The organism is Bacillus sonorensis NBRC 101234 = KCTC 13918 (genome assembly GCF_001592005.1).
In the GTDB taxonomy this organism is placed as follows: Bacteria; Bacillota; Bacilli; order Bacillales; family Bacillaceae; genus Bacillus; species Bacillus sonorensis.
Map to the genome: position 1 here is coordinate 112,588 of NZ_BCVZ01000005.1, position 57,671 is coordinate 170,258.

The 57,671-nt window shown below is 45.8% G+C and carries 61 protein-coding genes (2 of these 61 only partly in view); 8 read left to right on the forward strand and 53 right to left on the reverse strand.

Annotated elements, in window-relative coordinates:
- The 3 genes from BTR1S_RS09040 to BTR1S_RS09050 all read right to left on the reverse strand — a co-directional run.
- Nucleotides 1-413, reverse strand: the 5' end (the start) of a protein-coding gene (locus BTR1S_RS09040; RefSeq protein WP_006637577.1) for a metal ABC transporter permease. The gene continues 448 nt to the left of window position 1, outside the view; only the first 413 of its 861 coding nucleotides appear in the window; it begins with the start codon at nt 411-413; its stop codon lies beyond the left edge, outside the window.
- Entirely contained in the window at nt 413-1,186 is a 774-nt protein-coding gene (locus BTR1S_RS09045) for a metal ABC transporter ATP-binding protein (RefSeq protein ID WP_029419366.1), read from the reverse strand. The genes BTR1S_RS09040 and BTR1S_RS09045 overlap by 1 nt, the downstream gene beginning before the upstream one ends.
- 144 nt (nt 1,187-1,330) lie before the next feature.
- Entirely contained in the window at nt 1,331-2,212 is an 882-nt protein-coding gene (locus BTR1S_RS09050; RefSeq protein ID WP_006637579.1) for a YitT family protein, read from the reverse strand.
- Between the two features lie 132 nt (nt 2,213-2,344).
- Between BTR1S_RS09050 and BTR1S_RS09055 the strand changes: the two genes are divergently transcribed.
- Entirely contained in the window at nt 2,345-2,605 is a 261-nt protein-coding gene (locus BTR1S_RS09055; protein WP_006637580.1) for a DUF2624 domain-containing protein, read from the forward strand.
- A gap of 13 nt (nt 2,606-2,618) precedes the next feature.
- Here the strand turns inward: BTR1S_RS09055 and BTR1S_RS09060 are convergent, their stop codons facing one another.
- Both BTR1S_RS09060 and BTR1S_RS09065 read right to left on the reverse strand, forming a co-directional pair.
- Complete coding sequence (locus tag BTR1S_RS09060; RefSeq protein ID WP_006637581.1) at nt 2,619-3,512, reverse strand: deoxyribonuclease IV; 894 nt, start codon at nt 3,510-3,512, stop codon at nt 2,619-2,621.
- A gap of 11 nt (nt 3,513-3,523) precedes the next feature.
- Entirely contained in the window at nt 3,524-4,843 is a 1,320-nt protein-coding gene (locus tag BTR1S_RS09065) for a DEAD/DEAH box helicase (protein WP_006637582.1), read from the reverse strand.
- 259 nt (nt 4,844-5,102) lie between these two features.
- Between BTR1S_RS09065 and vrrA the strand changes: the two genes are divergently transcribed.
- Both vrrA and BTR1S_RS09075 read left to right on the forward strand, forming a co-directional pair.
- The gene (vrrA, locus tag BTR1S_RS09070; protein WP_029419365.1) at nt 5,103-5,750 is read left to right on the forward strand and encodes a VrrA/YqfQ family protein; all 648 of its coding nucleotides are present in this window, start codon (nt 5,103-5,105) and stop codon (nt 5,748-5,750) included.
- 123 nt (nt 5,751-5,873) lie between these two features.
- Complete coding sequence (locus BTR1S_RS09075) at nt 5,874-6,818, forward strand: 4-hydroxy-3-methylbut-2-enyl diphosphate reductase (protein WP_006637584.1); 945 nt, start codon at nt 5,874-5,876, stop codon at nt 6,816-6,818.
- Between the two features lie 29 nt (nt 6,819-6,847).
- Here BTR1S_RS09075 and BTR1S_RS09080 read toward each other — a convergent pair whose 3' ends face one another.
- The 29 genes from BTR1S_RS09080 to rpsU all read right to left on the reverse strand — a co-directional run bounded on the left by BTR1S_RS09080 (nt 6,848) and on the right by rpsU (nt 33,665).
- On the reverse strand, nt 6,848-7,969 hold the full coding sequence (locus tag BTR1S_RS09080) for a Nif3-like dinuclear metal center hexameric protein (protein WP_006637585.1): 1,122 nt from the start codon (nt 7,967-7,969) through the stop codon (nt 6,848-6,850).
- Nucleotides 7,962-8,669, reverse strand: coding sequence for a tRNA (adenine(22)-N(1))-methyltransferase (locus tag BTR1S_RS09085; RefSeq protein ID WP_155910179.1), 708 nt, complete (start codon nt 8,667-8,669; stop codon nt 7,962-7,964). The genes BTR1S_RS09080 and BTR1S_RS09085 overlap by 8 nt, the downstream gene beginning before the upstream one ends.
- 95 nt (nt 8,670-8,764) lie before the next feature.
- A complete protein-coding gene (locus BTR1S_RS09090) occupies nt 8,765-9,490 on the reverse strand; it encodes an endonuclease V (RefSeq protein ID WP_006637587.1) in 726 nt (241 codons plus the stop codon).
- Nucleotides 9,491-9,657: 167 nt separating this feature from the next.
- A complete protein-coding gene (locus BTR1S_RS09095) occupies nt 9,658-10,050 on the reverse strand; it encodes an immunity 50 family protein (RefSeq protein WP_006637588.1) in 393 nt (130 codons plus the stop codon).
- A gap of 118 nt (nt 10,051-10,168) precedes the next feature.
- Nucleotides 10,169-11,068 (reverse strand): hypothetical protein, encoded by a 900-nt coding sequence (locus BTR1S_RS09100; RefSeq protein WP_029419363.1) that lies wholly within the window; start codon nt 11,066-11,068, stop codon nt 10,169-10,171.
- Between the two features lie 202 nt (nt 11,069-11,270).
- On the reverse strand, nt 11,271-11,933 hold the full coding sequence (locus tag BTR1S_RS09105) for a hypothetical protein (RefSeq protein WP_236835534.1): 663 nt from the start codon (nt 11,931-11,933) through the stop codon (nt 11,271-11,273).
- 470 nt (nt 11,934-12,403) lie between these two features.
- Nucleotides 12,404-12,763, reverse strand: a complete 360-nt coding sequence (gene cccA, locus BTR1S_RS09110) for a cytochrome c550 (protein ID WP_006637591.1) — start codon at nt 12,761-12,763, stop codon at nt 12,404-12,406.
- A gap of 361 nt (nt 12,764-13,124) precedes the next feature.
- On the reverse strand, nt 13,125-14,246 hold the full coding sequence (gene rpoD / locus BTR1S_RS09115; protein ID WP_006637592.1) for an RNA polymerase sigma factor RpoD: 1,122 nt from the start codon (nt 14,244-14,246) through the stop codon (nt 13,125-13,127).
- Between the two features lie 199 nt (nt 14,247-14,445).
- A complete protein-coding gene (dnaG, locus tag BTR1S_RS09120; RefSeq protein WP_006637593.1) occupies nt 14,446-16,269 on the reverse strand; it encodes a DNA primase in 1,824 nt (607 codons plus the stop codon).
- A gap of 32 nt (nt 16,270-16,301) precedes the next feature.
- On the reverse strand, nt 16,302-16,793 hold the full coding sequence (locus tag BTR1S_RS09125) for a YaiI/YqxD family protein (protein WP_006637594.1): 492 nt from the start codon (nt 16,791-16,793) through the stop codon (nt 16,302-16,304).
- Nucleotides 16,794-17,054: 261 nt separating this feature from the next.
- Entirely contained in the window at nt 17,055-17,867 is an 813-nt protein-coding gene (locus BTR1S_RS09130) for a pyruvate, water dikinase regulatory protein (RefSeq protein WP_006637595.1), read from the reverse strand.
- Nucleotides 17,868-17,890: 23 nt separating this feature from the next.
- Nucleotides 17,891-18,529: a transcriptional regulator CcpN gene (gene ccpN / locus BTR1S_RS09135; protein WP_006637596.1), complete on the reverse strand. Its 639-nt coding sequence runs from the start codon at nt 18,527-18,529 to the stop codon at nt 17,891-17,893.
- A gap of 206 nt (nt 18,530-18,735) precedes the next feature.
- Nucleotides 18,736-20,775 (reverse strand): glycine--tRNA ligase subunit beta, encoded by a 2,040-nt coding sequence (glyS, locus tag BTR1S_RS09140; protein WP_006637597.1) that lies wholly within the window; start codon nt 20,773-20,775, stop codon nt 18,736-18,738.
- Nucleotides 20,768-21,655: a glycine--tRNA ligase subunit alpha gene (gene glyQ / locus BTR1S_RS09145; protein ID WP_006637598.1), complete on the reverse strand. Its 888-nt coding sequence runs from the start codon at nt 21,653-21,655 to the stop codon at nt 20,768-20,770. The genes glyS and glyQ overlap by 8 nt, the downstream gene beginning before the upstream one ends.
- Nucleotides 21,656-21,991: 336 nt before the next feature.
- On the reverse strand, nt 21,992-22,762 hold the full coding sequence (recO, locus tag BTR1S_RS09150) for a DNA repair protein RecO (protein WP_006637599.1): 771 nt from the start codon (nt 22,760-22,762) through the stop codon (nt 21,992-21,994).
- Between the two features lie 38 nt (nt 22,763-22,800).
- Nucleotides 22,801-22,944, reverse strand: a complete 144-nt coding sequence (locus BTR1S_RS21820) for a YqzL family protein (protein WP_006637600.1) — start codon at nt 22,942-22,944, stop codon at nt 22,801-22,803.
- 160 nt (nt 22,945-23,104) lie between these two features.
- Nucleotides 23,105-24,010: a GTPase Era gene (gene era, locus BTR1S_RS09155; RefSeq protein WP_006637601.1), complete on the reverse strand. Its 906-nt coding sequence runs from the start codon at nt 24,008-24,010 to the stop codon at nt 23,105-23,107.
- Nucleotides 23,991-24,623: a cytidine deaminase gene (locus tag BTR1S_RS09160; protein ID WP_255130748.1), complete on the reverse strand. Its 633-nt coding sequence runs from the start codon at nt 24,621-24,623 to the stop codon at nt 23,991-23,993. Before BTR1S_RS09160 ends, era begins: the two co-directional genes overlap by 20 nt.
- Entirely contained in the window at nt 24,541-24,921 is a 381-nt protein-coding gene (locus tag BTR1S_RS09165) for a diacylglycerol kinase family protein (protein WP_006637603.1), read from the reverse strand. The genes BTR1S_RS09160 and BTR1S_RS09165 overlap by 83 nt, the downstream gene beginning before the upstream one ends.
- A complete protein-coding gene (gene ybeY, locus BTR1S_RS09170; RefSeq protein ID WP_006637604.1) occupies nt 24,899-25,375 on the reverse strand; it encodes an rRNA maturation RNase YbeY in 477 nt (158 codons plus the stop codon). The genes BTR1S_RS09165 and ybeY overlap by 23 nt, the downstream gene beginning before the upstream one ends.
- On the reverse strand, nt 25,372-27,462 hold the full coding sequence (locus BTR1S_RS09175) for an HD family phosphohydrolase (protein ID WP_051056678.1): 2,091 nt from the start codon (nt 27,460-27,462) through the stop codon (nt 25,372-25,374). Before BTR1S_RS09175 ends, ybeY begins: the two co-directional genes overlap by 4 nt.
- A 109-nt stretch (nt 27,463-27,571) precedes the next feature.
- Nucleotides 27,572-28,531, reverse strand: coding sequence for a PhoH family protein (locus BTR1S_RS09180; RefSeq protein ID WP_006637606.1), 960 nt, complete (start codon nt 28,529-28,531; stop codon nt 27,572-27,574).
- Nucleotides 28,528-29,724 (reverse strand): sporulation protein YqfD, encoded by a 1,197-nt coding sequence (gene yqfD, locus BTR1S_RS09185; RefSeq protein ID WP_029419361.1) that lies wholly within the window; start codon nt 29,722-29,724, stop codon nt 28,528-28,530. The genes BTR1S_RS09180 and yqfD overlap by 4 nt, the downstream gene beginning before the upstream one ends.
- Before the next feature lie 16 nt (nt 29,725-29,740).
- Entirely contained in the window at nt 29,741-30,022 is a 282-nt protein-coding gene (gene yqfC / locus BTR1S_RS09190; protein WP_006637608.1) for a sporulation protein YqfC, read from the reverse strand.
- A 63-nt stretch (nt 30,023-30,085) separates the two neighbouring features.
- Nucleotides 30,086-30,520, reverse strand: a complete 435-nt coding sequence (locus tag BTR1S_RS09195; protein ID WP_029419360.1) for a YqfB family membrane protein — start codon at nt 30,518-30,520, stop codon at nt 30,086-30,088.
- A 31-nt stretch (nt 30,521-30,551) separates the two neighbouring features.
- Entirely contained in the window at nt 30,552-31,544 is a 993-nt protein-coding gene (gene floA, locus BTR1S_RS09200; protein ID WP_006637610.1) for a flotillin-like protein FloA, read from the reverse strand.
- Nucleotides 31,545-31,567: 23 nt separating this feature from the next.
- A complete protein-coding gene (locus tag BTR1S_RS09205) occupies nt 31,568-32,887 on the reverse strand; it encodes an NfeD family protein (protein ID WP_006637611.1) in 1,320 nt (439 codons plus the stop codon).
- A 143-nt stretch (nt 32,888-33,030) separates the two neighbouring features.
- Nucleotides 33,031-33,477, reverse strand: coding sequence for a GatB/YqeY domain-containing protein (locus BTR1S_RS09210; RefSeq protein ID WP_006637612.1), 447 nt, complete (start codon nt 33,475-33,477; stop codon nt 33,031-33,033).
- Nucleotides 33,478-33,491: 14 nt separating this feature from the next.
- Nucleotides 33,492-33,665 (reverse strand): 30S ribosomal protein S21, encoded by a 174-nt coding sequence (gene rpsU, locus BTR1S_RS09215; RefSeq protein ID WP_003183654.1) that lies wholly within the window; start codon nt 33,663-33,665, stop codon nt 33,492-33,494.
- Between the two features lie 185 nt (nt 33,666-33,850).
- On the opposite strand from rpsU, the gene BTR1S_RS09220 reads away from it, so the two are divergent.
- Nucleotides 33,851-34,780: a Na/Pi symporter gene (locus BTR1S_RS09220; protein ID WP_006637613.1), complete on the forward strand. Its 930-nt coding sequence runs from the start codon at nt 33,851-33,853 to the stop codon at nt 34,778-34,780.
- Between the two features lie 35 nt (nt 34,781-34,815).
- Nucleotides 34,816-35,337: a GNAT family N-acetyltransferase gene (locus BTR1S_RS09225; RefSeq protein WP_034326441.1), complete on the forward strand. Its 522-nt coding sequence runs from the start codon at nt 34,816-34,818 to the stop codon at nt 35,335-35,337.
- A gap of 72 nt (nt 35,338-35,409) precedes the next feature.
- Here the strand turns inward: BTR1S_RS09225 and mtaB are convergent, their stop codons facing one another.
- From mtaB to gpr, 12 genes are all read right to left on the reverse strand, one after another.
- Nucleotides 35,410-36,765, reverse strand: a complete 1,356-nt coding sequence (mtaB, locus tag BTR1S_RS09230; RefSeq protein ID WP_006637615.1) for a tRNA (N(6)-L-threonylcarbamoyladenosine(37)-C(2))-methylthiotransferase MtaB — start codon at nt 36,763-36,765, stop codon at nt 35,410-35,412.
- 2 nt (nt 36,766-36,767) lie between these two features.
- Nucleotides 36,768-37,535 carry a 16S rRNA (uracil(1498)-N(3))-methyltransferase gene (locus BTR1S_RS09235; RefSeq protein WP_006637616.1) on the reverse strand — a complete coding sequence of 256 codons (768 nt, stop codon included), beginning with the start codon at nt 37,533-37,535 and terminating at the stop codon, nt 36,768-36,770.
- Between the two features lie 24 nt (nt 37,536-37,559).
- Nucleotides 37,560-38,495 carry a 50S ribosomal protein L11 methyltransferase gene (gene prmA, locus BTR1S_RS09240; protein ID WP_006637617.1) on the reverse strand — a complete coding sequence of 312 codons (936 nt, stop codon included), beginning with the start codon at nt 38,493-38,495 and terminating at the stop codon, nt 37,560-37,562.
- Between the two features lie 23 nt (nt 38,496-38,518).
- Nucleotides 38,519-39,646: a molecular chaperone DnaJ gene (dnaJ, locus tag BTR1S_RS09245; protein WP_006637618.1), complete on the reverse strand. Its 1,128-nt coding sequence runs from the start codon at nt 39,644-39,646 to the stop codon at nt 38,519-38,521.
- A gap of 178 nt (nt 39,647-39,824) precedes the next feature.
- Nucleotides 39,825-41,660: a molecular chaperone DnaK gene (dnaK, locus tag BTR1S_RS09250; RefSeq protein WP_006637619.1), complete on the reverse strand. Its 1,836-nt coding sequence runs from the start codon at nt 41,658-41,660 to the stop codon at nt 39,825-39,827.
- Between the two features lie 23 nt (nt 41,661-41,683).
- Nucleotides 41,684-42,277: a nucleotide exchange factor GrpE gene (gene grpE, locus BTR1S_RS09255; protein ID WP_029419358.1), complete on the reverse strand. Its 594-nt coding sequence runs from the start codon at nt 42,275-42,277 to the stop codon at nt 41,684-41,686.
- A gap of 78 nt (nt 42,278-42,355) precedes the next feature.
- Nucleotides 42,356-43,387, reverse strand: coding sequence for a heat-inducible transcriptional repressor HrcA (hrcA, locus tag BTR1S_RS09260; protein WP_006637621.1), 1,032 nt, complete (start codon nt 43,385-43,387; stop codon nt 42,356-42,358).
- 80 nt (nt 43,388-43,467) lie between these two features.
- Nucleotides 43,468-44,607 (reverse strand): radical SAM family heme chaperone HemW, encoded by a 1,140-nt coding sequence (gene hemW, locus BTR1S_RS09265; protein WP_006637622.1) that lies wholly within the window; start codon nt 44,605-44,607, stop codon nt 43,468-43,470.
- Nucleotides 44,608-44,667: 60 nt separating this feature from the next.
- Nucleotides 44,668-46,506, reverse strand: a complete 1,839-nt coding sequence (gene lepA, locus BTR1S_RS09270; protein ID WP_006637623.1) for a translation elongation factor 4 — start codon at nt 46,504-46,506, stop codon at nt 44,668-44,670.
- A 170-nt stretch (nt 46,507-46,676) separates the two neighbouring features.
- Complete coding sequence (locus BTR1S_RS09275) at nt 46,677-47,000, reverse strand: YqxA family protein (RefSeq protein ID WP_029419357.1); 324 nt, start codon at nt 46,998-47,000, stop codon at nt 46,677-46,679.
- Between the two features lie 17 nt (nt 47,001-47,017).
- On the reverse strand, nt 47,018-48,220 hold the full coding sequence (spoIIP, locus tag BTR1S_RS09280) for a stage II sporulation protein P (RefSeq protein ID WP_006637625.1): 1,203 nt from the start codon (nt 48,218-48,220) through the stop codon (nt 47,018-47,020).
- A gap of 134 nt (nt 48,221-48,354) precedes the next feature.
- Nucleotides 48,355-49,461 carry a GPR endopeptidase gene (gpr, locus tag BTR1S_RS09285; protein WP_006637626.1) on the reverse strand — a complete coding sequence of 369 codons (1,107 nt, stop codon included), beginning with the start codon at nt 49,459-49,461 and terminating at the stop codon, nt 48,355-48,357.
- A gap of 205 nt (nt 49,462-49,666) precedes the next feature.
- On the opposite strand from gpr, the gene rpsT reads away from it, so the two are divergent.
- Nucleotides 49,667-49,933, forward strand: a complete 267-nt coding sequence (gene rpsT, locus BTR1S_RS09290) for a 30S ribosomal protein S20 (RefSeq protein ID WP_006637627.1) — start codon at nt 49,667-49,669, stop codon at nt 49,931-49,933.
- Nucleotides 49,934-49,991: 58 nt separating this feature from the next.
- Here the strand turns inward: rpsT and holA are convergent, their stop codons facing one another.
- Nucleotides 49,992-51,032, reverse strand: a complete 1,041-nt coding sequence (gene holA / locus BTR1S_RS09295; RefSeq protein ID WP_029419356.1) for a DNA polymerase III subunit delta — start codon at nt 51,030-51,032, stop codon at nt 49,992-49,994.
- Nucleotides 51,033-51,264: 232 nt separating this feature from the next.
- On the opposite strand from holA, the gene BTR1S_RS21825 reads away from it, so the two are divergent.
- The gene (locus BTR1S_RS21825) at nt 51,265-51,396 is read left to right on the forward strand and encodes a YqzM family protein (protein WP_006637629.1); all 132 of its coding nucleotides are present in this window, start codon (nt 51,265-51,267) and stop codon (nt 51,394-51,396) included.
- Nucleotides 51,397-51,486: 90 nt separating this feature from the next.
- On the opposite strand, the gene BTR1S_RS09300 is transcribed toward BTR1S_RS21825, so the two are convergent.
- The 3 genes from BTR1S_RS09300 to BTR1S_RS09310 form a co-directional block, all read right to left on the reverse strand.
- The gene (locus BTR1S_RS09300; RefSeq protein ID WP_029419355.1) at nt 51,487-53,817 is read right to left on the reverse strand and encodes a DNA internalization-related competence protein ComEC/Rec2; all 2,331 of its coding nucleotides are present in this window, start codon (nt 53,815-53,817) and stop codon (nt 51,487-51,489) included.
- Nucleotides 53,818-53,823: 6 nt separating this feature from the next.
- A complete protein-coding gene (locus BTR1S_RS09305; RefSeq protein ID WP_006637631.1) occupies nt 53,824-54,393 on the reverse strand; it encodes a ComE operon protein 2 in 570 nt (189 codons plus the stop codon).
- 67 nt (nt 54,394-54,460) lie between these two features.
- On the reverse strand, nt 54,461-55,084 hold the full coding sequence (locus BTR1S_RS09310) for a helix-hairpin-helix domain-containing protein (protein ID WP_029419354.1): 624 nt from the start codon (nt 55,082-55,084) through the stop codon (nt 54,461-54,463).
- A gap of 86 nt (nt 55,085-55,170) precedes the next feature.
- On the opposite strand from BTR1S_RS09310, the gene comER reads away from it, so the two are divergent.
- Entirely contained in the window at nt 55,171-55,992 is an 822-nt protein-coding gene (comER, locus tag BTR1S_RS09315; RefSeq protein ID WP_029419353.1) for a late competence protein ComER, read from the forward strand.
- Nucleotides 55,993-56,059: 67 nt separating this feature from the next.
- On the opposite strand, the gene BTR1S_RS09320 is transcribed toward comER, so the two are convergent.
- The 3 genes in view from BTR1S_RS09320 to yqeK are tightly spaced (at most 13 nt apart) and all read right to left on the reverse strand, a layout consistent with a single transcriptional unit that may run on beyond the window.
- Complete coding sequence (locus BTR1S_RS09320; RefSeq protein WP_006637634.1) at nt 56,060-56,815, reverse strand: class I SAM-dependent DNA methyltransferase; 756 nt, start codon at nt 56,813-56,815, stop codon at nt 56,060-56,062.
- Complete coding sequence (gene rsfS / locus BTR1S_RS09325; protein WP_006637635.1) at nt 56,815-57,168, reverse strand: ribosome silencing factor; 354 nt, start codon at nt 57,166-57,168, stop codon at nt 56,815-56,817. Before rsfS ends, BTR1S_RS09320 begins: the two co-directional genes overlap by 1 nt.
- Before the next feature lie 13 nt (nt 57,169-57,181).
- Nucleotides 57,182-57,671, reverse strand: the 3' portion of a protein-coding gene (yqeK, locus tag BTR1S_RS09330; protein WP_029419352.1) for a bis(5'-nucleosyl)-tetraphosphatase (symmetrical) YqeK. It continues 74 nt past the right edge of the window; 490 of the gene's 564 nt are visible here — the last part of the coding sequence; the start codon falls outside the window, past its right edge; its stop codon occupies nt 57,182-57,184.

Genomic DNA, 57,671 nt, shown 5'->3' on the forward strand with positions numbered 1-57,671 from the left:
CGGGACACAGCGCTGACGCTGCCGAATAAATAGCTGAACAAATCTGTATTAAATCCGTCCGCGAGCGAAATAAAAATAACGGAAACACCGATGCCGCCCGACATGATGATCGGAATCGCCAGCTCCTGATAATGCTTATAAACCGTTCTGAGCTTCTCGATGATTAAAGAACCGCTGACCGAAAACAGCATTCCGAAATAAATCGGGCTTATTCCGGCAAAGATTGCAAACTGCTTTCCTACATAAAGGCTTGCGGCAATTCCCGCCAAAGAAACGTGGCTCAAGGCATCTGCGATTAACGACAGCCGTCTGACGACAATAAAAACGCCGAGCAAAGGAGCGATAAGACCGATAAGTAATCCTGAAATAAATGCGTTTTGCAAAAACTCATAATGAAAAAAAGGTGTCAGCATTATTCATGTCCTCCATGATGATGATTGTGGCTGATGGCCTGGACATCATGCCCGTAAAATTGCGAAAGATCTTCATCTGTGACCGATTCAAATTCGGCTGTATTGCCATGAAAATGAAGATGCTTATTCATGCAGGCCACATGTGTGACTTTATCGGAAACCGTGCCTACATCATGGGTGACGAGAATCAATGTAATGCCCTTTTCCCGATTCAGTTTTTCCAGGAGCTGATAAAAGCCTTCAACCGTCTGCTGATCAACTCCGACCGTCGGTTCGTCGAGGATGAGCAGCTTTGGTTCGCTGACAAGCGCTCTTGCGATAAACGTTCTTTGTTGCTGGCCGCCTGAAAGCTCGCCGATGTTTTTGTTTTTAAGGGAACTGATTCCCACGGCCTCTATCGCTTCTTCCACCTTTTTCCGATCCTCTTTTGACATTCGTTTGAACAGGCCGAGCTTGGCGGTTAAACCGCTTGCCACCACCTCATACACGGAAGCCGGAAACCCGGTGTTGAAACTGTTTGCCTTTTGGGAAACAAAGCCGATCTGACTCCAGTCCTTAAACTTTTTAAGAGGGACGCCGAACAATTTCAGCTCGCCTTTTTGCGGCTTAATCAGTCCGAGTATGCATTTGAGCAAGGTTGTTTTTCCCGAGCCGTTCGGACCGACCAAACCGAGAAAAGTCCCTTCTTCAATCGTTAAGTTGATATCTTCTATCACATTTCGATGATCATATGAATATGATACATGCTTCATTTCGATAATGGGTTGTTTCAATACGTTCACCTTCAAATTCTCCAGAATCATTACGATTTATCACACAAAAAGAAAATGGCAGCCGAAGTGCAGCAAGCCATTTTCATTGTTTGACCAGTTCATCTTTAAATTATACATATAATCTTAAAAAAAGTAAATGAAAGCCTAATGAATCGCGTTTTTAAACTTTCCACCCCGTGTTTCATGCGTATCCATGATGGTAATGAACGCATTTTTATCAATTTCAAAAACGATTGACTTTAGCTTTGTCACTTCAAGTCGTGTCACAACGGCATAGATAACTTCTGTATCTTCAGCCGAATACCCGCCTTTGCCCTTGAGCTTTGTCGTTCCCCGGCCGAGACGGTGGAGAAGGGCATCGGAAATCTCTTCGTATTGGTCTGACACAATGATGACCGCTTTCGTTTCGTCAAGCCCCTGAATCACGGCATCGATCGTCTTCATCGCGATATAATATGTCATGACCGAAAACATCGCCTGCTCAAGGCCGAATATAAAGGCGGCCCACGCAAAAATAAAGATGTTGACGAACATCACAAATTCGCCTACTGAAAACGGAAGTTTTTTCGTAAACAAAATCCCAAGGATTTCCGTTCCATCCATAGAACCGCCATTACGAATAACAAGCCCTACGCCAAATCCGAGCAAAAGTCCCCCGAAAACGGCTGCCAAAATGGGCTGAGTCGTAACCCCTTCTACATGATGCAACATAGTTTCGATCACTGATAAACTGACAATCCCAATGATGGTGGAGATCAGAAACGTTTTTCCTATGTGTTTATAGCCGGAAATCATAAATGGAATGTTGAGGATGACGACGAAAAGCGCGAAGTTCAAATAAGGATTATCCTTGAATATGTGATCCATAATAAGTGAAATCCCGATGATGCCTCCGTCGATAATGTTATTTGGGACTAAAAATAATTCAATGCTGAGGGCTGCGCAGGCAGCACCGATGAGAATCATGATGATCCGAAACGACAGGCGGACCACCGACTCTTTTTTATGCTGTTTGTTTGTTGCCATGCTGTCTCTCCTTTTTTATCTGAACTGGCCAAATCTATCCCTTCTACTATCATAACATTTAACAGTGTGAAATAAAAAAAAGACACATTTTTCATTTTCCGCCATACATTATTTCAGAGGGGGGGAATGGACGTGATTTTATTTCAGAAAATCGTATTGCAGCGTTTAAATCAAGTGACTGCCGATGAGGTGCTTAAATACGCTGGACAATACGGGATACATGTGACAAGAAAGCAAGCGCTTGAGGTGGAAAAGCTTGTGAACGGAAAAAACATCAACATTTTTAATGAGGAAGAGAGGAACAAGCTGCTCAGACAAGTAGAGGCCGTTACATCAAAAGAAGCCGTCCTGCTGTTAAACCAGCTGTTTGAACAGTATGTATCAAGGGGCTAGAAAGCCCCTTATTTTATTGCTGTTTGATTTTTTCTAAAAGCCCGCCGTCAAATTCTTTGTTTCTGAGCATTTCAATTTCAAACCGGTACGGCGGTTTTTTATTCTTTTTATCTTCTCCTACATAAGGCGTTTCAAGGATTTTCGGTATATCTTGAAGCTGGTCGTGATGGACGATGTATTGAAGCGCCTCAAAACCGATTTCTCCAAAGCCGATGTTTTCGTGACGGTCCTTTCTCGCTCCTCTGACATTTTTGCTGTCGTTAATGTGGAGCACCTTTAATCGGTCGATTCCGATGATTTTATCAAATTCGTTTAATACACCGTCAAAATCAGAGACGACATCATAGCCTGCATCATGGGTATGGCATGTATCAAAGCAGACTGACAAATGTTCATTATGGGTGACGCCATCGATGATCTGGGCGAGCTCTTCAAATGACCTGCCGCATTCCGATCCTTTGCCGGCCATCGTTTCCAAAGCGATTTGGACATCCTGATCAGGATCAATGACTTCATTCAGCCCCTCAATGATTTTTTTGATGCCCGTTTCGGCACCTGCTCCGACGTGAGCCCCCGGATGGAGGACGATTTGCTTGGCCCCGATTGCAGCCGTCCTTTCAATCTCAGAACGGAGAAAATCAACGCCAAGCTCAAATGTGGCCGGATTTGTTGTATTGGCGATATTGATGATATATGGCGCATGGACGACAATATCTGAAATGCCATGCTCTTCCATGTGGGCCCGCCCGGCTTCAATATTCAAATCCTCGATCTTTTTTCTGCGCGTATTTTGCGGAGCGCCCGTATAAATCATAAATGTATTGGCCCCGTATGAGCTCGCTTCCATGCTTGCCGCAAGCAGCATATGCTTTCCGCTCATTGAGACGTGAGAACCGATCTTCAACAAAACTGTTTCCCCTACTTTCCTTTTTTAAATTGTTTCCGTTTTTGCTGTCTTTTGATTTTATTGATTTCTGTTTTCATTTTTTTCTTATAGCCCGGCTTGACTTTTTTCGGTTTTTTTACAAGCCGCTTGGCGATTTCATCCGTTTCATCAGGAGTCCTTTTGCGGTTTTGGCGGCGCTTGCGATCCTCAATCTTTTTCCACTCGCCCTTTTCAAGCCTCATATTTTCAAATACAATCCCCATTTGCTCAAGCTTTACGAGTGCATCCTCATCAGAGGTATCATAAAACGTCATCGCGGTTCCGGACGTACCGGCGCGTGCGGTCCGGCCGACACGGTGCACGTAAAAATCGAGATCTTCCGGCAGCTCATAGTTGATAACATGGCTGACGCCTTTTATATCGATGCCTCTTGCCGCTAAATCAGTGGCGATGATATATGTGAATTCAAGGTCGCCGATTTGCTTCATGACTTTTTTGCGCTCCCTTGGCGTAAGCCCGCCGTGAAGAAGCCCGACTTTCATCCCCTTGTCCGCAAGGAAAGCGGCGATCTCGTCAGCCGTAGTTTTTGTATTGGCGAAGACGATCGCCAAATACGGATTTAAGTGGGTCATGACCTCAAATAAGAGCTGGTGTTTGTCTCTGTGCCTTGACGGAATCAGCACATGCTCGATTTTTTCCGCCGTAATATGCCGCGGTTCAACGTGGGCATATTTCGGATTAGCCATATATTTTTTCAAAAACGGCTTCAGCTTTTCCGGGATCGTCGCGGAAAACACGAGCATCTGCAGGTTATCAGGCATATTGGAGCCGATAAAATCGACATCCTCCAAAAACCCCATATCCAGCATTAAATCGGCTTCATCAATCACAAGCGAATCGGCTTTATGAACGTCCAGCGCCTGTTCCCTGATTAAATCGGCGATTCTCCCGGGCGTACCGACCGCGAGATGGGGCTGTGTTTTTAATTTATCAATTGACTTTTGTTTATCCGTACCGCCGATAAAGCATTTTGAACGAATCGCTTCATCCGGTCCTAAATATTTGGTGATTTTCAGGACTTCCTGATGAATCTGATTGGCCAGCTCTCTTGTCGGCGCCGTAATCACGGCTTGTACAAATTTCTTTTCAGGATCGATCCGGCTCAAGATGGGGAGAAGATACGCATGGGTCTTCCCCGTCCCCGTCTGAGACTGCCCGATGGCGCTCTCTCCTTTCAGCACGGAAGGGATCAGCCTCTTTTGAATATCTGTAGGCTCGTAAAATCCCAATTGGTGAACGGCCTCTATAATAAACGGCTTTAAATCATACATGTCGAATTTTGTTTGCTTCATTTTTCCAACTCCTTCTTGGAAAGCGCCTCTGTTAAAAGCGTTCCAAGCTTTATCCTATATGGCTGAATTGTGCGCTTATGTATCCTTTTTTATGCCGCTTGAGGCTAAAAAAAGGCTGGTATCATGTCCATCATTAAATTATAACTGATTGCGCTGAAAAAAACCATCATCTCCGGCCGCAATCGGGCTTCGGGGCAAAAGCACTTTATACACGATCTGCATACCTTATCAAGAGAAGGATTTGAAAGGAGGTACTAGTATGTTTCCACAGCAGCCGTTGAGAAGGCCCCCTGGCCTGCAAAGACCGAGCAGAATGATAGCCCCGAGAAATCCGGGTATGGGAATGGCGCCGCCTTCCGGCCAGCAGCAGGGATTTCAGCAGTTTTTCAATCCGATGGGCGCACCACAGCAGGCCGCAGCTCGGGGAGGGGGAATACAAGGATTCCTTTCCAAATTTCTTCCCGGAGGATCAGCCGCATCAGGAGGAACCGGAACAGATCTCGGCGGAGCGGGGACCGGACTCGGCGGAATTCAAAACTTCGCAAATCCCGCTTCTATATCAAGCATGCTCGGCAATGTGCAAAAGGCCCTCGGAGTGGCCCAGCAAGTGACTCCGATGATTCAGCAATACGGCCCTCTCGTACGCAATCTCCCTGGAATGGTGAAAATGTTAAGACAGCTGAACACTGATGACAGTGAAACAAGTGAAAGCGAAGAACAGAAAGACGATGAGCGGAAAGACGAAGCGGAAAAAAGCGGAAAAATCGGTGAAGAGCCGGAAGAAAAGGATTCTTCAAAACCTGAAAAATCACAAGCGGAAAAGAGTCCGCAACAATCAAGCCGGTCTGTCCTCTCTCCTAAAAAAAGAGCAGGCGGAGGAGACTCAAAACCTAAATTGTATATATAACATTCTTTGATATCTCCTTAAGGATCGGATATAATGAGGTCACAAGAGACTTCAGGAATATAAGCCGTTTTTTACGGCTTTTTATCATGTCCGGCTCTTACTTCTTTTTAGGAGGACTAAAGAATGAATGTTATTAAAATCTCGCCGCGCGGCTACTGCTACGGTGTCGTCGATGCCATGGTCATCGCCAAAAACGCGGCTCTTGATAAAAGTCTGCCAAGACCTATATATATTTTAGGAATGATTGTTCATAATAAACATGTTACAGACGCATTTGAAAAAGAAGGCATTTATACGCTTGACGGCCCGAACCGGCTCGAGATTTTAAAAAAGGTTGACAAAGGAACCGTTATTTTCACCGCCCACGGCGTATCGCCCGAAGTCCGCAAAGCTGCTGAGGAAAAAGGACTGGTCGCTATTGACGCCACCTGCCCTGACGTGACGAAAACCCACGATTTAATCAAAAAAATGAAGGCGGAAGGCTACCATGTCATTTATATCGGCAAAAAAGGCCATCCGGAACCGGAAGGCGCCGTCGGCGTTGCCCCCGATATCGTTCACCTTGTCGAAACTGAAGAGGATGTGGAGCGTCTGACCGTTGATTCAGACAAACTGATCGTCACAAATCAAACGACAATGTCACAATGGGATGTCCACGACATTATGGAAAAGGTGAAAGAAAAGTATCCCCATGTCGAATTCCACCAGGAAATCTGCCTGGCAACCCAGGTTCGGCAGGAGGCGGTCTCAGAACAGGCGAAAAAGGCCGACTTGACGATCGTCGTCGGCGATCCGAAAAGCAACAACTCCAACCGTCTTGCACAAGTATCTGAAGAAATCGCCGGGACGAAAGCATACCGGATCGGAGACTTAAGCGAATTAAAGCTTGAATGGCTTAAAGGCGTTGAAACGGTCGCCGTGACAGCGGGAGCGTCAACCCCGACGCCGATAACGAAAGAAGTCATCCGCTTTTTAGAGCAGTTTGATCATGATGATCCATCCACATGGAAGACCAGTCATGAAGTTCCGCTGCAAAAAATATTGCCTAAAGTAAAATCAAAAACCTGAGGCTGTGTGACCCGCCTCAGGTTTTTGATTTATAAAAAAGCAAATGGATTTGTATTGGTTTCCGAAGGGAAAATGCTGACATCATATTTTTTCTCTGTACACATCTCCGTCAGCTTTTTAGTGACGCCCTGTTTCATGATTTGTTCGGCGTAATGTCCGGGATCTACGACATTGAGCCCGATCGCCAGCGCATCGTGGGCGGTATGGAAATAAAGATCCCCTGTCACGTACACATCTGCGCCCATTCTTTTCGCATCATAAATATACTTGTTCCCATCACCGCCGAGTACGGCTACTTTTTTGACTTTGGCATCGGGATTTCCGACCATCCGCGCTCCGTTCGCCTGAAGCTTTTCTTTCACATGCCGCGCAAAATCGGCGAGCGTCATTTCTTCTTTCAGCTTACCGATCCGTCCAAGCCCTTTTTGAAGCGGGCTTTGTTCAACCGGATAAATATCAAAAGCGACTTCTTCGTATGGATGGGCCTTTTTCATCGCCGCTAAAACCGTCTTTTCAATGCCTGACGGATATACCGTCTCAATTCTGACTTCCTGAACCCGCTCAAGCTCGCCCGCCTGGCCGATAAACGGATTGGCATCCTCAAGCGGCCGGAAGCTGCCGATTCCCTCCGACGAAAAGGCACAATGGCTGTATGCCCCGATATGGCCTGCTCCGGCATCTCCCAAAGCCTTCCGGACCTTTTCTTCATACTCTTTCGGAACGTAGACCGCTAGCTTTTTCAAAGATTCTGCATACGTCGGGACCAGAACCTTTGTTTCCTCGAGCCCCAATGCATCGGCTAGCATATCGTTCACACCGCCGTCGGCGACATCAAGATTCGTATGGGCCGCATAAACGGCAATATCGTGTTTGATGCATTTTTCAATCAGTCTCCCGCCCGGCTGATCTGTCACGATATTCTTCAGCGGCCGAAAAACCGGAGGGTGATGGGCGATGATTAAATCAACGTTTTTCGCAATCGCTTCATCTACGGTTTCTTCAAGCACGTCAAGGGTCACCATGACGTTTTTGATTTTTTTATTAAGCGTCCCGATTTGGAGGCCGATTTTGTCTCCTTCAACGGCCAAAGCCTTCGGGGAGAACTGTTCAAACAGTCGGATGATTTCTTGACCGTTCACCAATTTACCCACGTTCTAAAACCTCCTTTAAAATCTCAATCCTCTCTGAGAGCTCATTCAATTTTTGCTGATTTTCAATACTTGGGGCAGCAACTTTAATTTGTTGATAGATTTTTTTCAGATGTTCAAGCTCCTGGGACCATTTTTTCACAAAAACATCCGTTTTTTCTTTAGCTAAAAATGGTCCGACAAGTACGCCTGCTCTAAAAAAAATGTCTTTGTAGGCCGCGTCCTTGTCGCCGGTTTCAGCCACAAGAACCTCATAGCATTTCCCGTCTTCTTCAAGGATGTCTTCTTTTATAAGCGCATAGCCTTCCTTGTACAGCCACTCTCTTATATGGCGGGCGTGAATATTCGGCTGCAAAATCAAGCGCTCCTTGCCCGTCAGTTTTCCCTTTCCCGACTCTAGAATGTGAGCAATGAGCGATCCCCCCATTCCGGCGATCGTAATCGCATTCACTTCGCCTTTTTGAATGACTTTAAGCCCGTCCCCTTTCCTTACCGAGATGAGCGAACTTAAATTTAATTTCTCAACCTGCTGTTTCGCAGAAAGAAAAGGTCCATCCGTAATTTCACCGGCGATTGCGGCGCTTGCCAGGTCATTCAGCACACAATAGCAGGGAAGATAGGCATGATCAGACCCTATATCCGCCATCACTGCCCCTTTTGGTATGTGTTCGGCTACAGTCTGCAGCCTTTTTGATAACTTCATTTCATTCACAATCATCACAACTTTTCTGATTCATTTTTCCTTTACTATCATATAAAAAAACGGGTTGGTTTCCAAGCCGAAAAAAACTTGCGAATTTACTCGGCAAGTTTTTTATTTTCCTGATAGTATTTTCTTAAAGCGTGTGTCTCAAGATCTGCCAACCGAACCGGGATCGGCAGTCTGCTTTCTTGATTGATCAAGTTCATCGCAATTTGATAGCTGCTTTCTAAATCAATGAAGTTTCCGCTTGATAAAAATACGGGTTTCACGCCCTGTCTCGTCCGTAATGCACGTCCGTAAACTTCACCGTCAATCACGATGTCTGTATAAGCGCCGACTTCATCGTCAGGCATCTCAAAGTCAGTTTGTTTGATTCTCAAGTAAGTCTTTGCAATACCGATTGTTGGTTTATTGAGAAAAAACGATGCGTGTGTCGCAACCCCCATATGGTGATAATGCAGATAACCGTTCCCGTCGAATAAAAAAACATCCGGGTCAACCGTTAATTTTTTTGCCGCTTCTATGATAAGAGGAAGCTCCCTGAACGCAAGAAACCCCGGTACATACGGCACATTGATTTTCCCCACGCTATGAACTTTTTCAATGATATTTTTGCTGTTTACATCAAGTACTACCATACTGCAGACGCCAACTGATTCGCCATCCTCCTCCCAATAGGCTAAATCGACCCCTGCGCAGTTCTGCAAAGAATTGTTACTAATCGTTTTTGTTAACTGGATTTGGCTTTTAAGCTCCATTTGCAAAGCTAAAAAAGCATCTTCATGATGCAAATTAAAATCGTGGATATGATTAATCTTCATTTTTTTAACCGAACTCCCTCACTCAATCCAATTTTCTGAAGCATCCCCCTATCATTAATGCCTTTTTCCCCTAAACCCTTTGTATCTGCTTTCAGACAAACCAGCTTAAAAATCCATTATTCTACATTTGAAGAGGTTTCGCGTATAGCTGTTTATTGTATGTATGTTTATGAAATACCTAATAATCCAGGTGAAACTTTTTCGATTCTGGCCCACTCAAAAATACATTCAATCTGCATGTGATTGTTGCATGTAATCTTTAATGATCCATCTTCCCCGACTTCATTTATTTCAAATTGATTGATTATATGATCCGTACCGAAATCTTTTATGCTTAAATTTCGCACACCTATAAAGGACATTTCTATATAAATGACATCCCACTTATCCCAACGCTCCGGTTTATTCTCAACAGACTCTTTTGTCATCAATCTAACAAATAAACAAGGACCTTCTCTCCTTAATTCCACATTCATTAATTCCGAATCGATAAATTCAGGCATACCGCCAAATATGTTGACAATAGCTTGAGGATTCATAAATTTTACTTGGCTGATCATATGTCTAAGCTCCTTACCTTACTTCTATACGATGTCAGTTTTCACGTCTGGCAGTGTAAGAAGGATTGTTCACTCAATATAACAAGACCGTGACGCCAAAACCCATTAATAAACCATTTTATTCTTGATTGATTCGGGTAGCGGCCCCCTGCATTTGATGAATCCAACTTTGCCGCATCTCTTGTTCAATCGGACCATGATTATTTTTCAAATAGCGCAACATAAAAAATCCGTCAGGCGCCAATATACTTAATACAAGCTCATGTTGCAAACGAGAATCTTCTAAAAATTTAGTTTCGATAATTGAATAATTCTCCTTTTTCTCTACTATCTCACCGAATTCCAAGTTATTTTGATGTAAATAGGTTTCTGTGTGTTCAGCAATCGAGGAAGCCGCCATTTCTTTAAAATAATCAATTGTAAATTTCTCGGTCGTCACATACAAAAATCGCTCTTTCTCAGGATAATAGCCAAGAAATTCACTGTCGCTGTATAAAAGATACGTCGCAGGTTGGAAACCATCCAGCTGAAACTGATGAATAAAACGTTTCATACGTTCAAAGAACTGTGCGCCGGCGGGTACGACCGCTTGCTCTTGCGGCAGGATCTCTCCTTCTGTATTTAAAAATAATTCACTGTACTTTGAATATCTTGTGATCCAAATAAAATTGCCGTCTGCTTCGATTTGGACGTAATAACTGGTGATATTATTTGGATTGTCGCCATTTTCATCGTTTTGGTTTAAACATGTATACAAATGTTTTCGTGTGTATGTAAACGTAGCATCTTTCTCAGATAAATGTAAAATATCTATATTCATGATGTCTGATTGGATATCGTAAATTTGAAAAGTCATCATGAGCCCAGCATGATTTAAAAACGATATATGCCGATTGTCCGGATGGAACATGCTGGTCAATTTCTCGATATCCTTGTTTATATATGCCTTTTCCAGCTGCTGAACAAGCTCTCGTACTTTTTGTTCTGTGACTCTTGCTTTCTTTTTGAAAAAAAACATTCCATCTCCACCTATAAAAATTTTTACGTGACACGTTTTGGTTCGCCTTTCCATCATCAGTTTGTCAGGCAAAGGACGATCTGTAAAGTCTTTTTGAATTGTTCTGCGCTCCGGCCGGCCTTTTTCTGTTTTTTCGCCTCAGTCGATAAACAGGAATCCGACCATTGCCTTCTTTGTTTTTATTCTGGAAACTTCAGCTCAGTTATTCAAAATGTTGTACAGCTGCTTTTTGAAGAATGGCTTCTATTTGTGACACTAACTCTTCGGGTCTTCTCATTTCTACATCTTCTAGCGGGTTTTCCCAGTCTTGATTTTTGATTAATAGGATATAAAAGGTTCCTGAGGGCTCGATATCTACATACCAGCCAACGTCTAAAAGCAATTGATTCTCTTTATGCTCTAACAGCAATAAAGACGATGTAAAGTGAAACCATTCATCACTGTCTTCCTCTAACTGATCAGGGTCTATATTGATTAACTTATTATAAGCGACTTTCCATCCTTCCGGAATTCTAAGACGCAAAAAGTCATGAGGACCTTCAAAGCTGTAAATTCTGCTGTCAAATGTTCCTATTTTCCAGACGATCCATTCCAATTCTTTTACCAGCTGATCCCGCTCTTTGACTTCGATCGTGTCGATCAGTTTTTGGGAGTCATGAATGTCGTAGACATGGATAAAATAATCATCATGCCCTTTCATAATTTCTACCGCAGAATGATGTCTTGCATTTATTAATTTTATTAATTGAGTATTTAGGGCGCTTTTTTCTCGCGAGGCTTCTGTTAAATTATTGTATTGAACGAACCAGCCGCTTGATAAATTCAAAGGCTCTAATAATGTAATGGAATCCGGCAAATTCTTCACTCCTGATTTTAAATATTCTTCTCCCGATATCATTTTATCAGATGATCTGCTCTCACCCAGGTTGTTTTGTCATCCCCTTTCAGATCAGCATAGCGAGGCATAGCCAAGACCCGGCATATCCAGTACTCGAACACAGCCGCCCGACGGCAGTTTCGCTAAACCCGTTTTTGCGGCGGTTTTCCGTCATTTCCAGGACGCCCAAGGACTTTTCCTTCAGTCGCTCGCTCTTTCATCATCATATTTGGTAAACATACCATGCTTGTCCATATCTCCTGAAGGTTTTTCGAAAAACTTTCAGGTGACATAAACCGGGGACGCGCTTTTCCCGGGCTGACTCCGCGAATAGTTCCCAAGAACCCCGCAAATCAAAAAGGATTCGCAAGAAAGCCGCAGACTTTCAATTTGCGAATCCTCTATATTTCCAAATCAAAAAATGATATCATTGGTCATCAAAAACCGACTTAAAACGGCTATTTCAGCTCGGAAACCCATTTCGCCATATCGTCAAGCTTTTCGGCTGGAACAAGCCCGGCGGGCATACCGTTTCCGCCTTTTTCAATTTTTTCTTTGATTTGTCCCTTGTCAAGGTGGTCGCCGACCCCTTTTAATTTCGGACCTGATACTCCTTCATAGTTTTCACCGTGGCAGGTCACGCAGTTCGCCTTGTAAATTTCTTCCGGCGATGCGTCCGCTTTGTTTTCTTGAGCGGTTTTATTCCCTTCTCCGGCAATTTCCTTTGCATCGTATAAACCCTTTATCGATAAAATAAAAACCAGACCTATACCCATAATAGCGATCAACAAAAATGGAATTAATGGATTGCGATTCATTTTACATCCCCCTTTTTCATTTACCCCAGCCCCTTATGTAAACAATTCTAATTCTACTTTAATTTTACAAAAAGTAAACCGGTTATGAAACAAAAGCTGATGAAGTTCACATTTTAGACAAATGATGGCTGGAAATGCCGATCATTCCGAGTGATTGATTCCAGGCAAACCAAATTTTGAATGCGGTTTCAACAACCATTATAAAGGGCTTTTCCCGTGATCTCAAGGTTATAATGTCTCAAAATCAACTTTTGCCTATTTGCAAAATCAAAAGAAATTAAGTAAAATATAATCGAGTTTACCAATAATAGCGCTTTCATAAACGGGTGAAAAAAGAACGGATCCCGCGGACCCGTTCACATTATTCGAGAAAATCTTTCAGACGTTTGCTTCTGCTTGGATGTCTCAATTTACGAAGTGCTTTAGCTTCTATTTGACGAATTCGTTCTCTTGTTACCCCAAACACCTTACCAACTTCTTCCAACGTTCTTGTCCGCCCGTCATCGAGGCCGAAACGAAGGCGCAATACATTTTCTTCGCGGTCTGTCAGTGTATCTAATACATCTTCAAGCTGTTCTTTCAGAAGTTCATATGCCGCGTGATCTGACGGAGAAGTCGCTTCCTGGTCTTCGATGAAATCTCCAAGATGTGAATCATCCTCTTCTCCTATCGGGGTTTCAAGTGAAACCGGTTCTTGGGCAATCTTTAGAATTTCACGGACTTTTTCCGGCGTCAAATCCATATCTTCTGCAATTTCTTCAGGAGTTGGCTCCCGGCCGAGATCCTGAAGGAGCTGTCTTTGGACGCGGATCAGCTTATTGATCGTTTCCACCATATGCACAGGAATCCGGATCGTTCTTGCCTGGTCGGCTATTGCTCTTGTAATCGCCTGTCTGATCCACCATGTTGCATACGTACTGAATTTGTATCCTTTACGGTAGTCAAACTTTTCAACCGCCTTCATCAGACCCATGTTTCCTTCCTGGATCAGGTCTAGGAAAAGCATGCCGCGGCCGACGTACCGCTTTGCGATGCTGACGACAAGACGCAAGTTTGCTTCAGCCAAGCGCCGCTTGGATTCTTCATCGCCTTCTTCGATCTTTTTGGCGTATTCAATTTCCTCTTTTGCAGACAGGAGATTCACCCGTCCGATCTCTTTCAAGTACATCCGGACAGGGTCGTTTATCTTAACGCCCGGGGGCACGCTTAAATCATTCAGGTCAAATTCTTCTTCAGCCTTAGCAAGCTGTTGAATATTAGGATCCTCATTTTCTTCGTTTTCACTAATTAATTCAACGCCCTGCTCTCCTAAAAATTCATAATACTCATCCATTTGGTCTGATTCGATATCGAAACTGGACATGCGCTCTGCGATTTCTTCATATGTGAGCACTCCACGTTTTTTTCCGGCCTCAGTTAATTGGTCCCTTACCTGTTCAAACGTGAATTCAGTTTCGGTCTCGTGTGCTTGTTTATCAGCCATTCATGGATCCCTCCTTCCAAAACTTACAGACGAATTCTAAAAGCGTCCCGCTTTATTTGTTCCTATTTCACGCTTTAAGCCTTATATCTATCTAGAGCTTAACGTAAAGCAAATCATAAATTGACAATATGTGATTAGGACAAGCATTTGCTCCTCCGTAAGGATTCATTGCCAAAAGCCCTTCCTATTATATAACGGTTTATTTTAGCGAACGGTTCAACTTAATAATTTCTTGAGCCAAAGTCGCCGCTTTAATAAAGTCCTTTTGTCTTTCGGCTTCCGCCCTTGCAGCCTCTTTTTCTTTTATCATTGACCAATTTCGATAATTCAACACTTTTTTTACATAATCAGATAATTCGGCTTCACTAAGCTCCTGATTGACTTGAAGCATCAAAATATCTGTGAGGAGCTGGCTCAGCTCCTGATCGTCAATTCGTTTAAAAAGCTGCTGGATGGAAATGTCGGCCCCTTCCTCGTACATGGCATATAGATATGCCGCGATCGCCCTGTGCTGATCAAGGTTAAATTCAAAGCCGACCCGATCCAAAACTTTTCGGATGACATCGCGGTCGTGAATCATGTGAGCGATCAGCATTCGTTCTGCGTTTTCATGAGCCGGGCGAAGCCCCGTTTTCTTCCGCGGAGGCCGCGAAATGGAAGCGCGCCTCTCTTTCGATTCCTGCCGTCCGCTTTCCCTTGTGCGGCTGGCAGCCTGTTTTTCAAAAACGGAAAGCTGTTCCTTCAGGGAATCGAGAGAGAGCGAAAATTCATTTGCCAGCTGTTTGATGTATATCTCCTGTTCGAGAGGCCCGCTGAGCAGGCTGACTTCTTTTAATACATCATTGATGTATGCTAAGCGGTCACCTTCATCAGACAGGTTTTTCCCCTTGCGGAAATATTGCATTTTAAATGTCATTAAGGTTACGCTGGACCCTATTACATCGTGTTTAAACTTTTCGCTGCCGAATGTTTTGATGTAGTCATCGGGATCCAGTCCGTCGGGGATCATTGCAACCTTCACATTGCAGCCCCTTTTCTGAAGCACGTCAGCCGCTTTCAGTGTCGCTTCGTACCCGGCTTGATCCGAATCATAGCAAAGGATGACTTCCCCGACATTGCGTCTGATGATTTTGGCATGCTCCTCGGTAAGGGCCGTTCCCATTGTCGCGATGGCCTCTTTCACCCCCGACCGGACGGCCGAAATGACGTCTGCGAAGCCTTCAAAGAGGACAGCCCTTTCTTCTTTTCGGATATGAAGCCGCGCCTGGTGAAAATGATAAAGCAGCTTGCTTTTCCGAAAAAGCGGGGTTTCAGGACTGTTCATATATTTCGGATGCTCGCCGGTAAACGTCCTTCCCGAAAAAGCGACCGTTGTTCCGTGATGATCATGAATCGGAAACATAATCCGGCTCCGAAAGCGGTCAAAATAGCCGCCTCCGTTTTCCCGCCTGATAATCAGTCCGGCTTTTTCCATCAAATCGAGGTCAAAGCCTCTGCGTTCCAAAAACTTTGTTATAAAATCCCATGAATCAAGAGCGCAGCCGATTTCAAACTGCTCGATTTCTTCCATCCTGAAGCCTCTCTCGAGCAAATAGTCGAGCGCTTCTTGGCCTTCCTTTGTATTGACCAGCAAATGATGGTAAAATTTCTTTAACAGCTCGTGAGCTTCCGCCATCTTCTGTTCATCTGAATTGCCCGCACTGTATGAAGAAACAGCTGTTACATGATCCGGCAGATCGATGTGATATTTATCCGCCAGATGAGAAACTGCTTCACTAAAAGAATAACCTTCCATTTGTCTTAAAAATGAAAAGACATTTCCTCCCGCTCCGCATCCAAAGCAGTGGAAAATCTGTTTTTCTCCAGAAACGGAAAAAGATGGTGTGTTCTCGCCGTGAAATGGACAGAGCCCAAAATAATTACGCCCCTGTTTTCTTAACTGGACGTACTCTCCAATCACTTCAACGATATCAGCTGAGTTTTGCACTTGTTCCACGATTTCATCTGGTATACGATTGCCCATGTTCCAACACTCCGTCGTACATAATTCGCTGCTTAGTACGTAAATCCTTCAATTTTCGACAAGATTTTTTGCAGCTCTTTGACAAATCGCTCCCTGTCTTCTTTGACAAGCTTTTTTGGGCCTTTTGTGTAGTGTCCGCTTCTTCTCAGTTTTTGAGAGATGTGACGGCGGCAAAGAGCGAGGTCGATGGACTTCTCTTCGAAAAGAAAACCTCTCTCCGACATCACAAAGACCTTTTTGCCAAGCAGCAGTGAAGCAAGCCCGATATCCTGCGTAATGACCAAATCACCGGCGCGGACATGATTGGCAATATACAGATCCGCAGCTTCTTTATGTGGATCAACATACGCCCAATTCTCTTCCGCTTTCCTTGTCACTTGATAATGCTCGAATGAAGCTACGAACACAACATTCACTTCGTATTCCGCGGCGACCTTCAGCACTTCGTCTTTTACTGGGCATGCGTCTGCATCGACAAAAATCGTCCTTTCTTTTTCAAGAAAACTAATTCTCCATCCCTCCATCAAACTCCTGCTATAAATACGGGCAAAATCACACAGGTTTCAAAATAATCGATTTATAAGAATTTGTCGAAAACTTTTTTCTTGAAATTCTTGACACGATACCCATAATAGTTTATTCGTTCTGTACTAAGCTTAAACCTAAAATTAATCATTTTATCACAATTTTTTATTATAATACAAATGAGTGAAAGATGCTATCTTTTTCACTTTTCCCAAAACCGTCAAAGCAAAAACCCAGGATGGGGTGTCCTGAGTTTTTTGTTAGACCCTTTTTGTCATCATGTTATGGATAATGTTGGCTGTTTCTTCTACCGCTTTATTGGATACATCGACGACATCGCAGCCGATTCGGTTCACTATTTTTTCAAAGTATTCCAGTTCTTCTTTGATGCGGTTGATATTGGCATAGATCGCTTTATCATTGAGGCCGAGGGATTTCAAGCGCTCTTTCCGGATATGGTTCAGCTTATCGGGACTGATTTTCAAACCGATGCATTTGGCCGGATCAACAGTAAAGAGCTCTTCCGGAGGGTCGACTTCCGGAACAATCGGCACGTTTGCCACTTTCAGACGCTTGTGAGCCAAATATTGTGATAAAGGGGTTTTAGACGTTCTGGACACGCCGATCAAGACGATATCCGCTTTTAAGATGCCCCGCGGATCCCTGCCATCGTCGTATTTTACGGCGAATTCAATCGCCTCGACTTTTTTGAAGTAATCTTCATCAAGCTGCCGGACCCGGCCCGGTTCATATTTGGCGCTGAACCCGTACACCGTCTCCATTTTCTCGATCAGCGGACCGATGATATCGTAGTATACCACGTTCGCTTTTTCAGCTTCTGCGATTAAAAATTCACGAATTTCCGGGACAACGAGCGTAAAACAGATGATGCCGCCATCGGCTTCCGCCAGTGAAATGACTTCTTTAATTGTTCCGCGGTCCTCCACATAAGGGATCCGCCTGATATTTGTATGCTCTGATGAGCCGTTGAATTGACTGACAGCCGCCTTGACAACCAGCTCAGCTGTCTCGCCGACAGAGTCGGATACAACATAAATCGTCCGATTATTCATGATATCCCCCCATTGTTTTCACTCTACATGATTTCATTTTCAGATAAGCCGACAAGGATTTTTGTCATGTTTGTCTTCGTGATTCTTCCCGCTACTTCAAAGCCCTTTTCTGTATCCTTTACAACGGGCAACGCGTCAATCTGTTTTTCGATGAGCGTTTTGGCAACGTCCAAAATGAAATCATCGCGCCTGCATATCGTAATGTTAGGCATTCTTGTCATAATGATATGGACGGGTATAGAAGGGAGCTCCTGTTTGCCGATGCTTGCTCTGAGCAAATCTTTCCGTGAAAGTACACCGACTAAGATGGCATTATCATCAACGACAAAAAGCGTTCCTACGTCCTCTAAGAACATCGTGCAGATCGCATCATAAACGGAAACGTTTTCGTGAATCACCACCGGAATCGACTGGAAGTCCTTCACCTGCAGCTTTTTCAGCTTGTCGGCCAAAAGCTGCGTTCCTGTCTTTCCTGTATAAAAATAACCGACTCTCGGCCTCGCTTCCAAAAAGCCCGACATCGTTAAAATGGCTAAGTCCGGCCGAAGCGTAGCCCTTGTTAAATTCAGTTTTTCGGCTATATGCTCTCCGGTTATCGGTCCGTTCTCTTTGACAATCTGCAAAATATGCTCCTGACGTTTATTTAGTTCGATCGTACTCACCACCTTTAAGCTGAAGCTCACGATTCGTTCAATATGTATAAAAAGTCGATAACATATTATAACGCAATTGAAGGCTAAAATAACAGCAATTACATTTGAATTCTATGAAAAGAACAAGCGCAATTTGTCAGAAATGTGAAGATGCGCTTTCTGTTTTTTGGCAAAAAGACGGCTGCCCAAATGGTTAGCAACCGTCATCTGCCTGTTTATTTTACAATGATGTCATCGATGTTTGCAAAAGTCCTGATTAGCTCCGCCAAACTTGCCATTTGCGCTAAACGATTTTCTTTTAATCTTTCATCCTCGGCGTGCACCATCGTATGGTCGAAATAAGCTGCGATCGGCGCTTTCAGTCTGCCAAGCTCACGGAAGGCTCCTTCATAATCCTTTGCTTCATAAAGCCCCGCGATCTGCCGTTTGCACTCTTCATACGCTTGATAGAGCTTCTCTTCTTGAGGGTTTTCAAACAGTGACGGGTCAATGGCCGTTGATTCGCTTTTTTTGCTGATCGAAATCACCCTTGACAGCGCCTCAGCCGTTTCTTTGAAATCCGGTTTGGCTGCCGCTTTCTCAAGTACGGCTGCTTTTTTGAGGGCCGAATACGGCTCCAGCTCTGTGCTTTCCAGTACGGCGTCCACCACGTCATAACGAATGTTTTCTGCTGTCAGTACATATTTGAGACGCTGTTTAAAGAAATCGAGCAGCTCGCTGTTTTCCTTTTGCTCTGTAAAAGAAATCAGCTTTTCAAACGAAATTCCCCAATTCCGGTCAATCAGGATTTGGACGATTCCGCTCGCCTGCCGTCTCAAGCCGTACGGGTCCTGGGAGCCTGTCGGAGTCACACCGATCTTGAAGAAGGAAGCGACCGTATCAAGCTTATCCGCTAATGCTACCACCGCACCGACAACAGATGAAGGCGTCTCACCGCCGGCCTGTCTCGGCATGTAATGCTCATTGACCGCACGGGCAACGCTTTCGTCTTCGCCGAGCATCCGGGCGTATTTTTCACCCATGATTCCTTGAAGTTCAGGGAATTCATAGACCATATGTGTGACCAAATCGAATTTGGATATGTTTGCGGCACGGTCAATCAGCTTAGCCGTTTCATCGTCTGCACCGATTTCCTGTGCGATCCGTCCAGCGATCGCCGCAGTTCGTTTCACCTTGTCGCCAAGTGAACCCAGCTCTTCATGGAAGACGATCTTTTCGAGCTTTTTCACATTTTCCTCGATATTTAATTTTTGATCTTCCTTGTAGAAGAAGGCTGCGTCTGAAAGGCGCGCTCTTAATACCTTTTCATTTCCTCTGGCGACGTTTTCAAGGGCGCGGCTGTTTCCGTTGCGCACCGTCACAAAGAAAGGAAGCAGACTGCCGCTTTCGCCTTTGACAGGAAAATAGCGCTGATGCTCTTTCATCGTGGTCACGAGGACCTCTTCAGGAATTGACAGAAATTCCTCTTCAAATGAGCCGAACAATACGGTTGGATATTCAACAAGATGGTTGACTTCATCCAGTAATTCTTCGTCTCTAGGAATGTTCCACGATTTTTCCGCTGCCAGCTTGTCTAGCTGCTCTGTAATGAGCCGCTTGCGTTTTGCCGGATCGGCTATGACAAATTGGCCCGCCAATTTGTCCTCGTATTCGGACGGGCTGCTTAATTCAACAGCTTTTCCGAGGAAGCGGTGTCCCTGCGTCATCCGGCCGCTTTCGACATGCGCGACAGAAAAAGGAACGACTTCGCTGCCGAATAAAGCGACGATCCATTTAATCGGACGGATATATTTAAGGTCTTCGCTGCCCCAGCGCATATTTTTCGGAAAGTGAAGGCTTGTTACCAAATCACCCAGTTCAGGCAGCAGCGAAATGGTTTCCTGGCCCTTTTGAAATTTTTGGACGAATGCATATTCCGTCCCTTTTATGTCTTTAAAATATAGATCTTCCGGGCTTGCCCCTTGCCCCCGCGAGAAGCCGATTGCCGCCTTCGTCCATTCGCCGTTTTCATCAAGGGCGATTTTTTTGGCCGGCCCTTTCGCTTCTTCCTTCACATCGTCCTGCTTTTCAGCGGTGTTTTCTACAAGGACCGCGAGCCTTCTTGGGGAATTGAACAGCCGGATATTGCCGTATGCAATATTTTTTTCTTTCAGCCAGCTTTCGATTTTTTCTCCCAACTGCGTCATGCTGTCGTGCATGAACCGCGCCGGCATTTCTTCTAATCCGATTTCTAACAGCAGATCTTGATTACTCATGGGATGCCTCTTCCTCCTTCAGCATTGGAAAGCCCAGCTTTTCGCGCTCATTATAATACGTTTTCGCCACTTTTCTGGCCAGGTTTCGGACCCTTGCGATATAACCGGTCCGTTCCGTAACGGAAATGGCTCCTTTTGCATCAAGCAAGTTAAAGGTGTGGGAGCATTTCAGGACATAGTCATATGCCGGATGGACAAGGCCCTGATCCATTTGGCGGTTGGCTTCTTTTTCGTACGTGGCGAACAAGTCAAACAGCATATCCACGTCAGACGTTTCAAACGTATAAACGGAATGCTCGTATTCGGCCATCATAAATAAATCTCTTATCGTGTAGCCCTTGGTCCATTCCAAATCAAACACATTCTCTTTGTCTTGAATATACGACGCCAGTCGTTCGATGCCATATGTGATTTCAACAGATACCGGCTTGCATTCTAGACCGCCGACCTGCTGAAAATAGGTGAATTGCGTGATTTCCATACCATCAAGCCATACTTCCCAGCCAAGGCCGGCACAGCCGAGCGACGGATTTTCCCAGTTGTCCTCGACAAACCGGATATCATGCTCCAAAGGATCGATTCCGAGCGCTTTTAATGAATCCAGATACAGCTCTTGAATGTTGTCCGGAGACGGCTTGATGATGACCTGGAACTGATGGTGCTGATAAAGCCTGTTTGGGTTTTCGCCATATCTTCCATCTGCAGGCCGTCTTGACGGTTCTACATACGCGACCTTCCACGGCTCAGGTCCGAGGCTCCGCAAAAATGTATAAGGGCTCATTGTCCCCGCGCCCTTTTCCACATCATACGACTGCAAAAGAACGCAGCCTTCATTAGACCAATGCTTTTGCAGCGTTAAAATCATTTCTTGAATATTCAAAATGAAGCACCTCCACAATACGTTTTCAGGTTATGCATAGGGGAAACTGGGCAGAAAAAACTCCCGTCCCTATGCTTGTTGTTCACAAACATAGGGACGAGAGTTCTCCCGCGGTTCCACCCTATTTGCTAAAGATCGCCTTTAGCCTCTTTTTTAAAAGCTGCTCAGGGAATGCCTTTCATTACGCTCTCATCTCCGGCTTCCACCGTCCCGGAGTCGCTTGTATGAGGCGGCGCAACTACTTCTTTCCGTCAACGCAGCATCATTATTGAATCTGACAGCGGACATACGGCCCGCACTCTATAGACATGATCTTATAAAAAGATGAAGAGGTTGTCAACTTTTGTTTTCATTGCCGAGCATTTTTTTCATATTGTCCATCTGTTCCATAAAGCGCCGCGATTTCAGAAAAATTCCCGAGTACTCGTCATAATAGAGCTGGATGACTCTTTTCAGCTCTTCCTTTGTTTCACGTTTTACCGATACATTCCCGAGCCTTGACAGGTCAAAATAAAAAAGCAGTCTCAAAAGCCTGGCTGAAGCGGGAGACATCGGCACCCGATAAGGGTCCTTCGCAAAGCAGCGATGGCATATAAAGCCGTTGTCGCGGATTGAAAAATGGAATGTTCCGTCTTTGCTCTTGCAATGGACGCATTCATTTAATTCCGGATAAAGCCCGATTACGCCGAGCATTTTGACTTCGATCAGGTTTGTAATGATGTCCGGATCAGTCCCGTCATTCAGCCTTCTCATCGATTGAAGAAGCAGTTCGAATAAAAACGGGTTCGGTTTCTTTTCATCCGTGCCTTTGTCAACCAATTCGGCGATATAAGCGGCATGCGCCGTTAAAAAAAGGTCCTCGCGAATATTCCGCATGCTTTCAAGCATTTCGCCCTGCTCAAGCGTACCGAGTCCGGACGATTTCCGAAATAAAAACGAAGCGTAGAGAAAGGGCTGGGAAATAGCCGACAAGCGGCTGTTCGGTTTTTTTGCGCCTCTTGCCAGTACACCGATTTTCCCATGCTCCCTTGTCAAAATTGTCAAAATTTTATTGGTTTCACCATAATCGTTCGTACGAAGGACGATACCTTCACATTTCGTCAGCATATGTTGCACCATCCAAAAATTGGAGGATTCAAGCAAGATCACAAAATTGGAAAGTCAATTTGCGCTAGCTCTTCTTCAAGTTCATCGGGTCTTTCCAGGTTCTCCTTTTCAAGTTCTTTAAAAAGGAGGTACGTATCAACGTTTCCTGTTTGTGAAAATACATTCCAAGTAAAATTCAGCATAAAAAGCCCCACCTTTCTGTTTATAACTAGCTTTTTAAACATCCAAATCTTAAGCTTATCTTGACCTTGTATCCTCCATTTCATGTTAAACAATTTTTTCTAGTATAACTTTGATTTCGAGAGATTTTGTAACGACTAATCCTCGGTCAAGCTCGGTTCGTTAATACTCGTCTTCCTTAAATCCAAAATCACGAAGCTGAGACATCTTATTGCGCCAATCCTTCTGCACTTTAACCCAAAGCTCCAAGTAAACCGATGAGCCGAGCAAAGCTTCAATATCGGCCCTTGCCCGTTTGCCTATTTCTTTCAGCAGACTGCCTCGTTTTCCGATGACAATGCCTTTTTGCGAATCGCGCTCAACGACAATCGTCGCGCTCACATAAACAGAACCGTTTTCCCTTTCTTTAATGGAATCGATGCTGACCGCAATGCTGTGAGGGATCTCTTCCCTTGTCAGATGCAGCACTTTTTCCCGAATCAGCTCAGAAATGATGAAGCGTTCTGGATGATCCGTCACCTGGTCACTCGGGTAAAACTGCGGACCTTCCGGCAAATAATGTTCAATTTGGTTTAAAAGAGTGTCAATATTATTTCCCTCAAGGGCAGAAATCGGAATGATTTCTTTAAACGGGTATCTGGCCCTGTATTCATCAATGAGCAGAAGCAGTTCATCCGGATGAATCTGATCGATTTTATTGACGATCAAAAACACCGGGGTCGTTAAACCCTTTAAGCGTTCGATGATAAATTCATCGCCTTTGCCGTATCCTTCCGCAGCATTAATCATGAACAATATAATGTCGACCTCTTTCAGGGTATTCTGGGCAACCTTCATCATGAAGTCGCCCAGCTTGTGCTTCGGCTTATGGATGCCCGGCGTATCGATAAAGATGGTTTGAGACGTGTCAGTCGTTAATACGCCCTGCACTTTGTTTCTCGTTGTCTGCGGCTTATCGCTCATGATCGCAATTTTTTGGCCGATCACGCGATTCAAAAAAGTAGATTTTCCCACGTTGGGACGTCCGATAATGGACACGAATCCTGATTTAAAGCTTTCCTTTGTCATGTAAATCCTCCGATGAAAATGCTCCTGGCAGTAATTCTTGAACAGTTGTTTCTTCAATTTGGCCTTTTAGATTGGTCAAAATAACAGGCATGTTTTTTGAACAGAGTTCGGCTATCACCTGTCTGCACGCTCCGCATGGTGATACAGGGCGGGGCGTATCTGCGGCAACGGCAAGCATTTTAAAGGCTTTGTCCCCTTCAGAGTAAGCCTTGAACAGCGCCGTCCGCTCGGCACAGTTGCACAGGCTGTATGCAGCATTTTCAATGTTGCAGCCTTTATACACCTTGCCGTCCTCTGTCAGGAGGGCAGCGCCGACTTTGAACTTTGAATACGGAACATATGCAAGTTCCCTTGCTTTTAATGCTTCTGCAATCAGCTCTTGTTTCGTCAATGTGTTAATTCCTTCCTGTAACGGTTTTGATACCGCTAACACTTTTATTTTACATAAAAATGGCTGTTTTTTCACGCCCAAATCGAAAATGTAAAATTTTTGTAAGAATCTTTCGTCAGGCGGAAAACGAACACAATGGTTACAACAATTTTGACAAAAAGATGAGTAATCCAATGATACACGAAACAGCGGCAAAGACGCAAACCGCCCCTGCCGCTGCATCTTTGGCGGCTTTCGCCAGCGGATGGCTCTCTTTCGTGATTAAATCGACTGTGTGCTCAACGGCGGTGTTCATAAGCTCCAAAGCAAGCATTCCGCCAATGAGGATGAAGATGACGGCCCATTCCAAAACGGACAGCCTGAAAACGAAGCCGCAAACAATCACAATGATTGCGGCTCCGGTGTGTATTTTAAAATTGCGCTCGGAAATGAACGTCTTGAAAATTCCTGTGAAGGCGTGCGAAAAACTTTTTTTCAGCCGGCGCCATTCATTCGGTTTATGAGGATCTTGAGAGCCCATATTTGTTCAAAAGATCCTTCTGTTTAGTAAACATTTCTTTTTCTTCTTCCTCTGTCATGTGGTCATATCCGAGCAAATGCAGGAACCCGTGAACGCTTAGAAAACCGAGCTCTCTCATCAAAGAGTGGCCGTATTCCTCCGCCTGTTCCTTCGCCTTATCGGCACTGATGATAATATCGCCGAGTACGGGCGGCATATCGGCTCCGATGATCTCGACTTCTCCTTCTCCGTCTTCTTCAAGAGCAAACGAGATGACGTCGGTCGGGTAGTCTTTCCCCCGGTATTCCTTATTGATTTGTTGTATTTCTTCATTTGTCACGACCGTAACGGATACTTCCGCCTGATCGGCGACGTTTTCTTCTTTCGCCGCAAATTGAAGAAGCTTTTCAATTTCCTCAAGCTGCCCCTCTGAGAGGCGGCCTGTTTCATCTGAGATATCGAGAATTAAACTCATGAGTGTTTCACCTTCTGTTTTGGATTAGCGTCCGGATATTCGATCCGGGAATGGAAAATGCCTTTTAGCGTTTCACACAGCGTCTTGGCTATTATATTGAGTTCTTTAAGGGTCAGATCACATTCATCGAACTGCCCGTCCTGAAGCTTGTCGGAAATAATGCCTCGCACAAGCTTTTCAATCCTTTCCGGGTTCGGGTTGTGCATCGACCGCACGGCCGCTTCCACGCTGTCCGCCACCGAAATGATCGCCGCTTCCTTCGATTGCGGTTTTGGCCCGGGATAGCGGAATTCTTCTTCAGTCGTCTGGTCTCCTTTTTCTTTCGCCTTATAATAGAAAAACTTCAGCAATGACGTCCCGTGGTGCTGTTCGGCGATATCGACCAATTCTTTCGGCATTTTATGTTCCTTCAGCATTTCCGCTCCGTCTGTCGCGTGCGAGATGATAATGTTTTTGCTCAGCTGCGGAGAAAGCTTGTCATGCGGATTATCAATGTTCATCTGGTTTTCGATAAAATACTGCGGCCGCTTCGTCTTTCCGATATCGTGATAATAAGCGCCGACCCTCGCCAGCAGTCCGTTGGCCCCTACCGCTTCACAGGCCGCCTCGGATAAATTGGCGACCATGACGCTGTGGTGGTACGTGCCTGGCGTCTCCGTCAGAATTTTGCGGAGCAGCGGGTGGTTCGGATTGGAAAGCTCGATCAGCTTCATTGTCGACAATATGCCAAATCCGCTTTCGAAAAACGGCATTAAGCCCAGCACAAGAACGGAAGATCCGATGCCCGACACCGCTCCCATGATAAGATAAGTGCCCATTTCCAAACCCGACTGCGCCGTATTTTGAATCAGCTGCAGGGTAAACATGACGACAATGTTGACAAATGAGACAAACAGCCCCGCCTGAAGGATCTTTGATCTTCTATTATACTTTCCTAAAAACAGTATACCTGCGATCGAACTAATCAAAAAGTAGGTTGCAATTTCGTAATTGAACGTCCCTGTGACACCTTGGTTGAACATCATGCTTCCGCAAATGGAAAGAATCATGCTTGCCAGGATCGCCAGCCGTTCGTTGATTAACAGTTTAATCAGCATGACGCCCATGGCGATTGGAACCAGATAGCCGATATGGCTGATTTCAAGCTCCTGAAACAGGCTGATGACTTCCATCACGATCAAAACGATCGCCGTAATCAATGAAAACAGCATCAGCGATTTGTTCTTCGGCAGCCTGCTTTTATGCTGCTTTTCAAAAAAGTATACAAGAGCGGCGATAAAAAGCCCGATTAAAAGCAGCAGTCCGCCGACCGGTTTATAAATGTTGGCTCCGCTTAACAATCCGGTCAATTCAAGCTTTCGGTACACTTCTCTGTCGATCAGCTGATTCTCCTCAACGAGGATCTGCCCCTGTTTAATCTGCACCTGCTGAACGCTGTCCGCCGCTTCCTGGCGCTTTTGCTCAGTTTTGTCAGGGTCATAGACATAATTGGGAATAATCGCAAACCGGACGATTTCATTGGCGGCATTCTTTAATTTTGAAGGGACTGAGTTGCCCTTCAGCTCTTTTGCGGCTTTTTCCTTTGCTTCCTCAAGTTTTCCGGCGGGAATTTCTTCACTCATCACATCATTAACTGCGGTGATGACAGAATCCTGAGTCATGGAAAGCTCGCCGTCGCTCGCCTTCAATAGGCTTTTGACAGACTCATGCGAAAGAAAATCCGTGACATCTGAAGTCAGCTTTTCTTCCGCGGATTTGATTTGTTCTTTTTCCCCTTTATCCTTTTCGGCGCTTTCCTTCTTGACCTCCTTGATGATGTCAAATATTGATGCGACAAGGTCCACCCTGTTGTCGGAATATTCCTTTTTAAGGGTGTATTGATCGGGAACTTCCTCCCGCGCTTCTTGCTTTTTAGCAGCCGTTGCTTTTTGGTCTTCAACCGTAGCCGGAGCATAAATGGTATTTTCGCTGATCGAAAACAAATCCAGGTCTAGAGACTGTGGTCTGACATGCAAAAAAAGCAGGACCAGCATAAGCGCGGAAATTGCCGTATAAAGCATGACAGGAAGAATTTTTCCATTTTTCATACGGATGAGCCGGTTCTTTCCGTTTCTTTTTGTCTTCTTCAAAAAAAGCACCTCTTTTCCGGCAAGGAACTAAAAAATGACCCGATAGCGGGCGATCGGGTCATTTTAGTTATTTCGTCTTTTCGTATGCTTCAATAATTCGGGCGACAAGCGGATGTCTGACCACATCTGTCTGATCCAATTCAACGAATGAAATTCCGTCGATATCATAAAGCATGTTTTTCGCGACGGCAAGACCCGATGTGACTCCCTTCGGCAAGTCGATTTGCGTGATGTCGCCTGTAATCACCATTTTAGAACCAAAACCCAATCTCGTCAAAAACATTTTCATTTGTGCGGGTGTCGTATTTTGCGCCTCGTCCAAAATAACAAACGCGTCATCAAGCGTCCTTCCCCTCATATAGGCAAGCGGCGCAATTTCAATGGTCCCTCTTTCAAGCAGCCTTGCCGTATGATCTGAACCGAGCACATCGTGAAGGGCGTCATATAAAGGTCTTAAATAAGGATCGACCTTTTCTTTCAGATCACCCGGCAAAAAGCCGAGGCTCTCTCCTGCTTCAACAGCCGGTCTTGTCAGAATGATTTTTTTGATGTGTCCGTTTTTCAGCTCATGGACGGCTTTTACGACAGCCAAATAGGTTTTCCCCGTACCGGCAGGCCCGATGCCAAAGATTAAATCGTGCCGTTTCATGGCGGCGATATATTCTCTTTGGCCGATCGTTTTCACCCGTATCGGCTTCCCTTTGGCATTTTTCGTAATTTCCTCTTCATACATGCTTTCAAAAAACTCAAGCTTATGCTTTTTGGCCATCTTGATCGCATACAGGACGTCGCGTTCAGATATTTCAATCCCTTTGCGGATCAGATTCAAGAGGGAAGCGAGCAGACTGTCCACGATTTGAAAGGTTTCCTCGTCGCCTGCGACATATACCGTTTCACCCCGTGTCACAATCGAAACATTCAGTTCTTCCTCCATCATCTTCAGATGCGAATCCTGATTTCCAAACAGCGCCTGAGCTTCATTCGGACTTTCCAGTTGCTGATGAATCGCAAGTAAGTGTTCTGTCATTCTTTAGTCTCCTGAACAATTGGTGTTGTTTGAACAATGTCTTCAATAACTTGGTAAAGGATGATCAATTTAACTTTACCATTCTCACTCGTTTCGTGCAAAACTTTTTCACCGATAATATCTCCATCTTCACCGATTTTTTTCTGGACATCTTCTTTGCCCATTTTGATCCCTTCCCGGACCGCTTCTTTTTTAGTATATACTCTTTTGACTTGTTCGCTTTCCCTCGTCAGCTCCTTTTCATAAGCCACGGGAAGCGTAACATTCATGAAATGAAGCGAATGCGTTTCAACCTCTGTTTTCGGACGAGAGAGCTCTTCTTCTTTAAGAGACACCCCCCAAAAAGGAATCGACAGAGAGCCGATGGAAAGCTTGTGCCTTGTCCTTACTTTACCCGTAAAAACATCAAATGATGTCTCAAGGGGAACCGTTACTGTTGACCTATACCAGGTTTCGCCGTATATTTTCCCTTTTGCCCCGACTTCTTGCTTTTCATCCTCGCTTCCGATCAGACCCGAAACAAGCATCTGCCCCTTGTCGACATGCTCATTGACTGTGACGAGAGGTTCGCCTTTTTCTACGAACATCTTGGAGATGGTCGCTCTTTTCTTGGCGATGATATGCCGCGGGCCGATATATTTTTCCTTGTCCGGCTCGTTTTTTTCAACCACTTTCATATGGAGGGCTGTCCCGTTCAACTCGATACCGACCCATGTGATGTTGTCAATGCTCTTTGTGAGCGACTGCTGAATTTTCTCCGGCGTCACCATCAGAAATTGCAAACGTCCTTTTTTCACCCCGATTTGATCAAGCTGCTGCCTGATTTGATGTTCGGTTTCCGGCTGGGCGCCGGAAATGTCAATCTTCCACAGCATATTGGAAAGGATGAACATCAGAACGAAAAAAGCGGCAATGCCCAGTGTAAATCCGCTATTCCGCTTTGATTTCTGAAGCATAAAGGGAAAGCCCTTCCGCTTTGTGAAGCGGCATTTGCAGTCAAAATGCCTGATGACCCTCCGAAAGGCATGTACATCAGAAAGCAGAATATAAAGAAAGACAGAGTCTTTCCTTTTTTTCACATCGAACAGCGGGATGCCGCGCCTTGTGCATTCATTTAATAAACGTTCGATTCCCATTCCCGTGACTTCAAGCTGTATCTTCCCTGAAAAAAAAGAAAGCCATTTATTCTTCACGCCTCTTCCCCCTGACTTATGAATCAATATAGCGAACAAGCTCGATCGTGCCTTCAAGCAAAATCTCCTCAGGCAAAATCGTTTTTATGACGAAATCTTTGCCTTGAATGATGCACTGCCCCTGCTTGAGCATCAGCCGTACTTCCCGGTCGCTGAAAAGCAGGAGTCCTCTGTGGTTCTCGATATATATGTGAAGTCTTCCGATCATTGTAATCCGCGGAAGATCCATCATGACGTCGGGGGGGATTTCCAATGTTCTTGTCAGCCACGCTTTGATGCGGTTTTTTCTTTGCGCCATAAAAAAAGAACCCCCTTTCATCTCATATGTATGAGTGAGAAAGAGGTTCTAACACTTTTAATTTTATGGGCGGCGCCTCATGGTGGAATGGGGCTTCCGTGAACGGGGAGGACCCATTACCTCGCTGAGGACGATTCCTTGAAGAACGGTGTTTTGATTCAGCTCGATCATGTCTTGCGAAGGCTTCGGCGAATGGCCGATTTGTCTTTTTATCGACCGTTCAATGGCAGGCATTGACCGTTCAACGCTCGTTTTGACTCTCTCAAGCTCTTTGATCATGTCAGTGCCCTTTTGCGCCGCTGCCTGCACCTCGGCTTTACCGGATGATTCCAATGGTTTTGCCTGCTTCTTTGGCGCTTCTGCTTTCGGCCGCTGAGGTTTCTTCTTGTGTTTTGCCTCATCGCTTTCATCATTCTTACCTAGACGGTTGAAGATGACGGAAATGATTCCGAGGATGACGGCCATGATGATCGGATTGTCAAAAAGTATGTCAAGCAAGGCGCTCCCTCCTTTTTATCAGGGGCTTTGTTTATTTATGATCCTCTTCAGACTGGCCTTTCGTCATCTTTCCGAAAGAATCGCGCATATCTGTGTCTGCATCAATGTTTTTCATATTGAGATAATCCATGACGCCGATCTTTCCGCCGCGGAGGGCTTCAGACATGGCAAGCGGCACTTCGGCTTCCGCTTCGACCACTTTGGCGCGCATTTCTTCGACGCGGGCGCGCATTTCCTGTTCTTGGGCGACGGCCATTGCGCGGCGCTCTTCCGCTTTTGCCTGGGCGATGTTTTTATCCGCTTCAGCCTGATCGGTTTGGAGAATGGCTCCAATGTTTTTGCCGATGTCCACGTCGGCGATATCAATCGAAAGGATTTCAAACGCCGTACCTGAATCCAAGCCTTTGCTCAAGACCGTCTGTGAAATCATATCCGGATTTTCCAGCACCTTTTTATGGTTATCAGACGAACCGATTGTCGAAACGATCCCTTCACCTACACGGGCGATGATCGTTTCCTCGCCGGCTCCCCCGACAAGGCGGTCGATGTTTGCCCGCACCGTAATTCTCGCTTTCGCTTTTACCTCGATTCCGTCCATCGCAACACCTGCGATAAACGGGGTTTCGATTACTTTTGGGTTGACGCTCATTTGAACAGCTTCAAGAACGTCGCGGCCCGCCAGATCGATTGCTGCACATCTGGCAAATGTCAGTTCGATGTTTGCGCGGTGGGCGGCGATAAGCGCGTTGACGACCCTGTCAACGTTTCCCCCTGCAAGATAGTGGCTTTCAAGCTGATTATTGGAGACATCCAGTCCTGCTTTGTGCGCCTTGATCAGCGGGTTGACAACACGGCTCGGAATGACGCGGCGAAGCCTCATCCCGATCAGCGTGAATATGCTGATTTTTACTCCCGCGGCTAAAGCCGAGATCCACAGCATGACAGGGACAAATGTAAAAAAGATGGCCAATAAAATAATCCCTGCTGCAATTAATGCTAAAAGTAATAAAGTTGACGGATCCATAATGTTCCTCCTTAAATATCGTTTTATATTTCTCTCACGACAATCCGTGAGCCTTCCACTTTAACCACTTTGACTTTCTTGTCTTTTTCGGTAAACGTGCCTTCTGACACGACATCAAGCCGTTCGTCGTCGATAATGACCGTTCCGGATGGCCTGAGCGGTGTATGCGTGACCCCGATCTTTCCGACTAAATCGTGGCGGCTTACGTTTGAGACATATCCGCTTTCCGTATTTGTTGAATCGGTTAATATGAATTTCTTGAAAAACTTCATACGCTTCCCCAACACCCTTGTCAATAGAATGGATGCCGCTATCGAAACAGCAGTTGCAATCAAAATGGAGAGGGCCATTACCTTAATGCTTCCAGAAGCTAAAAAGAGGCTCGCAACAACGGCGATCAATCCGATAATTCCTGCTATTCCGCCCGGCAGAAAAAGTTCCAATATGATCAAAACAATTCCGGCGATAAAAAGAAGGAGTGTTTCCATTCCGGCAAGCCCTGCCACAAGATGGCCGTAGAAAAAGAGCATCAGCGCCGAAAGCCCCATAAAACCCGGTATTCCAAAGCCGGGTGAATAAAGTTCGACAACCAGTCCAAGGCTCCCGATCGAAAGCAGAATCGGAATGACAATCGGATGGGTGAGGAACCGAGCCACCTTTTCGGCAAAACTGACTTCAGCATGTTCAACCTTGGCATCTTCCAGGTGCAGCTTTTTCAAAAGGTCTTCAAGGCTTTCAGCGGTGCCTTCCGAGTACCCGACATCAAGCGCCTTCTCAGGACTCAATGTCAAGAGCTTTCCCTTTGGCGCTCCCGCTTCTTTGGCATCGACGCCGGCATCGGCCATCGCAAGCGCGTATTTCGGATCACGCCCGTTCTTTTTGGCCGCATCCTCCATTTCCGCCAGCCACAAAGATTCGGATTTTTTATCCGCGGCGTTTCCCTTTGAATCGATGATAGCGGCAGCTCCCATTTTTCCTCCGGGCGCCATGTAGATATCGTCCGCATTTAATGCGAGGTACGCGCCCGCCGAAAGAGCCCGCCTGTTGACATAAGCGGTCACCGGAATATCGGAGTTATGTATCGTATCAGCCATTTCAAGGGCTGCATCAACCGCTCCGCCCGGCGTATTGATATCAAGGATAATATGTTTGGCATTCATATCTTGGGCTTCCCGAAACGACCGCTCAAGAAATTTAGAAAGTCCCTTTTCTACCGTTTCTTCGACAGGGATGACATAGACCGTATCACCATCCGCTTTCACGGTCAAATGAACCCCTACAAATAAGGATAAAATAAAACCGCATATAAGGGCAACTAAAATTCGGGATTTTTTCAATAACAAGGGCTTTGCTTCCTCCTTCCTTCTTATCATCAGCTTTACATACGTTACAAATGTATCAAAGGTTTCAAAATTTGATTACTTTTCTATTTTATGACCGCACAGCAAAAAAGACACCTTTCAGATGATGAAAGGTGCCTCTTTCTTTAAGACAGTTGTTTGCTGACAAGCTTGTTGACGAGGCCCCCGTCTGCCTTTCCTTTAACCTTGGGCATGACGGCGCTCATGACTTTGCCCATGTCCGCTTTTGAAGAAGCGCCGACCTCGTCGATCGTCGCATTGACGATGTCAAGCAGCTCTTCTTCCGTCAGCTGTTCGGGCATATAAGCTTCCAAAATGTCTAACTCTTTTTGAACTTTATCTACTAAATCTGAACGATTAGCGTTTGAAAATTCATGGAGGGAGTCTTTACGCTGTTTTAATTCACGAGAAAGAACAGTCAGTTCTTCATCTTCGGTCAGCCTGTCTTTCTTAAGCTTGATTGCTTCGTTTTGAAGCGAAGCCTTCACCATGCGAATGACGGTCAGTTTGTCTTTCTCACGGTTTTTCATACTGAGCTTCATATCTTGATTCAGACGCTCAAGAAGACTCATAAATCCACCCTCTTTTAATATTTGCGCTTTCTGGCAGCTTCAGACTTTTTCTTGCGTCTTACGCTAGGTTTTTCATAAAATTCACGCTTTCTTGCTTCTTGCAAAGTACCTGTCTTTGATACACTGCGTTTGAAGCGACGAAGAGCATCTTCAAGCGATTCGTTTTTTCTAACGACCGTTTTTGACATTCTCTTTCCCTCCCTCCGAATACACCAATCGACTGCTTTAAAAAAGACATACATTGAAACATGTACTTTGACATTATAATATAAGCCTTCGGTAAGGTCAACCAAACGAATTGTTTTATTGTTTAGTCATCATTTCGGCGGCTTGTCTGTATACATATACAAAGGAGGCTCATTTCGAAAATCTGATGATTATGTTTATCTTATTCGTGTTTTTAATCGTCCTTTTTCTGGCAGGCATGAACATGCTGAGAAAAGGCCTGATTTCGCTGACATTTGAAAAAATTGAAAAACGGCTGCTTTTATTCACGGATCATCCGCTAAAAGCTTTTCTCGTCAGCATTGTTTTCACAGGAATTTTGCAAAGCAGCTCCGCGTTTATGGTGATTGTCATCGGGTTTGTCAGCGTGGGCGCTCTTTCGTTTAAACGTTCGATCCCGCTCATTTTGGGGACGAACATCGGTTCCACGTTTACAACGGAATTTTTAGCTGTCAAGCTGGAGTTATTGATTGTCGTCCTTGCGGCAGGAGGAGCGCTTCTGTTGATTACAAGAAAATCTCCTTTTCGGCATGTAGGTCTGAGCATGATCGGTTTGGGCGTGATCTTTTTCTGCATCAACGGATTCAGCCGCCTTGCCGTACCGTTGTCACGGCTCGAATCAGGAGCATATATCGTGAACCTTGTCGAACATTCATCATTTTATGCTTTGATCATTGGAACGGTTCTGACCGCCATCATCCATTCGAGTTCGGCCTGTGTCGGCATCCTGATGAGCTTCATGGATCAGGGGGTTGTCGGACTGACCGAGGCGATGAGCGTTGTTCTCGGCTCAAACATCGGGACATGCATCACGGCCGTGATGGCTTCTGTTAAAGGAGGCGCCGCCGCCAGACAAACGGCGTATGCCCATGTTGTGTTTAATTTGATCGGCGCTGCTGCCGTCTATCCTGCTCTATCATCCATCACTGGACTGGTTGCCGGCCTTTCCGCCAGCCCGGCTCAGCAGATCGCCCATTTCAGCCTGTTATTTAACGTTGTCACTGCCGTTCTTTTTTTGCCCCTGACCAATGTTTTTCATTCATTTATTATGTTTCTTGTTCCAAACCGAAACCGCTAATGATGGTATAATTTGGTGAAAAGGTGGTGAAAAAAATGTCCAACAGGGATGTGAAAATCCGAAAAGCTGTTTTAGCAGACGCAAAAGGAATCGCCCGGGTGCATGTCGACAGTTGGAAAACGACATATGCCAATATCGTTCCAGACGATTACTTGCAAGGTTTAACATATGAAAAACGGGAACAGATATGGATAAAAAACATCCCTCTCGGCGGCGTATACGCAGCAGAAAACAACGAAGGGGAAATCGTCGGCTTTTCCTCCGGCGGTGCCGAAAGAAGCGGCAAATACAGCGGATTTGACGGGGAATTATATGCCATATATATTTTAAAGGAGTATCAAGGACATGGTATTGGAAAAGCACTTTTTAAACAAATTATTGATGAAATAAAAGGAATGGGCTTACGCTCTATGATTGTTCTTGTCTTGAAAGAAAATGTATCCCGTCTATTTTATGAAGCGCTCGGGGGTCAAAAAATAGATGCTATTGAAGTCGAGATTGGGGGAAGAAAACTTTCTGAACTTGTGTATGGCTGGGAAGATGTTCGAACACTCTAGCTTTACGCCGCCAAAAAGTTCCCATGTATAAAAAAACCGGTGCACCTTTTGGTGAACCGGTTTTTAAAACATTTAAGATGATAGACGCATGCTTTCAGGTACGCTGTCATCTGCGATGCGGACGAACTGTCCTTTATTGTAAGGATAGCCCGCTTCTGTGATTTTCACTTTGACAAGCTGGCCGATCATCTCTTCTGATCCTTCGAAAACCACTTTCATATAGTTGTCCGTATAGCCGACATACAGGTTGTCTTCGCCCGTTTCTGTAAACTGCTCCTCAGGAATGATCTCGAGAACGTCTCCTTCATAATCTGAAGCATATTCTTTTGCCAGCTGGTCTGATAGAGCAATCAGTTTGTGAACCCGTTCGTTTTTCACGTTTTCATCGACCTGATCGTCCATGCGTGCAGCCGGAGTGCCCGTCCGTTTGCTGTATGGGAAGACGTGGAGCTCTGAAAACTTGTGCTCTTGAATAAAGTTATAGGTCTCCATGAATTCTTCTTCCGTCTCTCCCGGGAAGCCGACGATGACATCGGATGTAACCGCAAGACCGGGGAGCGCTTTTTTAAGCTTTGTCAATCGGTCGGCGAAAAATTCCATTGTGTATTTTCTTCTCATCCGTTTCAGGACGCTGTTTGAGCCTGATTGAAGCGGAATGTGCAGGTGTCTGACAATTTTGTCTGACTTGTCGAGCACTTCAATAACCTCATCGGTTATTTGGCTCGCCTCGATTGAAGAGATACGGATTCGTTTCAAGCCTTTTACACGGCTGTCCAATTCTTTCAGGAGCTGTGCAAAATTATAATCCTTCATGTCCTCTCCATATCCGCCGGTATGGATGCCTGTCAGAACGATTTCCTTATAGCCGGCATCGACCAGCTGCTGCGCCTGGCGGATGACTTCTTCCGGATCACGGGAACGGAGAAGGCCGCGGGCCCATGGAATAATGCAGAATGTGCAAAAATTGTTGCAGCCTTCCTGAATTTTCAAAGAAGCGCGCGTCCGGTCGGTAAACGCCGGCACGTCAAGCTCCTCAAACACCCGGGCTTTCATGATGTTGCTGACACCGTTGATCGGTTGTCTTTCCTCTTGGTATTGCTTGATATATCCAAGCATTTTTTCACGATCTTGTGTACCGACGACGATGTCAACACCTGGAATCGCCATGATTTCCGCAGGGGACGTCTGGGCATAGCAGCCTGTCACGCAAATGACGGCATCAGGGTTTTGCCGGATCGCCCGTCTGATGACCTGGCGGCTTTTTTTATCGCCTGTGTTAGTGACGGTGCATGTATTAATGACATAAACATCTGCTGTGCTTTCAAAATCTTTTCGTTCATAACCGGCTTCTTTAAAGAGCTGCCAAATTGCTTCTGTTTCATAATGGTTGACCTTGCAGCCAAGGGTATGAAATGCAACGGTTGCCATTGTTATTCACCTCTTAATAACTCTGTATGATAGGAAACTGCCGCCAAAGCGTAAAGCGGCGCCGTTTCCGCCCTTAATATGCGCGGTCCGAGCCCGCAGGCGAGAGCGCCTTTTTCTTTGAGCGCTTCGATCTCGCTTTCTGAAAACCCGCCTTCCGGACCAAACACCATCAGCAGGGAAGAACCTTCCGGCAGGTCTTTGATCACGGATTGAAACTGGCTGTTTTCTCCTTGTTTCGATGACTCTTCGTATGCAACGACACATTTATCGAAGCTGGGAAGGCTTTCAAGCAAGCCTTTAAACGTAAGGACGCCCCCCACTTCGGGAATCTTGTTTCTGTGGGACTGCTCCGCAGCTTCCTTGGCGATTTTCAGCCATCTCTCCCGTTTTTTCTTCGCCTTTTTATGATCGAGCTTCACGACCGACCGCGACGCCTCAAAGGGGAAAAACGAGCTTGCCCCGAGCTCGGTGCCTTTTTGAATGATCCATTCGAGTTTATCACCTTTCGGGAGGCCGTTTGCGATGTGGACTCGGATCGGCAGCTCGCGATTTTTCCCGGTCCAGTCCACAACGGATAGCACAACCTCTTCCTTTGACAAAGATTCAATCCGGCATTCGGCTTCATGGCCGTCCTTCGCACAGCACATGACATGATCGCCCGACGACATTCTCATCACATTGACGATGTGGTGGACGTCTTCTCCTTTAATGATGACTGCGGGCAATGCAGTGATCTCCTGTTTTGTTTGTTCGATAAAATATCGTTGCATACGCTTTTAGACACCTACTAACGATTATTTTTGGGCGATGATGCTGACCCAGTCCTCCATGGAAAGCACTTCAATGATCGTGAAGCCCTCTTTTGCAAGAGCGTCTTTGACTTCCTGTTTTTTCTGCTGAATGATCCCCGACGTGATAAAATAGCCTCCTTCTTTCAGCAGATCGTAGGCCTGCTTTGTAAAACGAAGAATGACTTCCGCCAAAATGTTTGCGACAATGACATCTTTTTCTCCTGCAATCCCGTCGAGCAGATTGTTTTGCTTGATGTCGATGCGATCTGCGACTTTATTAAGCTTGGAATTCAAACGGGCGCTTTCAACGGCAACCGGATCAAGGTCGTACGCCTCTACCCGGTCGGCTGCGAGCATGGCTGAAGCGATGCTCAAAATGCCTGTTCCCGTTCCGACGTCCACGACTGAGTCGCCTTTCTTCACATACCTTTCAAGCGCCTGTATACAAAGGACTGTGGTCGGGTGCGTCCCTGTTCCGAATGCCATTCCCGGATCCATCTCGATGATCAGCTCATCTGTATGAACCGGCGTATACTCTTCCCAAGTCGGAACGATCGTAAATTTTTCGGAAATCTTCACGGGATGATAATATTTTTTCCAAGCTGTCGCCCATTCTTCTTCATTCACCTCACTGATGGTGATTTTATTTCTTCCGAGGTCAATATCATATAACAACAGATTGTTAATGGTTTCCTTGATGCCTTCCACGGTTTCTCCCAAAAAGCTGTTGATCGGGAGATACGCTTTGATGATGACCCCTTCATCAGGGTAATCATTGGGGTCGAGCTGGTAGATTTCTCCGTACACATTCTCACGTTCTTTTGTTAAATCAAGCGGATCTTCAATCACCACTCCACTCGCACCAGCTTCATGCAAAATATTTGAGATGGGCTCAACCGCTTCATTTGTCGTGTGAATGCAGATTTCGGACCATTTCATACTACCAACTCCTCATCCAATCATTAATCACCTTTAAAGGCGCGTTTTACTTTATCGAAAAAACTCATTTCCTGTTCATCTGGCATATTTCCGCTCACTTCAGCAAACTCGCGGATAATTTTTTTCTGGCTTTCCGTTAAATTGGTCGGTGTGACGACGCGGACGACGATATGCTGGTCGCCTTGTCCATATCCGCGGACATTTGCTACGCCTTTCCCTTTTAAGCGGAACTTCGTACCCGTCTGCGTTCCTGCAGGAATCTTTAATTTTACTTTTCCGTGAAGTGTCGGCACTTCGATCTCATCTCCGAGCGCGGCCTGTGCGAAAGTCAACGGCATTTCGCAGTAAATGTCGTCTCCGTCACGCTCGAAAAATTCATGCGGACGAACGCGGAAAACGACGAATAAGTCACCTGACGGTCCACCGTTTACACCCGGTTCGCCCTGTCCGGCCACCCGAAGCTGCTGGCCGTCATCCACACCCGCCGGAATGGTGACATTGATTTTCTTGCGTTTTTTCACTGTTCCTGCTCCGCCGCATGTTGAGCATTTGTGCTTAATTTGCTTGCCTGTACCGTTACAATAATGACAAACTCTCCGGTTGACGACCTTGCCGAATGGTGTGGACTGCTCCATGTTCAGCTGGCCTGATCCTCCGCAGTGTGAACATGTATCAGGTTTGGTCCCCGGCTTTGCGCCTGAACCATGGCATGTATCACACGTTTCCTCGCGCGGGATTTCGATTGTTGTCTCTTTTCCGAAAGCCGCTTCTTCAAACGACAGCGTCATCGTATATTGCAGATCGGCTCCCTGCCTCGGGGCATTTGGGTCTCTCCGTCTCGCGCCGCCGCCGAAAATGCTTGAGAAAATATCGTCAAAACCAAAACCGCCGAAGTCGCCGCCGCCAAAACCGCCGCCGCCGAATCCCTGGTTTGGATCGGTATGGCCGAATTGGTCGTAATGGGCCCGTTTTTGGTCATCAGAAAGTGTTTCATAAGCTTCTTTCACTTCTTTGAATTGATCAGCCGCTCCGGCTTCTTTGTTGATGTCCGGGTGATATTTTTTGGAAAGCTTGCGGTAAGCTTTTTTTATCTCATCTTTTGAAGCGCTCTTACTTACCCCAAGCACCTCATAGTAATCACGCTTACTCATCTCTTCACACTCCCGATTTTCTCACATAAATTAGATTGTATCATTTCAAATTATGTTTTTTCAATTCCTTTTGTCCCTAAGGAAGAAAAAAGTCAAAGTCAAGAGATCCTGACTTTGACTTTCATCGCCGGTAAGGTCATATACTGTGCGGGCCATGCCCGCACAGCTTTTTATTTTCTTACTTTTTGTCCTGGTCGTCGTTCACTTCTTCAAATTCTGCGTCTACGACATTGTCATCCGCTTTTTTGGCTTCTCCGCCTGCTTGCTGTGCTTGTGCTTGTTTTGCGGCTTCTTCGTAAAGCTTCGTTGAAAGCTCTTGAACGATGGTTTGCAGTTCTTCTTTCTTCGCCTTGATGTCATCAAGGTTATTGTTCTCGATCGCGCTTTTTAGCGCGTCTTTTGCTTCATTTGCTTTTTTGACTTGCGCTTCGTCCACTTTGCCTTCAAGGTCTTTCAGCGTTTTTTCAGTGGTGAAGACAAGCTGGTCAGCTTCGTTGCGAAGCTCGATTTCTTCTTTTTTCTTCGCATCGGCTTCAGCATTTTCTTCAGCCTCTTTTACCATGCGCTCGATCTCATCATCAGAAAGACCTGAAGAAGATTTGATCGTAATATTTTGTTCTTTGCCTGTACCAAGATCCTTCGCGCTTACGTTTACGATACCGTTTTTATCGATATCAAATGACACTTCGATTTGCGGAACACCGCGTGGTGCCGGCGGAATGTCGGTAAGCTGGAAGCGTCCGAGCGTTTTGTTGTCGGCAGCCATCGGGCGTTCACCTTGAAGAACGTGGATGTCAACAGCTGTCTGGTTGTCAGCCGCTGTTGAGAACACTTGTGATTTGCTTGTCGGAATTGTTGTGTTCCGATCAATCAGTTTTGTGAATACGCCGCCCATTGTTTCGATACCGAGTGATAAAGGTGTCACGTCAAGAAGGACTACGTCTTTGACGTCTCCAGTGATGACGCCGCCTTGGATCGCTGCGCCAAGCGCTACCACTTCATCAGGGTTTACGCCTTTATGAGCTTCTTTTCCAGTCTCTTTTTTGATTGCTTCCTGTACAGCCGGAATACGTGTTGATCCGCCGACAAGGATGACTTTGTCAATCTCGCTCGCAGAAAGCCCCGCATCTTGAAGCGCTTGACGGACAGGACCCATTGTGCGCTCTACTAGATGAGAAGAAAGCTCTTCAAATTTCGCACGTGTCAGCGTCAGTTCAAGGTGAAGCGGACCCGCGTCTCCCGCTGTGATAAACGGCAGGGAGATTTGCGTAGAAGACACGCCGGAAAGGTCTTTTTTCGCTTTTTCAGCTGCATCTTTCAAACGCTGAAGCGCCATTTTATCTTTTGAAAGGTCGATTCCGTTTTCTTTTTTGAATTCTGAGACGAGATGATCGATGATCACTTGGTCAAAGTCGTCTCCGCCAAGACGGTTGTCACCCGCTGTAGAGCGGACTTCAAACACGCCGTCACCAAGCTCAAGAATGGAAACGTCAAATGTACCGCCGCCAAGGTCGTATACGAGGATCGTTTGATCTTCATCCGTTTTGTCAAGACCATAGGCAAGCGCAGCCGCAGTCGGCTCGTTGATGATCCGTTCAACTTCAAGTCCGGCGATTTTACCGGCATCTTTTGTCGCTTGACGCTCTGCATCGTTGAAGTATGCAGGAACAGTAATAACGGCTTTTGATACAGTTTCGCCAAGATAGCTTTCAGCATAGGATTTCAAATGCTGAAGAATGATGGCAGATACTTCTTGAGGCGTGTACTTTTTGCCTTCGATTTCAACTGTATGGTCTGTGCCCATATGGCGTTTGATCGACATGATCGTATTCGGGTTCGTGATGGACTGGCGTTTCGCCACTTCGCCCACTTGGCGTTCTCCGCTTTTAAATGCAACAACTGACGGAGTCGTGCGGGCTCCTTCTGGGTTAGGGATGACTTTCGGCTCTCCGCCTTCAAGCACTGCAACGCATGAGTTCGTTGTCCCTAAGTCAATTCCGATAACTTTGCTCATGAAAATAACCTCCTGCTATGTAGTTATTGATTTACTTTCACCATAGAAGGACGGATCACCCGGTCCTTAAGTTTATAGCCTTTTTGCAGCTCTTCAACGACTGCATTTGATTCATATTGTTCATCCTCAACCTGCATCACGGCCTGGTGAAGGTTCGGGTCAAACTGCTGGCCGACGGAAGGGATTTCTTCAACACCTTCATTTTTAAGAGCCTCAAGGATTTGGCGGTGCACCATTTCCATCCCTTGAAGCAGGCTTTTCGTCTGCTCATTGTCAGGCTCGATCCCGAGAGCGCGATCAAAATTGTCGAGCGCCGGCAGCAAATCGCTGATGATGCGCTGTGAACGGTATTTTTCCGCTGCTTCAAGATCAAGGCGGGCACGTCGTTTGTAATTTTCAAAATCCGCCTGAACACGTAAAAGTTTATTTTCTTTCTCTTCAAGACGCTCTTGAAGTTCTTTTAGTTGCTTTTCAAGCAGTTCAGTTTGATTTTCTTCTGTCTGCTCATCGGCTTCCGGAGCCGCTTCTTCTGCTTCAGCAGTTTCAGCCGCTTCCGCTTCTGTCTTGTTCAGCTCTTCCTGCTCTTTTTGTTCCTGGTTTTGTTTTTCTTCTGCCATCTGTGTTCACCTCCCTTAAAGGTTCGTTCAATGATGAAGAGAAGGGAAAGCTCCCTTCTGCCTGTTTTCTGTACTGCCTTACCCATCATACAAACTTGTCAGCGCTTTTGACAAGTCAGACGATACATGCTGGAGCAAGCTGACAACGCGGGAATAATCCATCCGCGTCGGTCCGATTACCGCTATCGAGCCGATTTGTTTCGAACCGAGCGTATATGTGGCGGTAATCAGGCTGCAGTTTTCCATTTCTTCATAATCATTTTCTTTACCGATTTTAATGGTGATTCCGGCTTCTGTCGACTGAAAAAGCCGCAAAATCTCCTGTTCTTTCTCAATAAGCGACAAAAGGGATTTGACCCTTTCGATATCGTGAAATTCGGGCTGATTCAGCATATTAATCTTGCCGCCGAAAAACAGCCGGTCGGTATGGGCCGAAGAATCCAGCGTGGCGCCGAGCGCATTGAGAATCTGGTCATAGTTTTGAATGTGAGACCGCAAAAAGATGACCACTTCTTTAAAAATCCTGTCTTTAAGCTCTGATATCGGTACGCCCACAAGGCGTTCATTTAATATATTGACCAGCTTTTCAAGGTCTGAGAGATCGACCTCCGCCGGAAAATTAATCGTTTTATGTTCGACATGTCCCGTGTTTGTCACGAGAATCGCAATTGCCTTTTTCGGCTGGATCGGTACGATCTGAATTTGCTTCAAATGATTTTCACTCAGTCTGGGGCCGAGAACGATCGATGTATAATTTGTCAGGTCGGATAAGACTTGAGCCGATTTCTGAACGGCTTTTTCAAGTTCAAAGATTTTTTCTTTGAAAATGGAATGAATTAATTTCAAATCCGTCTTTGACAGCTTTCCTGGAGAAAGCAAATGATCAACATAATAGCGATAGCCTTTTTCAGAAGGAATCCGGCCTGAAGATGAGTGGGTTTTTTCAATAAATCCAAGCTCTTCCAAGTCAGCCATTTCATTTCTGATCGTAGCCGAGCTGAATGTGATGTCGTCTTTTTTAGAAAGTGTTCTTGATCCCACCGGCTGAGCTGAACGAATAAAATCGTTGACGATAACCTGCAAGATTAACAGCTGACGATTTGTTAACATTCATATCACCCCTGTTAGCACTCTCGGTGAATGAGTGCTAATTGTATATCAAAATTACCAAACCGCAATCAAAATGTCAATTATAACTCTCCCAAGAACGCCTGAAACACTTCATTACCCAATAGCTTTCCATCATGTGTCAAACATACGCTTTTTTCCGTGTTGAACACGAGTCCTTTTTCTTCGAGCGTGCGCAGGACGTCAGCGAAAAGATCGTCAAGCGGTGTGCCGTATTTCTCGAAAAACCGCTCTTTAGAAACGCCGGCTGTTTTTCGAAGACCGAGAAACATCTCTTCTTCAATCTGCTCATTTCTTGTCACCTGATGAATCTCCTTGTAAGGACACCCACTCTTGTCAATGAGGTCGATGTAATGTTTGACAGGGCCTGCGTTCACGGTTCGTTTGCCATTGATATAACCGTGTGCGCCCGCTCCAAAGCCAAAGTATTCTTCATTGCTCCAATATGTGAGGTTGTGCCTGCTTTCAAACCCTTTTTTCGCAAAGTTGCTGATCTCATATTGGTGGATGCCGGCCCCGGTCATTTTGTTCATGACAAGCTCATACATTTCAGCCTCCTGCTCCTGCTGGGGCAGGTGAAGGCGGCCTTTTTTCATCAGGTTGTAAAAGACGGTTTTCGGCTCGACAATGAGCGAATACACCGAATAATGCTCTGCGCCGAGAGACAGCGCCGTATCAAGCGATGCGTCAAGATGATGGACGGTCTGCCCCGGGAGGCCGAACATGAGGTCGAGGCTGATGTTTTCAAACCCCGCTTCTCTCGCCCTCTCAAAGGACGCGAACACATCTTTTTGCTCGTGAACTCTGCCGATCTTCTTCAGAAGCTCGTCTTCAAACGTTTGAACCCCGAAGCTCAGCCTGTCTACACCGGCTGCTTTCAACACGTTCAGCTTTTCGGACGAGAGATCGTCGGGATTGGCTTCGACGGCAAATTCAACCAAGCTTTCGGACGGCTTTAACACCGTGTGGATGGAGTCAAGCAATCGCTCAAGCTGACCGGCCGATAATGAAGTCGGCGTGCCCCCGCCGATAAAAATCGTCTTCAGCTCGGGGTGTCCGTTCGCCTCCATGGAATGGACCATTTCTTTTTCCAGTGAGCGCAAGTACTCGTCAACAGGCTGGCTTTGAATAAAAAATTTATTAAAATCGCAATAATGGCAGATGTGCTCGCAAAACGGAATATGGATATAAGCGGATTTCATTTATTTTTTCACCTTCTTTACGGGAAGAAGCCGCAGTGGTTAAGCTGCGGCGGCAGGGTCTTATGATTTCTGGCCGCTGTCGTCCATTTTCAGTACAGCCATAAAGGCTTCCTGCGGAACTTCGACAGAGCCGACCTGTTTCATTCTTCGCTTTCCTTCTTTTTGCTTTTCAAGCAGTTTGCGCTTTCTGGAAATATCTCCGCCGTAACATTTCGCCAGAACGTTTTTGCGCATCGCCTTGATCGTTGACCGGGCGATGATCTTCTGGCCGATGGCAGCCTGAACCGGCACCTCGAACTGCTGACGCGGAATCAGTTCTTTCAGCTTTTCAACGATGACCTTTCCGCGCTCATACGCATAATCGCGGTGAACGATGAAAGAAAGGGCGTCGATTTTTTCGCCGTTCAGCATGATGTCCATTTTCACGAGTTTGGACGGTTTATAGCCGATCAGTTCATAATCAAACGATGCATAGCCCTTTGTGTTCGATTTCAGCTGATCGAAAAATTCATAAACGATTTCAGCGAGCGGGATTTCATAAATAATGCTGACCCGGTTGGCATCGAGATACTGCATGTCGATAAACTGGCCGCGCTTGCCTTGGCATAATTCCATCACCGCCCCGACAAAGTCGTTCGGCACCATCATCGTCGCTTTGACGTACGGCTCTTCAACACGTTCGATCTTCTGCGGATCAGGCATATTTGACGGGTTGTCGACGACGATTTTTTCGCCGTCCGTCATGTAAACGTTGTAAATAACGCTCGGCGCCGTCGTGATCAGATCGATCTTAAATTCGCGTTCAATCCGCTCCTGGATGATCTCCATGTGGAGCATGCCCAGGAATCCGCAGCGGAAACCGAAGCCGAGGGCCTGGGACGTTTCAGCCTCATATTGAAGAGAGGAGTCGTTCAGCTCCAGCTTTTCAAGCGCTTCCCGCAAATCATTGTATTTCGCGGTATCGATCGGATACAGTCCGCAATACACCATCGGATTCAGTTTTCTGTAGCCTGGCAGGGCTTCCGGAGCAGGGTTTTCCGCGCTCGTAATCGTATCCCCGACGCGGGTGTCCCCCACGTTTTTGATAGCCGCCGTCAGGAATCCGACATCACCGACGGTCAATTCATCGACAGGAACGGCTTTCGGCGTAAATACACCGACTTCTGTGACTTCAAATTCCTTGCCAGTCGCCATCATCTTAATTTTCTGGCCTGCTTTGACGGTCCCCTGAACAACCCTGATATAAGCGACAACGCCTCTGTAAGCATCGTAGAGGGAATCGAAGATCAAAGCTTGCAAAGGCGCTTCCGGATCGCCGCTTGGAGCCGGGACTTTTTCGACGATCTGTTCGAGAATCTCCTCAATTCCGATACCCGCTTTGGCAGAGGCCAAAACGGCTTCTGAAGCATCGAGTCCGATGACATCTTCCACCTCTTGGCGGACGCGCTCAGGCTCTGCGCTCGGAAGGTCGATTTTATTAATGACCGGAAGAATTTCGAGGTCATTATCAAGCGCAAGGTAAACGTTTGCGAGCGTCTGCGCCTCAATCCCCTGTGCCGCGTCAACGACGAGAATCGCGCCTTCACACGCCGCCAGGCTTCGCGACACCTCATAGGTGAAGTCTACATGCCCCGGGGTGTCAATGAGGTGAAAAATATATTCCTCTCCGTCTTTCGCTTTATATTTCAGCTGTACGGAGTTCAGTTTAATGGTGATTCCTCTTTCTCGTTCCAAATCCATCGAGTCGAGCAGCTGCTCTTTCATTTCCCTTTGAGTGATTGCCGCCGTTTTTTCCAATATCCGGTCTGCCAAAGTGGATTTTCCGTGGTCAATATGGGCGATAATAGAGAAATTGCGAATTCTCGACTGTCTTTGTAATCGTTTTTCTTTGTCTGTCACACTAATCACTCCTACTATGAAACGCAACATGCGCTAGCTTAGATTATATCAATAGGCATGTGAAGATTCAATGTTTAGAAATAAACGCGGAGGAAAGCGGATTTCCCATCATGGAAGCGGCAAAAAAGAGAAAAACAAGCTGGATGGTGCAGCTCGCCTTTCTCTTCGTCTTAATCCGTTTTCTCTTTTATCCAATCATACAAAGACCGGGCCGAGTTCGTGACCGAGTCGGCCAGGGCGCGGCCGGCGGAAGAAAAGAAGTTGAATGCTTCCAATTGTTCAAGCTCTTTCTGCTTTTCTTCCAAATCGATTTGATGGCCGAGAATTGAAGCCTCTTTTGCTTCACCTTCAGAAAAGCTGAGCGCTCCTTTTAAATCGGGGTCTTTGTAGCCCTTCATTTCCAGCATCCCGTTATTCGCCTGCTGCATGCCGAGCAGAACGCCGAAAAACATGACGGCGGAAACCAATATACATTTCCCTATAAAAGAAGCCACTTTTCATCACCTAGTTTCTATTGTTTTTTCTTATCGTCTTCACCTGAAGGGGCATCGACTTTTTCCGCCTCCCAGAACATCTCGCTGAACACGTCGGCCGTTGCGTCTGCGGCCCGTTCCAGCTCTGCGCGGTTATTATCGACGCCTCCGAATTCCATCAAGACCGATTGCTCGTTTAAATCCTGGTTGTATACGCCATTATCTCCAGAAGCGCCTTTCGATATAACGCCGCGGCTCAAGCCCGGATATTTTTTTTCCATCCGTTCATGCAGCTCTTTTGCCAGCTTTAAATTCGCTTCAAAATTAGAGCTTTTTTTGCCGATGACAAACGCGACCCGCGCATAGCTTTTTCCGTTTATCGTCGTCGTGGTCGCTTTTTTGCGCTGCGCATCCCGGTGAATGTCAATAAAGTACTGCAGATCCTTGTTTCGGGCCATCGCTTCTTTCACGACCGGCCTTGATTCATCATAGGAGCGCGGATAGCTCCAGCCTTTCTTCTTCAGGTTGGCCTGAATGTCCGTTTTATCCACTTTTGCGCCGACGCCTTGAGATTCCATAGCATCAGCAAGCATATCGCTGACAAGCGTGACATTCGCTTTTGAATGCATGGCAAGGTTTGGATCGGTTTCACCCTTTAAAAACGGCAGATACGATTCGGTATTATGCGTGTTATAAATAAATACCACTTTCCGGTCGCCCGTCGACTGCTCGGGAGGTCTTTTGTTTCCATCGTCTTCTTTCTTTCCTTCAATCTCTGCAAGATTTGCTTCTCTTTCTTCTTTTAACACTTCAGTCGGCGGCGGAGATTCTGAGGGCATATTGGTATAATCGGTCCCCTGCCCGGCGACGAGAATGTCTGAATCAAAATGCGAAAAGCCGGGAAGCTCGCGTCCGAGAAAACTCCGCGGGTCTTTTAAATTAATGCTTGTCGCCAATTTGAGAACCAATGGCGAAAGCTCAATCCTTTTGTTTGGATCAGGCAGTGCAGATGCGAAATAATGGTTTTCCATCCCCAGGATGTGTCCAAACGCCTCACCCGCCAGCTCATCCGTCACCCGGTAAAACGAAGAAGACGGTCTCAGTTCAGGCCGGAGAGATGTGAGCACCCCTGACAAAATAAAAACAAGCAGCAGGCCGGCAATAAACAAGAAAACTGATTTGACCGCCGTTCTTCCGTTTACGGCCAGCACAAACTGACGATTTCTGCCTCTTTTTTTCATCGTAATCCCTCCAGAGCTTGTCTAGTAAATAGACTATGTACAAGCTAGAGGAAGTAGAACAAGTAAGTTTCCCGAAAATCACCTGCTCCGGATACAAAATAAAGGAGGGGCTGCAGCCTCCTCCTTGCAATGCTTTAATGATTATACATGCCTTTATTGTCTTGCGATACGTTTTCATGCAGCGCGGTGTTCAGCCCGTTTGCGATGACGTTTGCCATGTCGTCGATAAACGTGTCGACTTCTTTTGGCGTCACCATTAAATTATGGCCCAATGGGGCAAGCACTTCATAAATCAGCTGCCTTTTTTCATCTTCCTGAAGCCCTCCGACAATGCCGAGGAACGATTTGCGCTGCTCCTCGTCCGGAAGATCTTCCTCAGTCAACACCTTCTTTTTCCCGAAGCTCATTCCCGCAGGAACAAGGGAACGGGACGGGCTGTTGTCTCTCATTTCTCTTCCAAAATGCTTCAAAATATAATCGATCGTATCGCTTGTAATCGTGACCGCATCGACTACAGTCGGAACGCCGATGGCGATGACGGGAATGCCGAGCGTTTCCTTGCTCAATTCTTTTCGTTTATTCCCCACCCCTGAGCCGGGATGTATGCCACTGTCGGAAATTTGGATGGTTGAATTGACGCGTTCGATCGCCCGTGATGCAAGAGCATCGATCGCGATGACAAAATCGGGCTTTGAACGGTCGATCACGCCCTGGATGATATCGCTCGTCTCGATTCCCGTCAGCCCCATCACACCCGGTGAAAGCGCGCTGACCGGACGGTAGCCTTCCTCCACGTTTTCCGGCTGAAGTTGAAACAGATGCCTTGTGACAAGAAGGTTTTCAGTTACAAGCGGTCCGAGTGAATCAGGGGTCACATTCCAGTTTCCCAGCCCAACAATTAAACAGCTGGCATCCTCTCCAATCCCCAAATACTCAAGAAAAGCGGAAAACTCCTTGGCAAACACATTAATCACTTTTTCCTGAAGCTCGGAATCCTGCTGCCTGATTCCCTGCGTTTCAAAGGTTAGATAGCGCCCCGCTTTTTTGCCGGACAGTTTGGCCCCATCTTCGTCAATATCCATCGTCTGGACTTTTATCCCGTCCTTCTCATATTCTTTGATTGTAAATCCTTTCAGTTCTTGTTGGGGAGAGGTTTCCCTCTCATGGGCCAAATCCTTTGCTTCAACGGCTAAATCCGTCCGAACGGTATACTGGCTTAAGTCAAGCTTTTTTTTCTCCATGTTTGCATTCCCTCCAAAAACATAACTGTTGATAGTGTTTCCCTGCTGTCCTGCAAACATTCCCCAAAGGACCTCTTTCAAATAAAAATACTTTACATTTATATTGCAATCTAAAGGTGTGTTTGATAGAATACAATTTGTTCTATTGTTGAGATCTAACCTATAGAAAAAGGAACAGAGGTTATTTCTTAGGAGGTGAAACACATTGCCAAACATTAAATCAGCGATCAAACGCACAAAAACAAACAATGAGCGCCGCGCACACAATGCGACGATCAAATCTGCAATGCGCACTGCCATCAAACAAGTTGAAGCTCTTGTAAGCAACAACGAAGCAGACAAAGCAAAAGCAGCTCTATCCGTTGCAGCTAAGAAAATTGACAAAGCAGCGAAAAAAGGTCTTGTCCACAAAAATACTGCGGCTCGTTACAAATCAAACCTTGCTAAAAAAGTGAACGGACTTTCTGCATAAAAGAAAGCTTGGCGAAAGCCAAGCTTTTTTGCTTGCCATGCGAAAAGCGGCCTCTCTCCTATAGAGGGCCGCTTTTTTCATCCGGCTGCAAAAGCCGTAGCAGAAACAGTTCAAGCAGAAGCTGCTTGTCCTTTTTTCCGGTCTTCATTTCATAATCGATCACGGCGAGCTGTTCGATAATGCTTTTGAGCTCCTGTTCTGAAAACAGCCTCGCCTGATCGCTCGCCAGCTTTATTCTGAACGGATGGACTTTAAGATTTGAAGCAATTTGCTTTTGTCCGTAGCCCTGCTGTGAAAAATATTTGGTATGCAGGATCAGCCGGAATTGATTGGCGATCAGCGCCATCATTTTAATCGGTTCTTCATTTTGTTTCAACAGGTCGTAAAAAATCTGGAGCGCTTCTGTTCGCCTGCGGTTGACGACCTTGTTGATCAATTCAAAAATATTCTGCTCGAGTCCCCTTGCAACAAGCTTTCTAACGTCATCCAGCATAATCTGATCGCGGTCGCCGATATATGTACTGAGCTTTTTGACCTCTTGAGCGATGGCCGACAGGCTCGCATTGCATAATATGACAAGCTCCTCAGCCGCTTCTGTTTCGATTTGTTTCCCCTCTGAGGCGGCAAGGCTTTTCATGAAGTCGGCTGTTTCTTTCCCGTTCAGCTCTTTCGCTTCGACCATATGCGCGTGTTTTTTCAGCAGCTTGGTCAGCTTTTTTCGTTCATCGAGCTTTTCATAAGGAGCCAGCAAAACAAACACGGTGTAAGGCGCCGGCTGCGCGATGTAAGCCTCAAGAGCGCCCAGGTTGTGTTCCAGCTTTTCCTTCTTTTTTTCAGCCGTTAAAAAAGACGGGTTTTTAGCAACGACGAGACGCCTCTCTCCCATAAAAGGAAAGGTTTCAGCATCTTCAACGGCAAGATCGAGCGCATCTTCTTCCAAGTCAAACACGGAAAGATTAAAGTCTTTCGTTTCTTCATCAACGACGGCTTGTCTTATCATTTGAACCGTCTCCTGCAGCAGATATGTCTCTTTTCCGTATAAACAGTAAACAGGATGAATATTGCCTTTTTTTAAGCTTTTCCAAACATCAAATACCATCATCTGTACTTTCCTCTCTTTCATCCTTCCCTTCTATCCTAAAGTGTGTGTTCCAATTAGTAAAGAGAGAAGCGGAGTCATCCGCTCTCTCATTTATAATAAACGCCTTCTATAAACCCCCGGGCCAGTTTATAAAAGACGATGTTCATAAATGTTAGAAAACGGTTGCAGGAAGCTTCTAGATTTTTCTAAGGAATTGAATTATACTGAATATCAATAGGAGGGGTAAATTGTGAATGAATTTGAAAAAGACGTACAAAGCAAACGTAATGATCTTGTAGATTCAGGTGTCGGTTTTGTCGTGGCTTTTGGATTTTTTGCTGCAATGTTTATCATCGCTACTGTCATACATTTGGCTGCATGACCGCAGCCGGATTTCGCGGCATCACATATGAAAAAACTTTTGCCTTCCGCCAGCCAAACTGCCGACTGCTTAACCGCAGTCTTTTTTCTGTTACGGGGAATATACTTTATCATATGGAGGATGGAGCAAAAACGTTCCGTCCCCTCTTCCAAATAGGTACTGAACCGCTCCGTCCCGGTCTGTCCTGAACACCTTGACCTGATGGCGTTTTAAAATCTCCAGCACCTCTTTGTGGGGATGGCGGTAGCGATTGTTTTCCCCCGCCGATATGAGGGCCGCTTTCGGTTCGATACGGTTGATCAGCTCCTCTCCTGTCGATCCTTTGCTCCCATGGTGGCCGACTTTAAGAATGTCGGCTTTCAGCCTTGGATAGGCTTTGAGCATCTCCCGCTCGCCTTCCTTTTCCAAATCGCCTGTTAAAAGCCAGCTGAAGCCTCCAGCGTTCATCCATAAAACGAGGGAACTGTTGTTTTTGCTGTTTTTGTCTGCCGTTTCCGGCGAAAGAACATAAAACACCAGATCACCAATGACCAAGCGGTCCCCTCTCTTTGCCGTTTTCACATCCACTCCCCTTTCCAGAGCAAAACGGAGGAGCTTTTCATCTGCCGGTTCTGCCGCATATCCTTTCGGCACAATCAATTGTTTCACCTTATTTTTCCCGATCAGAATTTCAGCCTCTCCCATATGATCATGATCGGCATGCGTCAAAATCAAAGCATCAAGTTGTTTAACGCCTTTTGAAGCAAGAAAGGGGATTAATACTCTTTCTCCCAAGGATACATCTTTTTTTCTTTCCCGCCATGCCTCCTTTTTAAAGGAAACAATCCCTCCGGTATCAATTAAAACATTTCCCTTTTGCCCCGGAGCGCTGATATATATGCTGTCTCCCTGCCCGACATCAAGCATTGTCACTTCTCCTGAACCGATGAAATGCGGGGCAGCGGCGTGAAACAGAAAAGCGGAAGCAAGCAGACAAGCCGGAATGGCGAGCGTTTTGCAAGAGATTGCTTTTTCGATAGACATCAGAAGGACACATATTGAAGCTATATAAAAAAGCAAATGGATGACATCGGGTTTAACAGCGGAGAACGTGAAGATCTCAAGGGAAGACGCCGCTTTTACCGCCCAATGGCTCCATCCGAGCAGCCAGTCAAGCACGCCCATTGCAAGATTCCCAAGAGGAGGCGCAACCAACAAAATCAATAACCCGCCAAATGACAGCGGCATCACGATGAACACATAAAACGGTACAAAACATAGATTCATGAGGACACTGAGGAAGGAAACCTCTTGAAAGTGAAAGAGAAGAATCGGAAGTGAACCGAGCTGGGCCACAAAAGAAGCCAACAACAGCCTGACGGTTTGATGTTTAGGTTTTAAAAGTATTTCTTTTGAAAGAATAAACACGAAGGATGCTGCAAAAGAAAGCTGAAAACCTGCCTGGAAAAGCATATAGGGGTTGAATAACAATAGACCGAGCCAGGCAATGCTGAGAACCTGCGCGCTCCTTAAACGATTCTTGAACAATGAAGAAAGCAAATATATTTCAGACATGAACGCCGCTCTAAGCACCGAGGGAGCTGCGCCTGTCAGCATAACCGCGGCTGGAAGCATCATGATCAAGCACCATTTTGCATGTTCCCTCGTTATCCCGATCCGGAGCAGCATGTAAAATAAAACGGCCGAAAGTATGCCTACATGGAGACCTGAAATGGCTAGAAGATGGATGATCCCGAGGCTTTGATATCCGTCCAGCACGTCCTGCTCAATCAGAAACCTGTCGCCGAAAACCAGCGCCTGTACAATACCCGCAGATGTTTCAGGCACATGTTTCTCTATAAAACCAAGACCGGCTTTTCGGATTTTCAGCAAAAATGAAGCCGGACCGCCTCCTGACTGACAGCCTTTGATCGACTGAACCGAAAAATTCCAGTGAATGCCCTGCTGGCGCAGATATTCTTTACGATCAAACGTCCCGGGTACAGTTGCTCTCTTAGGAGTTTTTAATACGCCTGTCATGAAACATGTACTGCCCGGCTCAAACTTCGAAAGCGCCGCTTTTTCCTGTGGAGACTGAAGGATGTAGTTCGCTTTCACCGCTTCTCCTTCAGCCATTTCGGCAGTGAAAGCGAGACGGTCCCCGTCTATTCTCGGAATATCGCGAACAGACATGTACGCACGGAAAGCGCCTTCCTTGTAGCGAGTCGTATTCGAACTGTCAATGGCCATAAAATAAATCATATAAAAACCGCAGATGACTGTACAAATGAAAAAAAGGAGAAATTGCTTCTTGATCTGACTGAAGATGAAAAGCAGACTTAAAAAGATGATGAGAGGGAGAAAAGAAGAAGATTGGGCGGAAGCAATTCCGGCTGCTGCTGAAATTGCTCCGCAGGGAAGGATGCGGTAGAGAAGACCCATTGTAGATTACACGTAGCTCGTAAACAACTTATTGGCCTGTTCATGGATTTTTCTGATTTCCGCTTCTTCCAGTCCCGCCTCAGACAGCTGTCTGATCAGATCGGCCACAAATGATAATTTCTCCTGATTTTTCAAGTCAATGATCATTTCGTCCAGCTCCACCTGCTCCACTCTGACCGAAGCCTGCTCGAACAGTTCGGCTGCATACGGATGATTTTTATAATCCTTTGCATAATATATCGTTTTGATTCCCGCTTGAATAATGGATTTGCAGCATTGGATGCACGGAAAGTGAGTCACGTATATTTCAGCGCCTTCAGTCGGAACGCCGAATTTTGCACATTGAAGGATCGCATTCATTTCCGCGTGAATCGTCCTGACACAGTGCCCGTCGATGACGTAGCAGCCTTCATCTGTACAATGGACTCCTCCAGCGATTGATCCATTGTAGCCTCCGGCGATAATTCGTTTATCCCTGACTATCGTTGCTCCCACAGCAAGCCTTGTACAAGTACTGCGAAGCGCAAGCAAATGGCTTTGCGCCATAAAGTATTGATCCCAAGAAATCCGTTCCACTTCATTTCCCTCCAAAATACGATGTAAGCTTCCCTAAGTTTACATATGTTTATCCTTTGGCGTCAATTTACTTTACTGATATTGACGATTTTATTTTCTCAAACGTTTTTTCGCCAATCCCTGATACGTTTGTAATGTCTTCAATCCCCTGAAAAGGGCCGTTCTCTTCACGGTATGCGGCGATCGCCTCCGCTTTTGAAGGTCCGACGCCGGGGATCGCTTGAAGCTCCTCGTGGGAAGCGGTATTGATATTCACCGTTTCCGTTCCGCCTTCAGCACTTGATGGTGCTGCCGTTCCTGTACCGGCTTGAACGGTTTCTTCGCCTTCAAACGGAATATAAATCACCATGCCGTCCTGAAGGACAGCAGCCAGATTGATTTGTTTTCCCTCTGCGTTTTTCACGGTGCCCCCGGCTTTTTTCAGCAATTGGTGCACTCTTTCTCCCGTCTTCATCTCATAAACGCCCGGTTTTTTAACAGCCCCCTTCAGATCTACGACAATTCTGTCCGGTTCTTCGCTTTCCTTTTTCTCCGCTAGATCGGCCGCTTGAACGGATGCGGCATCAGCCGGCAAAGAGTCGCTTCCGGCTGATTCATGGTGGAGTTTTGGCATTACCATGATCGAAATGACAGAGAGCGCCGCAATAAAGACTCCCGCCACAGCCCATTTGTAACGTTTCAGACTATTCACCAACAACTCACCTTGCTTTCCATACATATTTTGACTAAGGCCTTCATATCGTTTAAAAGATACAGGTTTAAAGGAGGGGAGAACGATTGAAAATCGGCTTTATCGGCACAGGAAATATGGGGACCATACTCATTGAGGCGCTAATTGAATCTAAAGCGGCCATTCCCTCATCTTTAACAATCACAAACAGAACGATCGACAAAGCGTTAAACATAAAAAAGCGATACCCGGGCATTCAGGTCGCAGAGCGGCCGGAAGAAGCCGTTTCCGAAAGCGAGGCCGTGTTTATTTGTGTAAAGCCGCATGATATACACCCTTTGTTAAAACGATTGGCACCTGTTTTCACACCGGATCAGATTGTGATTACCATAACGAGCCCGGTTCAGGTCGAACAGCTTGAAACCATTGTTCCGTGCCAGGCGGCGAGAGTGATTCCAAGCATTACAAACAGGGCTTTGTCAGGCGTTTCGCTTTTAACATTCGGTGAAAGCTGCAAACCGGAGACAAGAGAAAAGATCACAGACCTGATGAAGAAGATATCGATTCCTCTGGAAATCGAAAACGGCATTACAAGGGTTGCCTCAGATATTGTCAGCTGCGGCCCCGCCTTTATCAGCTATTTAATCCAGGAGTTTATCCAAGCGGCCGTTGAAGAAACATCTGTGTCGAAAGAGGATGCCATTTTGATGTCAAAGGAAATGCTTGTCGGTTTGGGAAGGCTGCTCGAAAGCGAACTTTATACACTGCCGACGCTTCAGAAAAAGGTTTGTGTAAAAGGCGGGGTGACCGGTGAAGGGATCAAGGCGCTGGAAAGCGGTGTTCAAGACATGTTCCGCCAGATGTTCCGCAACACCCATTTGAAGTATGAAGAGGATATTGCCGCCGTCAAGAAGCAATTCCAAGTCTGATTCATTGTTGCATACCTGATGCGGTTTCTCAACAACGAAAAAAGGCATTTTTAAAACCATCGTCATGTTAAACGATGGTTTTAGCTTTTTTGGCTGTATAAAAATGGCGTTCTGTATCTGGCGCAGGTTTTCGATCTGAAAAATCGGCCGTTATCTGCTGTACGTCAAATCCCGATGCTCGCAAAAAACGGGTGTATTCCTCAGTTTCAAATGTCCGCTGTTCATGGGTTTCATCAAAACGTTCATACACCCCTCCATTTTCTACGAAGAACGTCAGATCGTGCACAACCGAATGGACGGCTTCTCCCGGAAAGCTTTGCCAGATCACGCTGATCTCTTCATCTTGATCAGCATACGTACTGCCGGGAAAGACATCATCCATTTTGTATACGGAATGGACATCAAACAACAGAAGACCGTCATCCTTCAATAATGAAAAAACGCTTTTAAACGTATCTAAAACATCTTTTTCATCTTTTAAATAATTTAAGGAATCACAGCAAATCACAACCGCGTCGAATTTTTGATCATGCCCGGATAAGTCGCGCATATCCTGCTGAAAAAAACGGATGGGCAGCTGCCGGCCGGCTGCTTTTTGCTGAGCCTGCGCCAGCATGTCTTCGCTGATATCAACGCCTGTGACATCATATCCCTTTTCTGCGAGGCGTACGGACATTTCTCCTGTCCCGCACGCCAAATCGAGAATCCGTACAACATCTTTCCCGTACGCACTGAGCGTATTCTCTATCCATTCGACCCACTGGTCATACGGGGCATGAGCCATCAGCGTGTCATATACGCCTGAAAATCCTTTATAAATCATTAATTGACTCCGAATGTGAGATCTTCAATCGGGGCGTCTCCCCAAAGTTTTTCAAGGTTGTAATAGCCTCTTTCTTCCTTGTGGAAAACATGGGCAATGACGTCTCCCAAATCGATTAAAATCCATCTGGCTTCGTCAAACCCTTCCATTTTCTTGACGTCTATTCCATTTTCTTCAGCCCGATCCTTAATTTCCCGGGCAATTGCCTGTACCTGCTTATCAGAATTCCCGTGGCATATCAGAAAATAATCGGCTACAAGAGAGATTCCCTGCATATTCATGGCGATAATATCTTCTGCACGTTTATCATCACAGGCTTCAGCGGTAATTTTCAAAATTGAAGCTTGATCCATTCACAAATTCCTCCTATTGTCTTTCTTTTAGCAAAGCATTATATGTCGCGATCGTATCCGGAAAAACGGCTTGGTTTTTCTTCAGTAAAAAGGTGATCGTATTTTTTAACGCTTGGATGAGCGCAAGATCCAAATTCTCTTCGGCCAGGGCGCGAACCTCATCAACACCCGGAAAAAGACGGCCCGGCTCAATATAATCTGCGACATAGATAATTTTTTCCAACAGTGTCATACCTGGCCTTCCGGAAGTATGATATCTGATCGCAGACAAAACGTCTTCATCCGTAATGCCGACTTCCGTCTTCACAAGCGATGCTCCTGCGGGCGCATGCCAAAGCTCATGGTGAAAATCAAGCACCTCAAGAGACTTGTTCTCATCTAAAATAATTTGCTTCATTTCCTCTTTCGGACGAAACTTGGCATAGTCATGAAAAATCGCGGCGGTTTCAGCCTTCTTCACATCTGCCCCAAACCGTTCCGCAAGCTTTACCGCCGTTTCCATT

Coding starts and splice junctions, on each gene's coding strand:
- BTR1S_RS09050 (WP_006637579.1), bottom strand. CDS start 2,212: ATGGCAACAAACAAACAGCATAAAAAAGAGTCGGTGGTCCGCCTGTCG.
- BTR1S_RS09065 (WP_006637582.1), bottom strand. CDS start 4,843: ATGAAGCAAACAAAATTCGACATGTATGATTTAAAGCCGTTTATTATA.
- vrrA (WP_029419365.1), top strand. CDS start 5,103: ATGTTTCCACAGCAGCCGTTGAGAAGGCCCCCTGGCCTGCAAAGACCG.
- BTR1S_RS09075 (WP_006637584.1), top strand. CDS start 5,874: ATGAATGTTATTAAAATCTCGCCGCGCGGCTACTGCTACGGTGTCGTC.
- BTR1S_RS09085 (WP_155910179.1), bottom strand. CDS start 8,669: ATGAAGTTATCAAAAAGGCTGCAGACTGTAGCCGAACACATACCAAAA.
- BTR1S_RS09090 (WP_006637587.1), bottom strand. CDS start 9,490: ATGAAGATTAATCATATCCACGATTTTAATTTGCATCATGAAGATGCT.
- BTR1S_RS09095 (WP_006637588.1), bottom strand. CDS start 10,050: ATGATCAGCCAAGTAAAATTTATGAATCCTCAAGCTATTGTCAACATA.
- BTR1S_RS09100 (WP_029419363.1), bottom strand. CDS start 11,068: ATGTTTTTTTTCAAAAAGAAAGCAAGAGTCACAGAACAAAAAGTACGA.
- cccA (WP_006637591.1), bottom strand. CDS start 12,763: ATGAATCGCAATCCATTAATTCCATTTTTGTTGATCGCTATTATGGGT.
- rpoD (WP_006637592.1), bottom strand. CDS start 14,246: ATGGCTGATAAACAAGCACACGAGACCGAAACTGAATTCACGTTTGAA.
- dnaG (WP_006637593.1), bottom strand. CDS start 16,269: ATGGGCAATCGTATACCAGATGAAATCGTGGAACAAGTGCAAAACTCA.
- BTR1S_RS09125 (WP_006637594.1), bottom strand. CDS start 16,793: ATGGAGGGATGGAGAATTAGTTTTCTTGAAAAAGAAAGGACGATTTTT.
- BTR1S_RS09130 (WP_006637595.1), bottom strand. CDS start 17,867: ATGAATAATCGGACGATTTATGTTGTATCCGACTCTGTCGGCGAGACA.
- glyS (WP_006637597.1), bottom strand. CDS start 20,775: ATGAGTAATCAAGATCTGCTGTTAGAAATCGGATTAGAAGAAATGCCG.
- recO (WP_006637599.1), bottom strand. CDS start 22,762: ATGCTGACGAAATGTGAAGGTATCGTCCTTCGTACGAACGATTATGGT.
- BTR1S_RS21820 (WP_006637600.1), bottom strand. CDS start 22,944: ATGCTGAATTTTACTTGGAATGTATTTTCACAAACAGGAAACGTTGAT.
- era (WP_006637601.1), bottom strand. CDS start 24,010: ATGACAAAGGAAAGCTTTAAATCAGGATTCGTGTCCATTATCGGACGT.
- BTR1S_RS09160 (WP_255130748.1), bottom strand. CDS start 24,623: ATGCAGCGGCAGGGGCGGTTTGCGTCTTTGCCGCTGTTTCGTGTATCA.
- BTR1S_RS09165 (WP_006637603.1), bottom strand. CDS start 24,921: ATGGGCTCTCAAGATCCTCATAAACCGAATGAATGGCGCCGGCTGAAA.
- ybeY (WP_006637604.1), bottom strand. CDS start 25,375: ATGAGTTTAATTCTCGATATCTCAGATGAAACAGGCCGCCTCTCAGAG.
- BTR1S_RS09175 (WP_051056678.1), bottom strand. CDS start 27,462: ATGAAAAATGGAAAAATTCTTCCTGTCATGCTTTATACGGCAATTTCC.
- BTR1S_RS09180 (WP_006637606.1), bottom strand. CDS start 28,531: ATGACAGAACACTTACTTGCGATTCATCAGCAACTGGAAAGTCCGAAT.
- yqfC (WP_006637608.1), bottom strand. CDS start 30,022: ATGGCGCAAAGAAAAAACCGCATCAAAGCGTGGCTGACAAGAACATTG.
- floA (WP_006637610.1), bottom strand. CDS start 31,544: ATGGATCCGTCAACTTTATTACTTTTAGCATTAATTGCAGCAGGGATT.
- BTR1S_RS09210 (WP_006637612.1), bottom strand. CDS start 33,477: ATGAGTCTTCTTGAGCGTCTGAATCAAGATATGAAGCTCAGTATGAAA.
- rpsU (WP_003183654.1), bottom strand. CDS start 33,665: ATGTCAAAAACGGTCGTTAGAAAAAACGAATCGCTTGAAGATGCTCTT.
- BTR1S_RS09220 (WP_006637613.1), top strand. CDS start 33,851: ATGATTATGTTTATCTTATTCGTGTTTTTAATCGTCCTTTTTCTGGCA.
- BTR1S_RS09225 (WP_034326441.1), top strand. CDS start 34,816: ATGTCCAACAGGGATGTGAAAATCCGAAAAGCTGTTTTAGCAGACGCA.
- mtaB (WP_006637615.1), bottom strand. CDS start 36,765: ATGGCAACCGTTGCATTTCATACCCTTGGCTGCAAGGTCAACCATTAT.
- BTR1S_RS09235 (WP_006637616.1), bottom strand. CDS start 37,535: ATGCAACGATATTTTATCGAACAAACAAAACAGGAGATCACTGCATTG.
- prmA (WP_006637617.1), bottom strand. CDS start 38,495: ATGAAATGGTCCGAAATCTGCATTCACACGACAAATGAAGCGGTTGAG.
- dnaJ (WP_006637618.1), bottom strand. CDS start 39,646: ATGAGTAAGCGTGATTACTATGAGGTGCTTGGGGTAAGTAAGAGCGCT.
- dnaK (WP_006637619.1), bottom strand. CDS start 41,660: ATGAGCAAAGTTATCGGAATTGACTTAGGGACAACGAACTCATGCGTT.
- grpE (WP_029419358.1), bottom strand. CDS start 42,277: ATGGCAGAAGAAAAACAAAACCAGGAACAAAAAGAGCAGGAAGAGCTG.
- hrcA (WP_006637621.1), bottom strand. CDS start 43,387: ATGTTAACAAATCGTCAGCTGTTAATCTTGCAGGTTATCGTCAACGAT.
- hemW (WP_006637622.1), bottom strand. CDS start 44,607: ATGAAATCCGCTTATATCCATATTCCGTTTTGCGAGCACATCTGCCAT.
- spoIIP (WP_006637625.1), bottom strand. CDS start 48,220: ATGAAAAAAAGAGGCAGAAATCGTCAGTTTGTGCTGGCCGTAAACGGA.
- gpr (WP_006637626.1), bottom strand. CDS start 49,461: ATGGAGAAAAAAAAGCTTGACTTAAGCCAGTATACCGTTCGGACGGAT.
- holA (WP_029419356.1), bottom strand. CDS start 51,032: ATGGTATTTGATGTTTGGAAAAGCTTAAAAAAAGGCAATATTCATCCT.
- BTR1S_RS09300 (WP_029419355.1), bottom strand. CDS start 53,817: ATGGGTCTTCTCTACCGCATCCTTCCCTGCGGAGCAATTTCAGCAGCA.
- BTR1S_RS09320 (WP_006637634.1), bottom strand. CDS start 56,815: ATGATTTATAAAGGATTTTCAGGCGTATATGACACGCTGATGGCTCAT.
- rsfS (WP_006637635.1), bottom strand. CDS start 57,168: ATGGATCAAGCTTCAATTTTGAAAATTACCGCTGAAGCCTGTGATGAT.